We start from the raw sequence: 57,671 nt of genomic DNA, 5'->3' as shown, positions 1-57,671 counted from the left end.
ACGCTACTGCCTATCTGGAGGTAGAACCCATTAAGAATCTCAAGTGGCGTAGTTCGTTCAGCTACCGTATGACCAACAGTTCCAGTCGTTCACTTACCACTCCCTATCAGGCTTCTTCAAACGAGGGAAGTGCCTCATATATTGTGAGCCAGAGTTCAGCATTGGGGCATAGCATCTCGCAGGAGAATACAATATCTTACATTCTTCCCAAATGGAAGGGTCACCTCTTTGATGTACTGGTAGGCCAGTCGTTTGAGAAGACCATACCGGGCGAAAACCTTTCTATAATCAACAGCGTGGCGGAGGGGCAGCAACTGCCCACGATGAAACCCGATATGGATCATGCTTGGATATCCAATACCATCGGAAATGCCGCCACCGACATCGAGGGCTATCCGTTTGATGAATGGGCGCTGGCCTCCTTCTTTGGTCGTATCAACTACAACTACAAAGATAAATACATGGCTACGCTGATTATGCGTACCGATGGTTCGAGTAACTTTGCCCGTGGACATCGCTGGGGCATCTTCCCCTCTGCATCGGCCGGATGGCTTATCAGCGAGGAGAATTTTATGGAAAGCACCCGTGGCTGGCTCGACTTCCTTAAATTGCGTGCCAGTTGGGGACAGAATGGTAATCAGTCGATACCCAACTTTCAGTATGTGTCGCCTATAGCCTTCGACCTCTCGCATGGCTACCAGTTTGGTCAGACACACATTGGGGCGGGGAAGCTCCCTACTACCGGTGCCTATGCCACCACGCAGGCCAATGAAAATGTGACGTGGGAGAAGTCAGAACAAATCGACTTGGGTATTGATGCCGTATTCTTGGGCAACCGCTTGTGGGTAAGTGCCGACTGGTACAACAAGAAGACCAAGGACTGGCTCGTACAGGCTCCGGTACTCTCTACAGTAGGTACCCAGGCTCCCTACATCAATGGTGGCGATGTGAGCAACAAGGGCGTGGAACTCTCCCTCGCCTGGAACGACCGTGTGGGTAAGGACTTTACATACGGATTGAGCCTAAATGCCTCGTATAACGAGAATGAAGTCACCCGTATTGCCAACTCAGAGGGCGTCATCCACGGCAATAAAGGAGCTATTGCTTCCGTCAACGCCGCCGAGTTCTACCGGGCACAGGTTGGCTATCCCATCGGTTACTTCTGGGGCTACCAGACAGCCGGTGTTTTTCAAAACCAAAAGCAGATTGATGATTGGAAAGCAGCAGGCAATGGTGTGGCACAGGCCAACCCGCAACCCGGCGACCTGATTTATGTGGATCGCCACCGCGATGGAGTTATCGACGAAAAAGACAAAACCATGATTGGTAATCCGCACCCCGACTGGCACCTGGGTTTCTCAATCAATCTCGGGTGGAAGGACTTCGACTTCTCTGTCACCACTTCCGGTGCCTTTGGGCAACAGCTCTACTATGGCACGCGCGAGCACACCATCGAGGCATTTGGCCGCTGGCATGGCGAAGGTACATCCAACCGCTACCCGCGTCTGGGCAACAGTGCTATGATTGTAGACCATGTGACTGATATTGACATAGAGAACGGCGACTATCTCCGCATTCAGAACATGACTTTGGGATATGACTTCAAGCGCCTCTGGAAGAATTGCCCACTGTCGCAACTGCGCCTCTATGTAAGTGTACAGAATCTCTTCACTTTCACCAGCTATAAAGGAATGGATCCGGAGGTAGGTTTCGGTGGTACCGACCGTTATGGAGAAAACGCCACTTCGTGGGTGAGCGGCATAGATATGGGATCTTATCCGGCTGCACGCACCTGGCTGATTGGCGCCAATCTGAAGTTCTAAGACACTGTTAACTCTAAATTAAAGAAAACAATGAAAACAAAGAAAACAAAGAAAACAAAGAAAGTAACGAAATATATAGGGGTAGTCGCACTAGCCGCGATGACGCTTTGCTCGTGCGAGGATCTGCTTGACTCCAAGAACTATACACAGTCCAACACGCAGAATTTCCCCACATCGATGGATGATGTGGAAATGCTCGTGACTTCTATGTACGCCAACCTGAATCATCAGGCGGCAAAGCCCGAATCCTCCTATTTGCTCACCAACCTCTATGCCAGCGACGATATGTTTACCGGAAGTCAAGATGCGGAACTCGACCATCTGATGTATAGGAGTGATTCACAGTTTGACTTCTGCTGGGATATTCACTATAAGGGCATCTACGCCGCCAATACCTGTCTGGAGGGTCTTAACCTGATGGAAGCTGCCGACAACGTGCCCGATGCCGGACTCTTCAGCCAGCGCAAGGGCGAAGCCCATTTCATGCGTGCCTTCCAGTACTACGAACTGGCCGAACTGTTTGGCGGCGTACCCCTGATACTCAGTACAACGCAGGAGACCAACGCGCCCCGCGCTACCGCCGACATGGTGTGGGCGCAGATAGCTACCGATTTGCAGCAAGCTATCAGCCTTATGAGCGATAAGAAGTATCACGAAATAGAGTCCGGACACACCACTAAGTGGGCAGCCCAGGCGCTGATGGCTCGCTGCTTCCTCTTCTATACCGGCTACTACCAGAAAGAGGCTATGCCCACGGCTGATGGCGGCAGCATAACCAAGCAACAGGTGGTAACCTGGCTGGAAGACTGCATCGCTAATTCCGGACACCAGTTGGTGGGCGATTTCCGCAACCTATGGGCATACACCAACGAATATACGGTAGACGACTACGCATATACGGCCGGTATAACAGGGGTAGATGGCCAGCCCCTCCGGTGGGCAGGCAACGGTAATGCCGAGGCGGTATTTGCCGTGAAGTTTGGCAACTTTGCCGGTTATTCCTACGAGAATCAGGGCGGCTACTGCAATCTCTACCTGAGTTTCTTCGGCATCATGAGCAAGAGCGACAATGGGGCTGCTTTCCCCTTTGGCAACACAAACTCCCTTGGAACGGTTCCTATCAGTCTCTGGGACTCCTGGGAAGCAGCCGAGCCTAATGATATCCGTCGCAGGGCATCTGTGATCGTAGACAAAGATGAATTCGATATGGCCAATTATGAAAGTGGTGAGGTGCGCGGGCAGTGGGAAGAGACCGGTCTGTGGAACAAGAAGCTACAGCCCATTCTTTCCAAGAAAGCATACGACAAGGTGGGTTCTTGGGCTAACTCACTCTTTTGGGTAGCTTATCCAGAATATACAGGTATGACCGATGCTTACATTCAGCCCCGTTGGGGAGCCATGTTTGAAGACCTTTACATCATCCGCTTTGCTGACGTGCTGCTTATGCACAGTGAATTAACCGGCAATGCCGACAACATGAACCGGGTGCGCGCCCGTGCCGGCCTGCCGGCTATCGGCTATTCGCTGGAGGCATTGCAGCAGGAGCGTCGCCACGAGCTTGCCTTCGAGGGACAGCGCTTCCAAGACATTCGTCGCTGGCACATTGCCGAGACTGCACTCAGCGAACAGAACAACACCACGCTGAAGAATCTGGGCGTAAGTACCGTGATGCGCGATGGCAAGTATGCCGCACGTTATCAGGCTACCGGCGGATTCTGGCCCATTCCGTCCGCGCAAATTCAGTTGTCTGACGGTGTGCTCATGCAGAATCCCGGCTGGGACACTCCGGACGCACGTTACACCACTTGGAATTTTGACAAGTAACTTGTAGTTCAAAATTATTAAAAACATCATCATGAAAAACTTTTATAAATACATCAGTATAATCGCTGTGATGGGAGCATTCGTATCTTGCGACCCTATCACCGATACATATACCATAGACGATAGCACCATTTCCGCTGATGGGCTCCAGCTCAGTGTGGCTCCCAAGTTTGTAGATGGCAAAAATGGTAACATCATCGTTGTAGAAAACAATTCTCCGATACTCTCTGAGTGGAGTGTGGGCGAGTCTGTCGCACGCAAGGCGTATGCCGAGCTTTCGGTATCTTTCATTGGGCAGCATACCGTTAACTTCCGCGGACTGAATAGCAACGGACAGACATTTACTGAGACCTCGTTTACCGTAAAGGTAGATACCATCTCAACGATTCCGACCGATATAGCCAACCGACTGTGCATCGGTCAGGAGGGAGCTCCCACCTACTTTGGAACGACTATCGACATGGAAAAAATCGAGTTCTCCAACGAAGAGGATCTCGTTACCGTGAAGAACGGCAACCCCGTATTAACCGTGTGGAGCTGTGGCGGTGTCACTTCAGACAAGAATGTGGCTCAGATGCGACTGACGTGTGCTGGTGAGTTTCCCCTTTCAGCTACTTTTACCCTTGCCAACGGAGAGCAGGTAACAAAAGAACTGGGTACAGTCATTGTCAGGAATTTCAACCTCCCGCAGATAGTGCTCGACCTAGTGGGTGAGGATGGCGAGAAGACATGGACCTGGCAGGATAATAATTTCTATGGACTTGGCGGTTACAATACCAGCACTTATCCCGATTGGTTTGTCTTCGATACGCCCACGATGTCCATGATTGCCTCTTACATTGGTATGGCTGGTGAAGAGACGGGAAGCATGATACTCAATATCGACGGAAACTTCTCTGTAGCTCCTACAGGTCGCACCGGCACCTTCTCGTATGACTTCGATGACACAGTACCTAGCTGGTCTGTAGGCAAGCTCCATGTAAATGGCTCTATCCTCTTTGGATGGGCTTTCGATGGGAATACACAGGCGGTATCGTACCAACCTACGGATTTCTATATCGTAAAATGCGATGCCAATAATCTGGTACTAGCTGCATTATCCGAAGCCGGAGGATCCATTTATGACTATGCATCCTGTACCTTCTGGTGCTTCAAGCCAAAACCAACAGAGTGATGATAGTCCCAACTTGGTTTCATGCCTTGACACTCCTTGCCTCAGTATGAAACCAAGTCGGAAGTACCCGATAGTACATAATTTACAGTATATAAAATAAATAGGAGTTATCGCTCGCTCAAGCGGAAATGGATTCATTAAGCTGAAATAAAGGTATTTAGGTATTAGGCATAAACAGTAAGTGAGTCATTCTAAAGCCTGATGTGGGACGATAACCCCTCTAAAACATTTTTGACAATATAATGAAATACAATAAATTGATTGCTTTAACATGGGGAGCGTTGATTCTGGCTGGTTGTGCCTCTGATAATAAATTGGCATCCGTTTTCTTTCGACACAAGGCACTAAAAATTCCGTTATCAAATGAGTTTACCGAGAAGATAATTGATAACATATATCAACGCATGAGTATGGATGAACGTGCAGCCCAACTTCAGAGCATGTATCTGTCGGAACTTTTTGATGAAAACAATCAACTTGATACAGTCCGATGCTGTGAACTTATTCCTAACGGAATAGGACATTTTGCTCAGTATGCCAGCAATTCGTTAGATGGCCCCGAGGAGCTTCGCGATATGGTAAAACAAGCGCAGGAGTGGCTGGTAAAGAATACACCAACTGGAGTGCCAGCCTTATTTCATGAAGAAGTCATAACAGGTATTGCTGCAAAAGAAGCAACGGTTTACCCACAGCAAATTGGTTTGGCATGTTCGTTCAATACTGAACTGGCTGTAGAAAAAACTCGTCAAACTGCTACCAGCATGCGAAAAATTGGAGGTATGCTTTCGTTGTCACCTATGGTGGATGTGGTTCGGAATCCATATTTCAACCGTTTGGAGGAATCGTATGGCGAAGACGCTTATCTAAGTGCTGCTATGGGTTCTGCTTTTGTTGAAGGTTTGCAATACGGAGGGATGAAAAGTGGAGTGGCGGCATGTTCAAAACATTTTTTGGGCTATGGTGGCGGATGCAATACCGACAGAAAAAAAGAACTTTTTGAAGAAATACTCTTGCCTCACGAGACAATGATTCGAACTAAGGGTAGTAAAGTGATAATGACCGGTTATCACTACTTTCATGGTGTGAAAGCTGTTGCCAATAAATATCTTATGCAGGATATTTTGCGTAATTATCTCGGATTTGACGGCATAACAGTAAGTGACTATGGTTCGATTAACCAGATTGACACAGAAGAAGATGCGTTGCACCGCGGAGTGGCTGCCATAAATGCTGGGAACGATGTGGAATTTCAAAACCGTGACAATTATCAATACCTTCCCGAAGCAATAAAGCAAGGACTTGTTAGTGAGGCGACATTCGAAGACGCTGTCAAACGAGTTTTGAGGTTAAAAGCTGCTGTGGGCCTGTTTGATGAAAATCCGACATTCTGTGCAGAAGGCGATATCGAATTCGACACCGCCGAGGAGCGTCAAACAGCTTATGAACTTGCCACACAATCAGTAGTACTTCTTAAGAATGATAACGTCCTCCCTATCGAACATCCTAGGAAGATAGCTCTTGTGGGACCTAATGCCAACACAATGTGGGCTATGCTTGGTGATTACACATATCAAGGTTTGCACTATTTTTGGCGAGGCATTAATACTGGAAACACAAACAATCAGATTATAACTTTGAAAGAAGGTCTGGAAAAAAAACTACCAGATGGATGCACTGTGAACTATTCCTGTGGTGTGGATTGGGTTGAAAAAACTGAGACATCCATTTCAAAAGGCGGGGATGATCGTGCAATATGGCTCGATAAGAATCGTCATATAGCCCGTGATGAGAAAATAGATGCTAAAGAGGCGCTTTCGTTAGCTGCCAATAGCGACATAATCATTGCCGCAATGGGGGAGAACACTTTACTATGCGGAGAAAATCGAGACCGTGGAAGTTTACGGTTACCAGGAAAACAGGAGGAATTTGTCAGACAATTAATAGTTACAGGTAAGCCTGTTGTATTGGTTATGTTCGGTGGGCGTGCACAGGTTATTGGCGACCTTGCGGATAAATGTGCAGCCGTGATTCAGGCGTGGTACCCCGGTGAAGAAGGGGGTAATGCTTTAGCCGATATTATTTATGGTAATGTTGCGCCGTCAGGAAAGTTGAGTGTGAGTTATCCAAAAGTAGAACTTAACGAAAACATCTGCTATAATTATTCCAATACTCCTGATGAGCGTATTCAATATCACTTCGGGTACGGACTGAATTACACTACTTTTGATTATTCAGACTTAGTAGTTGACAAATCAGTTTTCACGACTGATGAATTATTCAATATTTCCTTCAATGTGACTAATACCGGGTCGCGCGAAGGTGATGAAATCGTACAGATATATATATCACCTACTTCAGCAAGTCAACCATTGAAACCCATTAAACTCGCCGGATTTGGTCGAGTATCACTTAAACCGGGCGAAACTAAAAAAATTGACTTCATCATGTCACCGCAACAATTGGGTTATTATAATGATGGAATATGGACTATAAAAAAGGGTGATTTCATTATAAAAGTTGGTGCAGCATCAAACGATATTCGCCTTACCGACAGTATCTGTCTCATCGGTGATGCTCACACTATGCCCTTGCGCACAGTTTACTTTTCGGAGATGAAAAAGATTAATAATTAATAATCTTACCGATCGTTGACAAAGCCTGATGTGGAGTGATGAATCCTCTACAATTTTGGAACTCTAAATATAAATTTAAGTAAATATGATGAAATATAACAAATTGATTGCTTTAGCATGTGGAGTATTGACTCTGACCAGTTATACTCCGCCCCCTTCCGCTGATGGAGAGATGGATGCGTTTATCGATGACCTGATGGCGAAGATGACGCTCACGGAAAAGGTAGGACAGTTGAATCTCCTAGCGGTGCCTTCGTTTGTATCGGGCAACGCATCTGACGATAACGACAGCCGCGAACAACTCATAATCGATGGTAAACTTGGCGCCATGTATGGCAGCTATGTGGCAGAAGACCTGTTGGCAGCACAGAAACTGGCAGTAGAGAAGAGTCGCCTGGGCATTCCGCTTATGTTCGGCTACGATGTTATTCATGGTTTGCAGACGGTGCAGCCTATACCGCTGGCTATGTCCACCTCGTGGAATCCGGAACTGATAGAGCGGGGAGCCCGCGCTGCTTCCCTTGAGGCTACGGCTTCCGGCATCAACTGGGTCTTTTCGCCGATGCTGGATATCTGCCGAGATGCCCGTTGGGGACGCATTGCTGAGACATTTGGAGAAGACCCTTTTCTGTGCGGTGAACTTGGTAAGGCAATGGTACGCGGTTATCAGGGTACCGACCTTGTCGACAACACCACGGTCATGGCCTGCGTGAAGCACTATGCGCTCTACGGAGCGGTGGAGAGTGGCCGCGACTACAACATTGTGAACATGGGACGCCAGGAGGCTCTTAACGGATTTCTTCCGCCTTATCGCGAATCTGCCTACGAGGGTGCAGGCAGCTTCCATGGCCTCGTTCAACGATTTTGAGGGCATCCCTGCACACGTCAACCGCTACCTGCTCAACGACCTGTTGCGCGAGGAATGGGGATTCAAGGGATTCATCACTTCCGACTATGAGGGCATTAACGAATGTGTGAACCACGGCATAGGCGATATTGAGGAAGTTACCGCACTGGCCATAGAGGCTTCGGTGGATATGGATCTCAACGGAAGTGCCTATATGGACAATCTGGAGAACTTGGTCAAGCAGGGACGTTTATCGGAAAAAGATATTGAGGTGGCCTGTCGCCGGGTGTTGGAAGCCAAATACAAGCTGGGACTCTTTGAAGACCCCTATCGCTATCTGGACCTACAGCGTTACCAATGCGAGATTCACACCGATGAGTCGCGTCAGCTCAGCCGTGAGATAGCCAGAGAATGTCAAGTGTTGCTCAAGAATAAGGGCAATGTGCTGCCCCTCTCCAAATCGGCCAGGATTGCCCTGGTGGGTCCGTTTGCGGTGGCAGCCAAAGAGATGCAGGGCAGTTGGTCCTTCTCCAGGTTTGCCGATGGCTGTGTAACTTTTTTGGAAGGTATGCAGGAAGCTGTGGCAGGCCATGGCGGTTCGGCTACATACGCCGAAGGCTGTTGGGTGCTTGAAGACAAGCAACTGGAGCAGGATATGGTCAACCAATATCTGGGCGCTTACAAGCCAGGACAGGTCATCAAACCTGTGCATACCCGTCCAAACGAGCAACTCGTGGCAGAGGCTGTGGCCCTGGCCCGCCGGAGCGATGTGGTGGTGGCTGCCTTGGGTGAGTTGAACAACATGAACGGCGAAGGCGTGTCGCGTTCCGACATTACCCTGGGGCTCCCGCAGGTAGAACTTCTCAAGGCACTGAAGGCTACCGGCAAGCCGGTAATTCTCATTCTGACCGCCGGCCGGCCGCTGGCGCTCACCGAAACCGAACCGCTGGCTGATGCTATACTTTATACATGGTCGTTGGGCGATCAGGCAGGTCGTGCCATGGCCGATGTGGTCTTTGGTGATGTCAATCCGAGTGCACGTCTGACCACCTCTTTCCCGCGCAACGTGGGTCAGTGTCCCATCTACTATAACCACAAGAACACGGGGCGTCCGCATCAAGATGGTGCAGCCTATTCTCGCTTCACCAGCAACTATCTCGACTGCATTCACGGGCCACTCTATGCTTTTGGACACGGATTGAGCTACACTACCTTCGAATACAGCGACATCACACTATCAACCAATGAGATGACTGTCGATGGTCAGGTGAAGGCTTCGGTGACAGTGACCAACACCGGCAAACGGGATGGTATGGAGGTGGTACAACTCTATGTAAAGGACATCTATGCCACCTGTTCGCGCCCGGTGAAGGAGCTGAAAGGTTTCGAGAAAATCAGCCTCAAAGCCGGCGAGAGCAAGACCGTATCGTTTGAGATTGGCCGCAAGCAACTGGAATACTACAATCATGCGTTGCAACTGACGGTAGAGCCGGGCGACTTCGAGATAATGATTGGGCATGACAGTCAACATGTAAACAAAGCAAAACTGACTGTAAATTGAAAATTAACACTAAAAAAATATAATCATGAAAAAAAGACTTTTCTTACTCCTCTCGGTAGCGTTGCTGGTTGGCTGCGCCACTGGCAAAACCCAAAAACCATCGTTTACCGGCACTTGGTATGCCACACAGTACGGTTGTCGCAGCGTAGTCCACTTCAACGAAGACAGCACCATCACCATTAGCAGCGAGGCCAACTCTGCTGCCAACATGACCGTGGGCTATGTAGTTTCCCCCCAGGCTGATGGCTGTCACTTCGACCTCCGGATGGGTATGGAGAATCGCGGTATTGCCCTCTTCGATGGCGCAGACCATCTGCAGATTGGTATCGTGTTTGGTCCGGAACAGTATGCTCCCCGTCCGCAGAAGTATGAAGATGCCAATTCGGCACATGGAAATCTGATGCTGGATCTTTATCGGGATCCCACCAAGGTAATCTCCGTACTCGACACCAAGGTAAAGGCTCCGGCCGAAGCGGCTATTCCCTTCGAACGAAATAAACGTCTGGGCAGAGGACTCAACATGAATGGATATGTGGATGCCAATCCCGTAGATGGCAACGATGCCCCCATGACGGAAGCTGATTTTCGGGGCATTGCCGAAGCCGGATTCCAAAGCGTGCGTATCCCTACGACTTGGGTGAAGCACTGCGCCAAGGAGGCTCCCTATACCATTGATGCAGACTTCTTCCAAAAGATGGATTGGACCATCGAGCAGTGCCTGAAGAACAACATCGCCGTCTCTATTGACCAACACTACTACCCGGCCATCAATATGGGCGAAGACGACCCCGAACTCACCTGGGAGCAGAATCTCGACCGAATTAAGTCGCTATGGACACAGATTGCCGAGCATTACAAGGATTATCCCAACGACATGCTCTTCTTTGACTTGTTAAACGAACCCAACATGCGCCTTGGAGCCGATGGTGTGAACAAACTGCATGCCGAGCTCATTGCCATCATCCGACGGACCAACCCGGGCCGTACACTGATTATAGGCACTCCCAATCTGGGACAGACTTGGACACTGGGCGAACTGAAATTCCCGGAAAACGAATGGAATATCATCGTTCAGGGTCACTACTACCTGCCTCATACCTTCACCCATCAGAATCTAGAGTATGTGGCGAGTGCTATGGTAGGACATCAGGTAGAGTGGCACGGAACCGAAAATGAGAAGGCGCCTATTATTCGCGACCTCGACTTCTGCCAACGCTGGAGCGAACAGAGCGGTCGTCCGCTCAACATCGGCGAATACGGTGTCTGCCTCAAGGCCGACCAGCAATCGATGAACCGCTACTTCTCCTTCATGCAAGAGCAGTTCCAGCTGCGCGGATTCAGCAGCCATATCTGGGCATACCGCGGGCTGTTCGGCCTCTATGATCTCCAGACAAAGACATGGAATCAGGAAAGTATCCAGGCACTGACCGGAAATGAGTGAAACTGTAGAGACGCAAGCCTTGCGTCTCTACAGCCTGAATTAAATCGAAACAATAAAAATATGAATTAATTATGAACATCTACTTAAAAATTATTCATCCCAATGAAATATTTATTTAGCCTCCTTTTCTTGCTGGCTTACGGGAGCACTGTGGCGCAACAGCCGCCCGTAATGCCACGTGATGCCGCCATAGAAGCCAAGATAGAGAAACAGTTGGAGCAGATGAGCCTCGATGAGAAAATCGGGCAGATGGTGGAACTGGAGATAGGCATGATTACCTATCGAGACCCGCGTTACGTCGTGGAGAAGCTTGCCCGGATGTCGGAGCAGGAACTTGCCGACACCTTACACCGCTTTGGGCTCGACAAGCAGCACAATGCCACCCAGTTGGCACTGAAAACTCCCGAAGATAAGCAAAACAGGGAAAAGCTGATGGGACTCTACTGGGTGTCCAACGACATCCAAGCGAAGCTCCCTTTCCGGTTAGACGAGGCAGCGCTCGACTCCGTAGTGGGCAAATATAAAGTTGGCTCCATTCTCAATGCGCCACAAACTACCGCCCAGACCCCTGCTGTGTGGAATCAGGTGGTAAAGACCATTCAGGATATGTCAATAAAACATCTCGGCATCCCCACCGTGTATGGTCTCGACCAGATGCATGGCACCACCTACTCCGCCGGTGGCACGCTTTTCCCGGGTGCCATCAACATGGCGGCCACTTTCAACCGCGACCTTGTATATAAGATGGGCGAAATAGTGGCCTACGAGACTCGTGCCTGTAATGTACCCTGGATTTACGGCCCGTGTATTGACCTCGGCAGAATGCAAGCCTGGAGCCGGCAGTATGAATCATTTGGCGAAGATGTATTCCTCTCCGGCGAGATAGGGGCAGCTGCTCTTCGCGGCATGCAAGGTGATAATCCTAACCATATCGATGCATACCACGTGGCAGGCTGCCTGAAGCATTACTTTGCCTACGGAGCACCATACAACGGACTGGATCGTTCACCGGCCAGATTGAGCTACGAGGAACTGCGCGAGAAGCAGTTTGCACCCTTTTTGCGGGGAATCCGGGAAGGAGCCTTAAGCATCATGACCAACAGTTCCAACGTGAATGGCGTGAAGGGCACGGTCAACCGGGAATTTATCACCGGCTGGCTCAAGGAGGGGCTTGGCTGGGACGGAATGGTGGTAACCGACTGGGGAGACATCGATGGAGCCGTTACCAGCGACCGCGTGGCCCCTACTGCCAAGGAGGCAATCCGGCTAGCTATCAATGCCGGTGTAGATATGATGATGGTTCCCTCGCAATTCACTTACAACGGCTTACTCAAAGAACTGGTAGAAGAGGGCAGCGTCAGCATGGAACGCATTGACGATGCCGTGCGACGCATCCTGCGCCTGAAACACCGGGTGGGACTTTTCGAACAGCCTAACACCTTTGTTGTAAATTATCCCAAATTCGGTAGTGAGGAGTTTGCGGCATACAGCCGGCAGGCCGCACTGGAATCCATCGTTTTGCTGAAGAACGACTCTGTAGATAGTCAAAGCCGCTTGTTGCCTGTAAAGCAAGGCACCCGGCTGCTGGTATGTGGACCTAATGCCAACAGCATGCGTACACTTAACGGCGGCTGGAGCTATACCTGGCAGGGCGACGGTGCCGACCGCGAGGAATTTACCGGGCACTTCAACACCATCTATGAAGCCCTGCGGAACAAGTTCGGAAGCGAGCAGGTGACGTTGGTAGAGGGCGTGAGTTACGACTCGAAACGCTGGGCAATGGATCATGCCGATAATATCGCCGATGCCGTGGCAGCTGCTGCCGACAACGACTATGTGATAGTGTGCATCGGAGAGAATACCTACGCTGAGACCCGGGGCAACATTGCCGATATCAATCTCAGTACCAATCAGAAAAACCTGGTGAAGGCACTGGCTGCTACGGGCAAGCCCATCCTCCTGGTGCTGAACGAGTCGCGCGGACGCGCCATCAGCGACATCGAACCTTTGGCAAAGGCCATAGTACACACCATGCTGCCTGGCAATTATGGAGGAGATGCGCTGGCCGAACTCCTGGCGGGCAACGAAAACTTCTCCGGCCGTCTGCCATATACCTACAGCGCTCAGCCGAATGCTATGGTCAACTACGATTATAAGGCGAGCGAAGTGCGCGAGACCATCAGCGGTGTATACGACTATAATGCCAAGACCTACGAACAGTGGTGGTTTGGAGCCGGTATGAGCTATACCACCTATACCTACAGCAATCTCCGTGCCGATAAGAATCGTTTCACGAAAGACGATGTGCTCACTTTAACAGTCGATGTAAAGAACACAGGCGCCATGGCGGGCAAGGAAACAGTGATGCTCTATACTTCCGATCTCTATGCTTCGCTCATGCCCGATAATCGCCGCCTGCGTGGGTTCGAGAAGATTGCACTCGCCCCGGGTGAAAGCAAAACGGTAACCTTCCGCATCAAGGCAAGTGACCTCGCCTTTGTGGGAACCGACAAGAAGTGGACACTCGAAGCCGGCGAATTCAATATCGCCTGCGGAGACCAGTCGGTGAACATCCATTGCACGGAAGACTATACCTGGGAAGAAGAAAATATACCTGATAACTGATGAATATGAAGAAGAGCCTTTTCGTTTTATTTTTTCTTTGCCTGGTACTATCCTGTGGTGCAGCTGTATGGCCGGCTATATGGATTGGTTGCCACGCAGAAAAATTGGGCGCAACCACCATGACCTTTACTTGGCAAGGGGGCATTTAGAAATATAGAGAAAAAGCACGATACAGACCGTGTAAGTTAATAAAACCGGCAGTCTGAAATTTCAGTTGGTTAATAGTGTTTTTTAATAAAAAGTAGGATATCATGCAAACTAAGATGTTGATAAAGATTATTCTTTTTTTGTTTTTGATATGTGGTGAATATTCGTTTCTATTCGGACAGGAAAAACCACGTGTCATTGTCCTGACCGATATTAACAATGAACCGGATGATGAAGAATCTCTGGTTAGATTTCTGGTTTATTCCAATGAATACAACGTAGAGGGACTAGTCGCTACCACCTCGTGTTGGTTGCGAAAAAATACCAGAGAAGATTTAATAAGGCGACAACTTGATGCTTATGAAAAAGTTCGTGAAAACCTTCTTAAGCATAGTATAGGTTTTCCAGAAGCAGACGATTTACGACGGAAAACATGTACAGGTCAGCAGCTTTTTGGTCTTAATGACACGGGTGCCGGAAAATCGACAGCAGGATCCAGTCTTATATTTAAGAATTTTATTCGTGAAGATACCCGCCCTTTGTGGATTCTATTATGGGGAGGAGCCAATACGCTTGCACAGGCCTTAATTGATTTGCGCAATCAATATCCCGACAGCCAAATTGAAAGCATACTCAGTAATGTTAGGATATACTCCATTTCCGATCAGGACGATGCAGGACCATGGATAAGGCATGAATTCCCTTCCTTATTTTATATTGTTGATCCCTCAAATCCTGATTCTCAAACTTATTACTCGGCCACCTGGAATGGCATCTCAGGTGATCGAAACGGTTTAAATGGGCCCATGTACAAATTTGAGTTGGTGGAACATCCGTGGTTGGAAACTCATATTATGAAAAATCACGGTTCGCTCGGTGCTTGCTATCGTAAGGTTGAGATTATTATGGAAGGCGATTCACCTTCATTTTTAGGATTAATCAATAATGGCCTTGGCTGGGAGCAAAGTCCAGACTTTGGAGGATGGGGAGGAAGATATAAACTGTATAGACCCTATGGAGAGAGCCGGCCAATTTGGACAAGTAATAGCCATAGTCGGGACAAGGTGGAATACGAACCTGGGAAAATCTACATGTCAAATGGTGCCACTATTTGGCGTTGGCGTGAACACTACCAACATGATTTTGCCGCCCGGATGGATTGGTGTATTGCCGATTCTTATCATAAAGCCAATCACAATCCCATAGCTATTCTCAATGGAGATTCCACAAAATCGGTGGTTCACATTTCAGTGGACAAGGAACCATCTATTGAATTATCGGCATGCGGAAGCTATGATCCAGATATAGACCAAATAGACACCCGGTGGTGGATATATCCGGAAGCGGGAACAATAAAAAACGCATCATTAACACAAATGGTGGGTGAAACGACGAAAGTAGTGTTACCGGAAAACATTAAGAGCGGAACCTTGCATGTTATTCTTGAAATAAAAGATTCTGGAGAACCAACTTTATGGAGTTATAGAAGAGCTATTATTTCAGTGGGTAACAATCAAAATAAATGAAATTATACCTGATAACTGATGAATATGAAGAAGAGCCTCTTTATTTTATTTTTTCTTTGCCTGACATTATCCTGTGGTGCGGCTGTATGGCCGGCTGTATGGATTGGTTGCCACACAGAAAAATCGAGCGCGGATCTGTGTGTCGCCTATTTTCGTAAAAGTGTGCGGTTGGACACGGTGCCTGAACAGCATCTGTTACGCGTATCGGCAGACAACAGATATAAACTTTTTGTCAATGGTGTATTTGTTTCTCTGGGACCGGCGCGCAGCGATCTCAGTAACTGGAATTACGAGACGGTGGATATCGCACCCTATCTTCGCCAAGGGAAAAACACCCTGGCAGCCTTGGTCTGGAACTATGGCGAGAAGCGTCCGATGGCACAAATGGGAACCAACGACATTGCTCTATTGGTATGTGCCGACGGAGCAGACCCGGTGTTCAACACCGATTGGAATTGGCAGGTGCTCACAGGCGAATCCTACTCATCGTTCGACGACTTTGTAGTCCCTGGCTACTATGCGGCCGACCGCGGTGAGCGGTTTGATGCTAACGACTACCCCTGGGGATGGCAGACAGAACAGGAAACCCCCGGATTCAAGTGGAAGCAGGCCCGATACCTGGATGCAGCAGTCGACAAGGGCACACGCGATCGTGGAGGTCGCCTCCTTGTGCCTCGCTCCATACCGCAGATGGAGATGCGTGAAGTGTCGGCAGGGGATATCAGTTTGCCACTGACCGTTGCTCCACATACACGAACGTCAGTATTGATAGATCGCGACTCGCTCACCACCGCATATTTCCACCTGACCACTTCAGGCGGTAAGGGAGCTAGTGTGGAAGTATGTTACGCTGAGGCACTGTTCAATCCCGATATGCCCGACATCTGGCATGCCACCAAACCACATCGTGATGAGACAACAGGCAAAGCTATGATGGGAGTGAAGGACCAATTCCTGATGGATGGCGGTATGCATCGACAAACGACTACACTTTGGTGGCGTACCTGGCGTTATCTGGAACTGACGGTGGAAACAGCCGACGAAGCACTAACTATCGAACGCCTGGGAGCCACCTTCACGGCCTATCCGCTAAAGAAGGAGAGCCACCTGCGCGCAAGTCAGGAACTAGAACAAATAGAGAAGATAGGCTGGCGCACCGCACGCCTCTGTGCCAACGAAACCTATATGGACTGCCCCTATTACGAACAACTTCAATATTTTGGCGACACCCGGATTCAGGCCATGCTCACCCTGTACAACACCCGCGACACGCTCCTGCCCCGGCACGCCATCGAGCAGGGACGCATGTCGATGACCGCCGACGGACTGACACAAAGCCGCTACCCTTCGGTCTCGCCACAAATGATATCCTCCTATTCGCTCAGTTGGATAGGTATGCTCTACGACTACTGGATGATGCGCGACGGGCATCAGTGGCTCCGTCAATACCTGCCCGCCTCCCGCCACATCATAGGTTGCTATGAGAGATACCTGCGAGCCGACAAGAGTCTGGCGCGTATGCCTCATTGGTTCTTCGCCGATTGGGCCACGGGTTTCGACTATGGAGAACCTAACTACAGTCAAGACGGCAGCTCTGCCTATCAGGATCTGGTATTTGTTATGGCACTACGCGAACAGGCCGCTATGGAAAAATCTTTCGGCTTAGAGGTATTGGGAGACTATTACCACGATTTGGCCCGGCAGATAACCGCTGCCGTCAGGACCAAATACTGGAACAGCGCGCGCGGATTGTTGGCCGATACTCCTGAACAAAACGTCTATTCGCAACATGTGAATGCTCTGGCCATACTGACTGAAGTGCTCGATGATCATGAAGCGCAGGAGGTGTGCCAAAAGATGCTCGACGACACGACACTCATCCAAGCCACTTTCTATTTCCGCTATTTCGTACAGCAAGCCATGGACAAGGCTGGCATGGCCAACCGCCTGCTCGATACCCTACAGCCATGGCGAGACCAGCTTGCCATCGGGCTCACCACTTGGGCAGAGACTCCCGAACCGTCGCGCTCTGACTGCCATGCCTGGAGCGCCCATCTCAATATCGAGTTCTATCGTATGTTGTTGGGCATTCACTCTGCCGCTCCGGGGTTTGCCAAAGTTCGTCTGACTCCTGCTCTTGGTCACCTGTCGGAGGCATCAGGCTCCATACCCCATCCGTTGGGTAGCATCTCTGTAGCGTACCGAAAGACGGGCCATGCCTTGCATGCCCGGATTGTGCTTCCAGAAGGAGTCCACGCTACCCTTGAGTGGAAAAATCAATGCATGGAAGTAGACCATTCGCAGGAGTTAGTTATTGCAGAATAAAAAACTTATTTATGTTTTATCAAAACCTCAATACGTTCGAATGAAAAAAATACCAAGATAACTTCTGAGCGGATGGCTATGGGCTATTCGCTCATTTTTTTTACCGGACAGTAATGGATGAATTGGACCGAAAAAATGTGCTGTCTTTCCCTTCAAATACAAAGAAAAAAATGTTGAGAAAAATATTCAATATTGACTAAACCAAAAAAATCAGTATATATTCTCCTGGCCGTCTTGTTTTTTTGCTCAAAAAATCATTTTCATGAGATTATTTGAAGAAATAGATAACGTTTTATTTCTCTCATTATTTTGATTGTTTTAGTTGTTTTCTTTTACGATAAAAACATGAATTTACGTACACACAAAACAGTATATGCTGTATAATTTCTGTTTTTGCATTGGATTAGTGTTGCGTATAACCTATTATACCTTAAGAAGCCAGTTTATAAAACACAATTGCTAATAAGTTTTTGTGGATAAACAAATACCATCACAATAATTATTAACGAATTAAATTAAAAACAATGAAACGAAAAAAAATGATTCTCAGCTTGAGGATAAATACCAACAAAATCTATTAAGGCAAAAAAATGCTGGATTAAATAAGTCTGATAAAGGGAGAGATGAATTGTGGATGTTTTACAAAACCGCTCATGAACTATACCAGTCCGAGGTAATTGGATACGGTAAGTTGTATAATCGTTATGTCAGTGATTTCCTAAATAGCCATATGTATACCGACCGTGTTGATGCAGCAGGGATGAATGAACATAGAAAAAACTTTCACATCATGGAAGAGCTTTTGATCATTCGTAAAGATTTAGTACAGAGATATTTTACAAAAGAAAAGCTATGTGATTTAGATTATTCAATTATGCACCATGAGTTTAATACAATTCCACCGTCTCCCGATTCTAAAGTATCTATTGTTTCAGATTTACTCCCAGTCGCGTTTACTTCCAAACCGGATTTTCAATGCTATTTTAATTCCGCAAAAATAAGTCTCATTACGCATATTGCGAATGAAGCTCATCTGTTTTTCCCCGATGTGTCAGAGGCAGAGGTGAAAGCTCTCTTTGCCTGTTGCTTGGAACATCCTTTGAAGTCAGCCTGTAATCGTAGAGTTGCTTTTTTCTTTGATGCCCTGTGTGAACACAAACTCATCACAACACGGTGGCAACATGTTATAGACAAGAACGGACTTATTCTATCATCAGCAAAGAATGTTCTTCTTAATAATAGTAAACTATCTACGGCATTAAATGAGGCTAAGCAACACGGTGGATGCGCGTACAGAACCATTGAATTACATGTGCAAGAAATAGCAGAATGATTTTTAAATGGACTTGTATATTTACAAAAAAACAGCTACCTTTACGTGATAAATCTTCAACCTATATGTCGTACATACTTCTTATTCTTGTTGCCTATTTCCTGTTGCGAATAGTCGGAAAGATGCTTCGACATTTCATGTCACCATCCAATGCCAGCTTTTGGCTATTGATATTGGGGTTGCTCTTTATCCCTAATTGTGCATGGCTTAGCGTGGCAATCATTGTCGGGCGTTATGTTGTTGCACCTATCATACGCCATCTGCCTAAAGAAAAGGACAATGATTATTACCGAAAGAAAGGGAGTGGAAGCGATGACGCCAACTGGAATACCCTTATAATGCTGGCTATTCCTATCTTTTGGCCGTTCCTGATCTTGAAGGTATTTGTTAAGGATAAGACTCTGCCGAATGACAATCGACCGTTTGATTATGAGCAGCATGAGAAGAGCAATCGGCGATAGCCTTATCTCTGGTTTCTTTAATAAAATCCAACAGAGTATTAGGATTGATGAATTCATCATTGTACTTGACCGACAAATGTAGATGCTCTCCTGTTGACTTGCCAGTATTACCTGTGATAGCAACTACTTCGCCTGGCTTCACTATTGTATTCTTTTTTACCAAAGCTTTAGAAAGGTGGCAGTAACTGACGGTATAGTTGCCATGGCGTATGGTAATATAATTGCCCGAACGACTATCATGCCCCACCTTTGTAACTTCCCCCTTCATCATCGCATAGACCTTGTTGCTCCTTGTGTGAAAATCCATGCCATTGTGAAACTTCTGCTTGCCGGTGAATGGGTCATGTCGCCAGCCATAAGGAGAATCGACAACCAATTTATCTAGCGGATAAGATACACTCAGATACCGCTGTATCCTTTCATCCAGACCTTCCGCTTTTGATTTCCCTACTTTAGTAGAGGAATCACTCTTACTGACCTCCTCAGTTTCGGGGAGGTTTTGCTGTATCTGTTGTACCTTCCACGAAGCCGGCTGTTTGCTTACCGTGTAGAATTGCGCCTGAAGGCAGAAGCAGTTCTGAAAGAGCATGAATATTGTTAGTAGTGATTTCATTTGGTAAAAGTATATCTCACCTCTGTGAACTATGACCTAATACTCATTTAAACAATCGTTCTTTAACATCCTGTAGGTAATCATACTGTGTTTTTATACTCAGGACAATTATTCTGTATCGTATGTTCATTTCTTCTTTTGAGTATGATTACAGGTCTGATTTTAATCCACAATACTAAATAAGTCGAAATTCAGAGAGATAAAAGAGAATGCACCATTTATCGCACCATCCACCATCTATTTTCGCCCAATAATTTATTTATTAAACACATAGGAACTATGAACAGACGCAGATTCTCGGACGCGGAGATACCTTACGCTATTCTTCGGAAATTCGGTCTTACTCAAGAAATGATTGGCGACCTGCCTACCCATACGCTGTCACAGATTGCGGAAGGCTACCGCTCTCCTGTATTGCCTATAGAGTATACAGATGAGCAAGGGAATACCTATAAAAGCCGAACCCGCTTTTCTCTGTATCGAACGGAAGATAACCGAGTGGATGTATTATTCTATCCACAACTGCAACAAGCCCAACTTGAGAAATTCAGTGTTGAGAACAGAAGCAAGTTGCAGTCTGACAAGGCAATTATTGATAGACTGTCCACCGCTGACGGCAAAGAGATGCAAGCCTTTCTACAGATTGACAAAGGCACGCAACAAATTCTCTATGTGCCCACTCCGGTAATCGGCAGAAATCTTCAGGTCATCGCCGATGAATTTCACCTGAGCAATGCTGAAATTATCTGCCTGCGCAATGGTGATCCGTTGACTATCCTGACTGGTGATGACACCATCACCGTGGGTGTTGACCTGAATGAGTCTACCGGCATCCGCATCTGTACAGGTGACCAACGCAAATGGAGTGCGGAGATGAAGAAGGATTGGGAGAAATACAACTACGGATGCTTCGGGTGCTGGACAATGGACGAAGAGGGTAACCTGGACTACACTCCGGAAGAAGTGTACACCGATGAGATGTGGGAAGAGATGAAACGAAAAGGCGAAAGCCGCAAATCACAAGTTGCTACTCCTAAACTATAAGAACGATGGCAAAAGAGAAATACTATACAGAAGAAGAGCTGGTGGAGAAAGTTCAAAAAGGAGAATTTGGCTGGCTTGATTACGTCAATCACCACTCACGTGAGTGGAAACAGGAATATACGGTGTATTGCAAATCCAGAGGACTATCCATCAATGAAAATACGGCACAGGCCTATATCGAGCTGAAACAACAGCAATTGGAGGAAGCCTTGGAAAACGGAGATGCTTAAACAAACGATCAGCAGATGACAATCAGAAAGAATACCAACTCTATTCCACTGGATTTGCCAGTGGAACTGCAAGACATTCTTATCCGGAATGGAATGCGTGCGCATATCACGGGAAGCAGCAACGGATTCAGCCTGACCGTGCAAGGTCATGATTCACCCGTACTGACTTATCCGATCAGCGAGAAGCAACTTATGGCACTGACCGATGGGGGGACCAACTTCACCAACAAACGGAGTTACAACACCTTTGCCAGTATTGTGGCAGCGGACTTCGATATACCCAAAGATTTCGTTCACGCACGAAATGCCAACGGTCGTGTAGCGATGGGGGTGCATGGTTACCGTATCGGTGCGGGAGAATACGGACGGGCGGGCATCCCCCGGCATTTCCTTGCTTGGGGAGAGCGATTTCTTGGCTGGACTCCCCGACAACAGGAAGGATTCCACTTACGGCGTATCGGAGGGAACTTGTACTATCCCGGTGCTCCTATGGTACCGGAACGTCCCGATGGACGCATGAAACCCGGAGAACTACAGAGTGGCGGTTACGGATTCTACTATAAAGGTCAGCAGACGGCTCCGGTGGCCGGGCAGGATGTGCTGAAAGACTTGCAGAGTGTGATTACTCCCATACAGGCAAGCAACCGAAGTGCGGAAGCAGCGAAACCTTATAAGGAGCTTATCGCTTCACCCGTGTACTTCACGAATGAGAAGTGGCAGGAATGCTTGGGCAGCCACGGCATTATTGTCGATGCACAGGCTAAGAAACTGACTATACAGTCTACGGCCACACAAGCCGACTTTCAATATGACTTGACCGATGAGGAAGTGAAGACACTCACCCATAATTCCATTAAAGAAGCACCTGTAGAAAAACGAATGGGTATGCTCAATGAGATTATCAAGGAGGACTTCAACGGAGCTATTACATTGGAGTTGCTCAGCAGCAACAAATCCATTGATATACCCTTGCAATCGGCTGTTCAGAGAGGCTTGAACTATCAGCTACAGATGATGGAAGGGAAAGAGAGACGGCCGGGGGCAAGTGTGGAAGACGGTATGAAAATGGGGGTTGGCTGGTTCAGGGAAGGTCAGCATGGTAGGGAGGTAACTGTGGATGCAATACGGGTGGAGCCGATAACAGAAGGCAAATACAAGATGACCGCTGTCATTGACGGGGAAACCGTCAGCCATGAGATCAGCCAAAAACAGTATGATAAGTTTATGGCCATAGACGACTTTCACCGTATGAAACTCTTTTCGAAAATCTTCGGGGAGGTGGAACTAAAAAGCCGAGGTGACGGCGTAGCACTGGGAACCAAGATAGGAGCCGCATTTCTGGCAGGCGCAACGTTACTGGGAGAACTCGGAAGAGGATTTCATGACCGAGCTTGTCCGGATGTGTTTATGGAGCATCACGGACACAGGCCGGAAGCGAGAACCTATTTCAAGCCCGGAGTAGATACACCGATGGATGTGGCCGCACGGAACTATGAGGCGGCGGTCAATACGGAGATGATGCAGCGGTCAATACGGAGATGAATGTAAACAAATAAAAACATCCTTATGGCAGAACTGAATTACGAAGATTTTAAGAGGCGCATCAACATACAGGATTTGTTGATAGATGCCGGTTACAGTCTTAACAGGCGCGATGGATTACGCTATCCATCCTACGTAAGGATGGGAAGTGACGGAAAACGTGTACGTGGCGACAAGTTCATAGTCACAGGCAACGGACTATGCTGTTTCCAGCCACCGGAACAGAAGAACTACAATGTCATCTCGTTTATCAAAGAACATCCGCATTTCTTTTCGGAATATACTTCGGGTATGAACACGGACCGATTGGTCAATCTCGTATGTAACCGATTGCTTAATCATCCGGTTGACAGGCGATCTTCAATCGTGACAGATAGAGAACGCTCGAAAAAGACTTTTGACCTGAAGGAATATGAACGGTTGGAGTTCCGTGGAGATGATTGGAATAGTCAAAAAGCTTTTTATCCCTATTTCAAGTCAAGAGGAATTACTCTTGATACCCAGCGTGCGTTTAGCAATCATTTCTTTATTACTATGAGAGAAACTTCTAATGGTAAGACTTATGCCAATCTGTCCTTCCCTTTGCGAAAGCCCAATGATTTGGAAACCATTGTGGGGCTGGAAGAACGGGGCCGTGCCAAGGCTGAAGGTAAGACTATCTATAAAGGAATGGCCGCCGGAAGTAATGCTACGGAAGGTTTGTGGATCGCTTGTCCGTCAGGAGAAGTATTGGATAAAGCGAAAGATGTGTATTGGTTTGAGAGCGCATACGATGCGATGGCTTTTTATCAGATTACTAAGAATGAACTGAATAATGATAAAAACCGGGATTCGGAAAAAGAACTGTCACTGCTTGACAAGTCTGTGTTTGCAAGTACCGGAGGCAATCCGAGCATTCACCAATTCAAAGGAATGATAGCAGAAACACCTGAAGCAAATCACCACTTGTGTTTTGACAGAGACCGTGCCGGGCAGATGTTCGCCATCAATTTTGCATTGACCAAAGCAGGAAAGACATTCAACACACATGTTACGCCGAAAGGTAAGCTGATAGTGGTAGAAACCACTGATAAATATCAGCAGCATGAACTAAATCCGGAACTGTTTGAGTTTGACCGATTATTGAAAATACTGGGTGCAGATGCTCAAACACAGCGGAGTGAAATGACGGAATACATGGAGAGCTTACGGAATAAAGAGGATATTTTTTCCGGAGAAGAATATCTGTTGCCACCTGATTTATTGAAAGCATACGAGAGATACGAGAGTGCCTGTGAAGAATATCATTCTGCAAAGTATAGTGGATTGGTCTGTCAAGAGGATTTAGAAGATATCGGTGATGAGCTAAGGACTTCGTATCAAGCGTACAAAGCATCTATGAAAGATGCTGTATCTCAATATGAATCAGTCAGAGGAACCATCTATCAGCCGTGTGAAAAAGAATATAAGGACTGGAACGACCAATTGCTGGGCAAAAGGATAGCAGCAGAGGAAGACAATGCTATTGACAAGGCTTCGGAAAACAATGTCGCAGCCGGAAATAGGTCGAAAGAAAGAGATGAAGAAAATAACAAGGAAGAAGAAAGAACCTACCATTTCCATAGATAACCATGAGAGAAGGAACCGTAATAAGATTCAGAACGCTATTTCTGCAACCTCACTGGTTGCAATTCATTATCAATGAGTTGCCAAAAATACTGCTTACCGGCAGTTGCCTGATTGTAGCTGGTGTGGATGCCATGCCGTTTGCCAACCTGATTTTAGTTGCGGCGGTACTTCTTGCTCTGCGTCTGCTATATGCTTTTGTCTATCTGCGACGGATGGAATACCGTATCAATGGAGAGCAACTTATTATTGAATATGGGGTATTCACGAGAAAGAGTGACTATCTGGAACTCTACCGCATCGTGGACTTCAATGAACACCGTACCCTTCCGCAACAAATATGCGGATTGAAATCCGTCACTATCTATTCGGGTGACAGAAGCAGTCCCAAACTGGTCATTACCGGATTGAAAAATGATCTTGATTTAGTATCGCTCATCCGTGAACGAGTGGAATTTAACAAACAAAGAAAGGGCATCTATGAAATTACAAATCGCTAGTCTGATGGTGTGTCTCCTGTTTGGCGTTCAGGAAATCAAGGCGCAATATGTGCAAACCAATCCCTTGGAATGGGTCGCTCTTGCCGAAGGGAACGAAGCGATCAACAGCCAGGTGCAGTCACAGACGGAAGGTCAGATGAAAACTGCCATACTACAGAATACCATTGCCGCTGAATTTAACAAGATACACGAATGGGAGCGCAAATACAGTAGCTATTTGCAAACGGCCAGTGGCTATGCTTCTTCGCTGAAAGCGGCTTCTACGCTGTATGAAGATGGCGTGAGAATCTTTATTACGCTTGGTAAACTACACAATGCCATCAATAACAATGCACAAGGGTTAGTGGCTACTATTCCTATGAACAGCCTGTATATCGAAACCGCTACGGAACTGGTGACGGTCTATACGTTGCTGAGAAATGCAGTGGCGACAGGTGGTAAACAGAATATGCTGACAGGAGCGGAACGTAGTGAGACGATGTGGGCATTGTCAGATAAATTGGGAACATTCCATAAGAAACTGAACCGGCTGTATCTGAGCATCCGCTATTACACGATGACGGATGTGTGGAACAATGCGACAGCCGGAATGCTGGATCGCACACCCGGAGAAGTGGCGGTCATGGCATTGAGGCGATGGAAACGGGCGGCGAAAGCCATCCATGATTAACAGGTACAGATATGAGAACAAGAATTGTATTCGGATGCTTATTCGTTTTGCTGGCTGTGGTTGTGGTACAGGCGCAAGCACAGACAGATCCTACATTGGCGGGAATGATTGTCGCCTATACCGACAAGGCGAAAGACCAGCTCAAGGCACAGGAGAAAACCATGATGATGCAGACTACCGGTCATTTGTGGATTCGGGAGGAAGTGGAAGCGACCACCGACCTGCAACGGCAATACAATGAGTACCTCGATTCATTTAGGGACATCATCTGTTATGCAGCGCAGATATACGGCTTTTATCATGAAATCGGCAAACTGTCCGATACTATGGGGGAACTGAACAAACAACTTCGGAAAAATGGACAAGGAGCCTTTGCTGTGGCCCTTACACCCCGACGTAACCAGATTTATCGGAATTTGATTCTGGGAAGCGTGGAGATTGTTAACGACATCCGACAGGTATGCCTTAGCAATACCAAGATGACGGAGAAGCAACGGATTGAAATCGTACTGGCTATCCGTCCCAAATTGCAAATGATGAACAAGAAACTACAGAGACTGGGCAGGGCTGTGAAATACACCTCCTTCGGGGATGTATGGGCGGAAATAGACGGAGGGGCACGACCGAAAGTGGACAAATCGGACATAGCAAAGGCCTGTATGCAGAGGTGGAAATCCAACGGGAAAAGATAACAACCAATATAATAATCAAACGATATGAGTAAATGGGCAACTTTACTAAAATATGGCAAAAAGGCTGCAAACTCGTCTGCTGCAACGACGATAGGCGATGCGATGATTCATCCGCAACGGACATTGGCCGGACTGGGAAAAGCTACGAAGACTGCGGTCGTAGGCGGCGGAATGGGCTATCTGGCTTGGGAAAACATCGTAAACGACAAATCGATTGTCAGAACTGCCGCCGATGTTCTCGTCGGAGAAGAAACTGTTGACAAAGGTTTGGAAGTAGCCGGCAAGGCTTCCGACAAGGTGGACAGCATGGTGGAGAAGGTCGGTGAAAACATGGAGAGCATTTCTTCATCCGTGTCGGGCGCATCGGGTGCATGGAGCGGAATCGGCAGTTTTCTTAAAAATATGCTCGGCGGTAACGGACTGGATATGCTTGGGAACTTTTTTGGCAATATCGGCAAAGGCAATGTGTCCGGGTTGGGTATGCTCGGACTGGTAGCGTCCTCACTGCTCATCTTTGGACGGTTCGGCTGGTTGGGAAAGATTGCCGGGGCTTTGATGGGTATGATGCTCATCGGCAGTAACAGCCGGGGTGTGCAAACGGAACAACCCTCACAGAGTGAATCACAGGATGTGCAACGAAATGGAGGGATGAGACGGTAACTATTGTACTACTGACGGGATAATAGTAAAACAAGAATGTAGTGGATTAGTAAAGTAGTAATAATTGAATACCAGTAAGAAATGAACAAGTTTGATAAGTATAAAAAAAGGAAACCGCCCCAGTCATCTTTTCAGAGGTCGTCATCCCGAAGGAGCAGTTTATATGTTTCTAAGTTCATTATCCCTTATACTTTTTCATCCAGTCATAAATCATACATGAGATAAGATTCAGAAGGATAGTCAACAATATGTTTTCCATTTCTTAATTTATTTAAAAATAAATATTATGGAAAAGTCAAAAGTGACGCCTAAAATGAAATTAAATGATAAAAATATGAACTATACCCAAGAAATGAATCTGCAATCTAAAAGCGGTTATTGTATGCCCTTTGAAGAGCGTAAGGGTGAAGTCCGTATGTCATTGGACTACGGGACACAGGTTCACCCCAAGAGTGGAGAAGAGTTTTTCCATCATGGAATAGATTTTATCACCAAGCACTATCTGCTGTCAGCCTGTGCGGATGGAATCGTCAGCGGTATCGGTAGTGATGCACGGCATGGACTCTTTCAGGTAATCCGATATGGCAAGTATGAAGTTACCTACGCTCATCTGACCAATGTGCTGGCAACCTTTGGAACGAAAGTAAAGGCAGGAAGTGTGGCGAGTGTCAGTGGAGATCTTCTTCATATAGAAGTAAAATACAACGGTGAGGAAATCAATCCCCTTGAATTTCTAACCATGATTTACGGCAATCTCAAAATGATGCAACAGCAAGGAGAAGTGGGTATGCCGGATTTTGATACCATCGACATGGATATTCCGACAGACTTTGAAGACAATCAGGAAGAAGTAGAACAGTTGATGCTACGTTTCTATCCTGACTATTTAGCAGAGTTGAACGATGGAAAATACTTACTGCCACAACATACGGAGCAGTCGCTTCGCAATATCTTCTCCTTGTCAGCCATCAAGAATTATTTCTATGAGGTGATACCGTCATTGAGTAATCCATTGGGTATAGGACAAAGAGCGGTGCCGGTGGCGGCAAAAGTGCAAAACCTGCTGATTGGCGACTTTTTGAACTATATGGTGTTGCGCCATCAGATATTCCTATCCACTCTAAGCGAAAGCGATAAAAAAAACTTCTGACGAAGCTCTGAGAAGTGGAGGAATCATTGACCCTTTGGCTGAACTGGAGATAGACGTACAGAGTTTTGACATACCAAGGCTTATTACAGTCTATCCGGATCAGGCAGGAATCCGATGGTGGACGAAGGCATGGTTCAACAACCAGGAAGAAGGGGAAGATTCTATCGAAATCACCCGGCTGACGGCTGTCCGCTTTCTACAAAGTCAGATAGATAAGGACACCATGCTTGAAGAGTATTTCCCTAAACAGATGGAAGTCTATCGTAATGCCATAGAGCAAACAAGAGTACAATTACTGAAACAAATCAATATCTCATGAATAGTCCTAAACAATCACAACGGTTCGCAGAGATTGAGTATTGTCTGCAACGCTATTTTGATGGTCAGTTGGCTCCAGTTATGTATAATGTCCAACAGGAATTGTCTAAGAAGCAGATAAAGGAATACAGCGACTATACTACCAGTCTCAGCGGAATTTTACGTTCGGCAGCCAGCGGCATGAATGGTATGCCGGATGATTCTATGCAGTATGTCAAGCTAACCGGTGAATGGAACAGTAAAACCGCAGAGGATTATGTGGAGATGTGTCGTGAGCGGATAAGCACTTCTAAGGATTTTCAAACAGATTTGGGGTGTATGGCCGAAGAGTGGCGAAATACTGTGGTAGCTGAAATCGGACGAGAGAGGTATGATACGCTATCAAAGGAATTGGGAGGTGATCTTGCTTTTGTTTATGTGGATTACCGTATGGAACAGATCATGATCAACAAAATGGTAGCGGACGAGATGCCGAAATCATCTGTGGAGTATATACTTCGCAAAGGAGCTTCAGAGAGCCTATTGGGGCTTTCGCAATCGCTGACTAAATCACCTTTGAAGCAAGAAATCGAAAGGAAAGGCGAAGCTGCTTATCATCCGACCCCCGCAGAGAAAGGTGCAGGAAAGGCTGTATCGTTTGGGGCTGATGTGGCTACGACAGGCGGTTTTTCTTCCTGGGCTTCCATTGGTAAACTGTTTGGAACCGAAGTGTTTTTTAGCGGAGTGGAATTTTGTCTTGACAAGAGACAAAAAGAGAAGGCCGTCACTATTGAAGATTGCATCAGTAAAGGGGTCTTTGGTTCGAAGCAGAATGTTTTTGAGGATTTCAGGAAACGAGGCAAAGCGATCAACGCTTGGGAAAACGACTATGTGCAATCATTCAATAACCAACTGACAAATAAAATGGCTATTCCAACTGAGAAACCTTTCTGGGTGGAAGAATCTGGAATCCCCCTTTGGCAATCTGCTTCATCCGTTGCGCCGGAGAATAAACAGAAAGTGGAATATACTCAAGTACCGATGGTGGTTGCACCCGGACATGAGCAGGAATATCTTGACAATTTGAAAAGAACGCAGGAGATTTCCAAGAAAGAAACACAGGAACCGACAGTGGAAACTTCGAAGTCACATTCAGAAAAAGAAACTTCGGAGAATCTCGCAAAATCGGATATGGGGCAAACACCCACTAATGAAAACGGATGGGGTACTCTCTTCGGTTCGGTCGGACTAAATGGACTGGGTGATGTCGGCAAGAATCTCGGCTATGTAGTTTCCATGCTTCCTGATATGCTCATAGGACTTTTTACAGGGAAAACTAAATCCCTAAATATGAAGAACATGTTTATGCCTGTTGCTTCGATCTTAGTGGGGCTATTTGTGAAAAATCCACTACTAAAGATGGTCTTGATTGGCATGGGAGGATTAAATCTGCTTAATAAGGCCGGTCATGAGGCGATGGAAAAGCAGGAAGGACAAACGCTGCAAAGTGCAGGAGTGAAACCGCATTTCAAGGCTTATCCTGATGAACCGCTGAATCCACGTATTGGGAATCCGACACTACAAGGGAGCTGTCTTATCGCTAGCATAGACAAAGTGCCGTGCAGTATTCAATTGCCAAACTCTGTGGTAGCCGCTTATGAAGCCGGAGCATTACCGCTGAATACGCTATCTAATGCAGTACTGGCTAAAAATGACCAGATGCGCCAGGTGGCACAGGAGAATTACCGGACTGCGGAGAATAATCAATCGGAAGATAGGGAACGAACTGTCGTAATTAAATAATAATACTTGAGTATGAAACAGAAAAACAGACAGGAACAACACGCTGCCAATCGGCAAGTGGAGTTGCTAACAAACGCATTGAATGGAGCTGCCGTTAGCGGTGGGTATTGGTTGAACGCTGCATCGAGAAGTCTGCCAAGAATCTATCCCAAAGGGCCGGCTGTCAGTCCATTCAACTCCCTTGTGCTGGGTATGCACGCTGACCAAAATGGTTATAAAACCAACTTGTACACTTTGTTTGCGGATGCCAAGCAACGGGGTGAAGCTATCCGTGAGCATGAAACAGGTGCGCCGTTTTTTTGGTATCGCTGGAAAGAGTATGTGAATCGGCATAACCCCAAAGACACTATCAGCAGAGAAGATTATCTGAAACTTCCGAACGAAGAGAAAGCTCTCTATAAAGGAATCCGTAACCGGGAAGTACAGATCATGTTCAATATTGACCAGACGACTTTACCATTGATTGACAAAGACAGGTATGAACAATCAGTGGAACGCTATGGCAGGTATGAAGACCGCAAGCATACTAAAAACGAAGAGGGCAAACTGCGTATCGAGGTGAACGACTTCGCATTGCGGATGCGTGATAATTTAGTTCCTATCCGGAAAAGTGCTACGGGGATCGTACATTATGATTCGGAAAAAAATGCGGTGTATATACCTGAAAAGAAACACTTCGGACAGTACAATGACTATATACAGGAATTGATGCGGCAGGTGGTTACAGCAACGGGGCATCAGCAACGGATGGCACGTCAGGGAATGGTGATGAAAGGTGGTATGGCCCCATCGGAAGATGCCTTAAAGTATGAACAATTGGTGACGGAACTTGCTTCCTGTGTAAAAATGATGGAACTGGGATTACCATCGAAACTCTCGAATGACAGTCTGTCTATGGTAGAATACTGGACAAGGGAGCTGAAAGAGAACCCTTGCCTGATAGACGCCATCGAAGCTGACGTGAACAACGTTGTGGATATTATCCGCAGAGCGGAAGAAGGAGAAAAGATAGAGTTTGCCACTTCCCGCAACAAACAGCAAACTACAGAGATGAAAGAGAAGCAAAAGCCGCAGATTGACAGTCGGGAAAGTGCTATCCTGCTGGATGTGATCCGTCATGGAGGCATGAAGATAGACGAACGTAACTTCCCTACGCCGGAAGTTAAAACTGCGTTTTTAGAGAAATTCAGTCTGGCACATTACGAAAAGGAGAAGAACTATGCTTTGGAACAAACCAAGAATGAAGATCCGGAAGTTGTGGAAACTGCTTTTACCGAAGCGGTGGATAATGGAGCAAAAATTGCCGAAATATGCACTGAGATTATGCCGGAAGAATGGAATAGGGAAAGGTTACTACTCGATTGCCGACGAATTGAAAAAACTGCCTGACAGAAGTAAGAAAGAAATGGTTGTCGTAAAGGACAATCTTTCAGGCATCGTCGATGTGGTGATACCGGCAGGTGCTATGGGGGGTGGTGTGGTGGCTATGCCCAATGGGGAAAAACGCCCTTACCGTCTAACTCCGGATGAGGTGATGACAACCGGTGAACGCGTTGCTGCACATGCCGAGGTACGAAATTACAATATTCCCGGATTTTCCAAACAGCGCATTCAGGATGCACTGCTGCAGGAAGGTTACCGGTATGTCCGCTTTTACAATAATGACGGAATATTGGGTTATCGCCCGGATGACAGCTATTTTGAAGGAAAGGATGTTTCGCTTAACAAACTGGATGGAAAGTCATTGGATACATTATGCGATCTTGATGTGAGCGAACATGTACGAAAAGCCATTAGCGTGCTGTTTGACCGCATACAGATGCTACGGGATGACAACAACCGATGGATTCTGTATCTGAAACCACAGAATGAACCTTCGTTCAGTGTCTACCCCGATAAAGCGGACATCAATCAATTCTTCTCAACTATCAAGCAAGGACAGAATGAAGAGGGTGAGCGACTGCGCATGGAACTGGCACAGAAGTATCATGCCTTGGCGACCAATCGTCCGGAATTGAAGATTGACCTATTCAGTGGCGGTAAAAATAATGATGCGGATTTGTCAAAGATACAGCGTGTAGTGATCTATAAGACCAAAGATGAACGTATCCTCTGTGCCCCGGTCATCGACGGCATACCCAAAGTGGAACCACGGGAGATTACCCCCAACAATGGCAACGGATGTGGGTGGCGGAGGATATGGCGGAATACAAAACCAATCTTGCTGCCAAAGTATTCAATGATTTGCTGAAGCCGATTCAAGTAGTGGAAACGGAAGAGAAAAGCGCGCTCCCACAGATCAATCTGAAGCAATATGAAATGCTGAAGGGTAAACATCCGGATGCACTTCTGTTATTCCGCAATGGAGACAACTATGAATCGTATGCGGAAGATGCCGACAAGGTTTCCAAGTTGCTGAAGTTCGATAAGGCTATTGGTATGGAAAGCGGTTCAAAGAATCAGGTGGATATTGTCTCTTTCTCAGGTTATGACCTTGATACTGTCTTACCGAATTTGATTCGGGCGGGAAACCGGGTGGCGATATGTGACAAGGTGGAGCATAAAGAAACTATCGACAATGAGCAGCAGGAAGAGGTACGAGCGGGCAGACATTTATAAAATTTGAATTATGAGTAAGAATAAAGATTATGCGGAGAAATACGCTGAATACGCTATGGCACAGATGCGGAGATACGGCATTCCTGCCTCTGTCACACTGGCACAGGGTATCATAGAGAGCAGTAACGGGCAAAGCCAACTGGCACGCAATGAAAACAACCATTTTGGTATCAAGGCTACACAATCATGGATAGCCGGTGGTGGCAAATACGGTCTTTATACGGATGACAAACCGAATGAGAAATTTTGCAGTTATGGCAGTGTGGGTAACTCGTATGAACACCATAGTCAGTTTCTTAAAGCTAATCAGCGATATGCAGGTTGCTTCAAACTGTCACCTGACGATTACCGTGGTTGGGCTAAAGGGCTGGAGAAAGCAGGTTATGCTACGGCAGGGAAATATGCTTCCAGCCTTGTTGGGATTATTGAAAAGAATGACCTCCACAAGTATGACGAGCAGGTGATGGCAGAGATGAAAGCGAAAGGACAAACGTTCGGAACGGAACAAAATTTTCGTACTATAAATAGTAATATAGTAGATACTATTGGTAGTAACAGCAGAAAATCAGATAGTTCTGTAGCAGTTGACGGTAACTATTCGTTTCCCTTGAAGCGAGAAGAGTTCCTACTTGTGACTTCACCGTTCGGTATGCGCGCAGATCCGATGGATTCGTCCAAACAACAAATGCACAAGGGCATTGACATACAGACTAAACTGGATGATGTACTGGCAACGGAAAATCATGGAAAGGTCATTGCAGTCAATCAGAATACTCACACCGCCGGCGGTAAATCGGTCACGCTGGAGTATCAACGAGAAAATGGGGATAAATGCCAAATCAATTATCTACATCTTTCTTCCATTGACGTGAAGGTTGGAGATGAAGTGGAGTCCGGTCAGAAAATAGGCATATCGGGCAATACGGGTACACGGACAACGGGCGAGCATCTACATCTCGGAGTGAAACAGATAACTGCGAACGGAACATCGAGAGATATTGATCCTGCCGCTTACCTGGCGGAAATCGGGCAAAAAGGGAATATTCAATTGCAAGCCTTATCGAATGGAACAGATCTGTTGGCCAAATACAAGGAGGCGACACCTAGTAAAAATCCACAAATTGACACGACACTATCACCGGAAGACTGGATGAAGAAGTTACTTTCTTCGGAAGACAGCGGAGTGGGTATGTCATCAGGTGATCCGATTATGGAACTGGTAACAACCTTATTTACCTCGCTGATGGCATTGGCAGTGCAAATTGATGGTAAATCGGAAGAAGAGAAAATGCAAGCAGCCACGGACTCAGCCATAAAAAAGCAAGTGGATTTATCCACCTTGATGCCGTTGTTAAAAAAATGTAGTTTGAACATTCAGGAGAATGGGAAAGCACTTCTGCAAATGAATGACGGAAAGAATAGTTATAACCATGAACTAAGTACCGTCGAGATGAACCGACTGCAAAGTACTCTCGGCGACTCAAGTCTGTCAGATGTCGAAAAACAGCAACGCATTGCAGCTATGGTGAATAATGCCTTGTTGACACAGCAGACTTCACGCAACTACGAGCAAAATGCCAATCAACAAGAGAATCAAAATCTACAGATACGATGAGGGCAATAGGACTAATCTTGGCTATCGCTTTGGTCATTGCCTGTGCGTGGGCTATTCGCTATGCCATATATAGCTGTTTTGGATTAATAGCTTCAGTGGCATACATGACAGTAGTTATCATCGGGTTGGTATGGACTATCTATGAGATGAAACATGCCTCGATGTCAGACGAATAATTAATTTCAAAATACAGAATTTATGATTAAGTGTAATGTAACAGTCAATGGTGTCATCAGTCGTGCTGCGTCGATGCGCACTGGTAAAGAGGGTAAGGCATATATAAGCTTTGCCGTAAAAGTGAACGTGTCTTCAAAGAATGGGGATTCCAGCAAAGCAGTGGAGGTGAGTGTGCTTCAGGAAGGTAGTAGCAATGAACTTGCGCAGTATTCCTCCGGTTCACGGGTAGAGTTGAGAGGTAATCTGACTTTCAGAAAACGTGAAAGTAATTTCTACTTCAATTTCCATGCGGATTCGGTGGATTTCAGCCCGGTAAACAATCCCGATGGCATTGCCGGAAGCATGGAGTTTAAAGGAACAATTGGCAAAAAGATGGATGAAAAGACGGACAAGAAAGGCAGGCAGTATCTGATATTCTCGGCTTTCAGTACTGAAAAGGATGGAGATACTTTTGAATATACTTGGGTTCGTTTTATCCGGTTCGCTCCGGAACGTGAGGCTTTTCTGATTCCTAAAGGGAAGATTCATATCAATGGGACTTTGGAAATTTCCATTTACCAGGATAAAATCAATTTGGGATGCAGAGTGGAAGAGATCAGTGAATGGGTCAAACAGGAGGCCTAAAAGTCAAATAAAGAAATACCTTTTTAGTTATGGCATATAAGAAGAAATTTAATGCGGATGGCCCCAGTGCAGAAGACAGGGCACTCGACCGTTTTGCAGAACTGATGATAGAGAAAATCAACAATCTGCAAAGTGACTGGAAGAAACCGTGGTTTACGGAAGGAACTATGCAATGGCCCAAGAACCTGTCGGGGCGTGATTACAATGGAATGAATGCTTTGATGCTGATGCTCTATGCTGAAAAGCAGGGGTATAAGCTACCTGTTTATTGTACTTTTGATAGGGTAATTGGTCTGAACTATCAGAAAGATAAGCAGGGAAATCGGACAGCACTAAAAGATGAAAATGGAGAACTGCTGCCACAAGTCAGTGTGCAGAAAGGAGAAAAATCATTCCCTGTTTTCATTACTACATTTACCGTGGTGGATAAAGATACCAAGGCTAAAATAAAGTATGATGACTATAAGAAGCTTTCAGATGCAGAGAAACAGCACTATACGGTGTACCCGAAAATGCAGGTCTATTCCGTGTTTAATGTGGATCAGACTAATATGAAAGAGGCACGTCCTGAACTCTATGAGAAGATTGAGAAAGAGAATCAGCTTGTTAAGCCAGAGCTGAATGGTGAAGGTTTTTCGTTTTCTGCCGTTGACAAGATGATTGAAGACAATGGTTGGGTTTGTCCCATCGAGATGCAACACCAGGATAGGGCTTACTACAGCATCCGAAATGATATGATCGTGATGCCGGAAAAGGCCCAGTTTGTGGATGGGGAATCATTTTACGGGACACTTTTTCATGAAATGACGCATAGCACGGGTTCAGAGAATCGGTTGAACCGGATAAAGCCAAGTTTTTTTGGGTCGGAAGAATATGCTCGTGAAGAATTGGTGGCCGAGCTGGGCAGTGCTTTGGTGTCGCAGCGGTATGGTATATCCAAGAATGTGAAAGATGAATCGGCTGCATACCTGAAGTCCTGGCTCAAAAGTTTGAAGGAATCACCGGATTTCATTAAGACTACTCTGTTTGATGTGAAAAGGGCATCAGCTATGATAGTGGAGCAAATTGATAAGATTACCCAACAGATAGACCACGAGAATACTGCACAGCAGAATGTTACAGAAAGGAGCGGAGAAAATAAGGATAGCCGTAACTTCTATGCAACAGTGGCTTACCTTCAAAACGCTGATGACACACAGCTTTTAGACCAGCTACATGAGGATGGTGACTATGATCGGTTGTTACAAGAGGCAAAGGAATATGACCAAGGTGATGCCATCGACTTGGAACATACCTTCAAATCACCAATCCAGAACCACGGTGATATTTTGTTGGACGAGGATGACTGCTATGCTGTGGCCTACAACAACAGTGTTGGCGGCACATACGAAATCATGCGCAAAGTATCGGAACAGGAAGTACGCAGCATGATTGAACGCTATGGGCTACCCGATAATGTTTCAAAGGATGTGAAGGCAGTAGTCAAGGATATGGTAGCCGAGCAGTTCGTCGAGATGACAGCCAAACGTATGCCCATATTTGAAATGGACAATGAAGCAGCGTTGCAGGTACAGTATAGCAAAGAGACTGACCACCTCGATGTCGGAACAGTGACTAATGCCGGCCTCGCCGTAAAGCATTCCTTTGCATATGACCATAGCTTTACTCTTGATGCCAACCTGCAAGGTATCCATGAGCAACTGTCTGAGATGCCGGAATACCAACATGAGAAAGCGGATATTGGTGATGTGGATAATGATGGTATCTTGGATGAAGTGGCACGGGAAGAAAAGCAACTGGTGGAAGAGGCTGAGGAAGAGGTGTATTGCAGGAGGGGGAGATAAATATTAATAATGTTAAACTACAAAAGATTCTCGACTTCTTATGGTTACACTCTAAAAAAACAATCGTATATTTGCACTCAATATGACCTCCCACGCTTCCCGTAAGAACAGCGCACCCGGGGAGGTCTTCGATTTTTTATACATATGGAATACAGGAAAAATCCCTTGTCCTTATCGGATCAGATTAATAAGTTAACTACACGTGGTCTCATTATTGATGACAGAGAATTAACAAAGCGTTATCTATCCAATATCAGCTATTATCGTTTACGTGCTTACACATACCCTTTTCAGAACAATGAAGAAGGAGCCGATCATGAATTTATTCGGAAAGACATTCATTTTTCTGACATCATTGATTTATATTGCTTTGACAGACGGTTGCGGACATTGATCTTCAATGCTATTGAAAAGATTGAAGTAGCTGTACGTACCAAGATTGTGCAAATATACAGTGAGGCTACTGGAGACAGTAATTGGTATGAGGATGAATCCCTATTCAAAGATGATTCTTTCTGGGTTAATGAAAAAAATGAAGCAACCGGCAGGATTGAGAAAAAAGAGGTTTTCCAGTATGATGCATTGATGGATGATATTGCTCCTGAAGTAAAAAGAAGTAATGAGGATTTTATCAAGCACTTTTATAGAAAGTATTCAGAGCCTAAAAATCCGCCCGCCTGGATGACTTTGGAAGTTATATCTTTCGGCACGTTAAGCCGATTATTTGAACTTCTGAAAAAATCATCTATGAAAGATCAGGTAGCAAAAGAATTTGGGTTGCCTGATGACCGCATTTTGGCGAATTGGTTACATGCCATTGCGGTTCTTCGGAACTGTTGTGCTCATCATAGCCGTATCTGGAATAGACGCTATATCGTAAGCGTTAAATTATCCTATAACACAACTTATCCATTTATTGACAGAGATACAATAAAACTTATTCGTCCAAACAAACTGTTTGCAGTATTAAGTTGTATCAAATACTTTTCAGATATAATCAGTCCGGGTAGTGATTTAAAACGAAATTTTCTATCTTTGTTAGGCGATGGTGGGCAGTTGTTATCTATGAAAGAGATGGGATTTCCCGCAAATTGGAAATATCTGGACGTTTGGAAAGATAAATAAGGGCGGTAATTTGAGATAATGGACAAAGCCTTACTCGTATATTTCATTCTACTTGTGGTTACTGTTGCCGCCATAAGATTCGCATTCTACTGCTTGAAAAAGGCTGGAGAGGCATATTTTTATGCAGCTCAATTGACCTCTGACCAGTCGTTGAGAAGAAAGCTGAGCAGAAAAGCCGTATTAGCCGGAAACAAAGAAGCCTACCCAATTTATGCGCTATCCAATCCTACTGAATTTGACGGTCATAAACCGATGGAACCATTCAAATTTAAAGGAATGAAGTGTATCTTCACTGATTTTTATTTCCCCAATCGCTATCGTGACTACATCAATTATGAGCAACGGTTCTTCTGTGATGAGTTGTTGGAATTTAAGGATGGCAAACGAAATGGTCATGAATTCTTTATGAACTGCATGGAAGCGTTAAATCTGGAAGATGATTATGTCATCATGTTTATGCCTTGTAGTAGGAACTGGCATTATAAGAGACGGTTTAGTGCATTGAACGATTTTCTTGAAGATTACTATCCTGAATCCTCCAATGGTTATAAATTCATCACTTATACAGGGGAACGGGAAAGTCTTCATCTGACCAAAGATAGGACAAAAAAGAGTCTGGAACAGAATTTTTACATTAACTGTGATTTGACTGGAAAAAAGGTTGTAGTGGTCGATGATCTGTTTACTACTGGGTGCAGCCTTCTCAATTTCAAAAAGCAAATTGAAAAGAAAGGCGGAAAAGTATCTTATGCTCTGTTTTTGGGTAAGACATTCCAAATGCCTGATAAATTTGATATTTGGTTCACTGCATGGTGCAATAGATGAGACAATGAATACAAGCAAAAAAGCCTACTCTCACGAGCAAGCTTTCTTCTATAGAATCTCTATTATTACGAAAAAGTTATTATTTGGATGTCGTTTGTTATTTAAAGAACAGCATCACTGAAGTGTGTCGGTTAGCTTCCTTCGGTGTATGGGTATCAATCCCTCCTTTATTCACCTCTGAAATTCGATTTTTGTCAATACCCCGATGTAATAACTGCGAGCAGATGTATTCGGAACGATTGGCTCCTAAACTACGATTAATATCATCTGTTCCGGTGATACTGTCAGCAGCTCCACAAACCCTGATATTCAAATTGTATTGTTTTGCAATCCTGGCAATCTCATCCAGGTTGACCAATTGAGAAACATCCGTAAGGTGATTTGTGCCTAACTCAAAGAAAAAGAAGATGGGTGCGCCTATGCAACTTTTTCCTTTTGACAACTCGGTAAGATAACCTTGTAATGATGACCGGTATTCGGAAGAATTTCCTAATACATAATTTCCTGTTGGACTCTTGCCTTGAATAGAATCACCGTTGAGTGAATTATCCGGCCATTGAAGACCCTGCAATCTTGAGCGGAGAGAATTAAGCCCGCTGTAATCGTTCTTTGGATAAAGTCTCTTTGAAAAGTTGTTCTTTTCCTCATTTTTTGAGAAATCCTTATATGAATCAAGTAATCCTTCAATTTCCAGAATCTTTTTCAATTCAGCTATTGATTCCGCATCCTCATTATGTTGCTTGGCCAACAGTGAGTTGCAATCACTTAACGAGGAAGCATACTCAATCAACCATTCATTCTGCTTTATATAAGGACTGGCATCCACCACTCTTTTCCAGCCTACCTTTCCAATAGAGAAAGATAGGCCGGCTGTGAGGCTCATCAGATTATCACCGAATCTATTGGAAGCGCCGCGACCGTCAAATTCCTTAAATGTAGTAGTGCCGCCAAGTTCCATGATTAGGTGAATCCTTTGAGAAAGACGATATTGCCCTGTCACGCCATAAGAGAATGCAAAAGGACTGTTCCCATTATCTTCGTTATGTATGATGCCAAGTCCTGCATAGGGAACAACCTTCCATTTGGGTTGGTTACCGGTATTGTAATGGTGAGACAATACATTCCATAAGAAATCAGCATGAATACTCTTGTATGATTGCTTATCTAGTAGGCTGTTTTTAAGTTTGAATCCCTGAAAGGAGATTCGACCGCCAATGGCCGGTGTGAACCATTTTCCACCCGAAACAGATAAAGTCGGTTCCATCCGATTGAACAAGTCGGCACAGCCTAACGGGGAACCGACAAATGCTGAAGCTCCACCGGAAATGCTCAGGAACCAATTGCCATTCCATATCCTTGCAGAAGTAATATTTTCAAGGTAGGACGGTTCAATTGGTTCGAGCATCTCCAATGAAGCATTATGAACAACAAGACTATCTAAAAGACGGACATTACCAGCTTGTGCATTCAGCGACAAAGCGAGCGGTAAGATCAAGACTATTTTCTTTATCATTGTAATCTAAATTTTAAATATGAAGCAAAGAAACCGTATCTAAATGAGGTGACGAAATGTTCGACTTCGAATCAATCTGTATTTAACCTGCGTTCTGTTTTTGGAGAAAAATCATACCTGTTATCATACTCAGAAATTATCTTCGGATATTTTTGCCACTTGGCTTCATCATCCGATGAGCCATCATCAGACAGCGGCGTGCCCAAGCCCGGTCATCTTCATCATCCTTACGTCCCCAAGGAAGATCGCTTCCTCCTCCACCGCCTCCGTGTCCTTTTGCAAAGTTGGTCGCTTGATCCACCAAATTGGCATACAGGAATACGGCACATTTGATAATATCTTCACCTTGTTCCGCCATATCCTGTAACAGTGCATCGTCCAAGGATTCTTTGGTTTCAAGGCTGAGAGTCGGCAAAATCATTTTGAAATCCTTGATAAGATCATCCAAGAGTACATCTGCCAATCTGAAACGTACCTGTTGAGTCAGATTGGATGTCGAAACTTTCAGTTGCTGCTGGTATTGTCCTGTCAGTTCCTTCGCCTTATCTTTAAGATCTTTCAACTCATCCAACTGTTCATTGGCATGTTCCAGTTTTGCCTGTTTGTCCGCCAAATTATCCAATACTTTCTGAAGGTCATTATCCAGCTTCTTGATTCGCTCGTGTAGCTCTTCAGAATTACCCTTGCCGTTTTTCAATTCTTCATTGATGGTGGCAATCTCTTTCTTCAATACCTCTTTCCGTTGTTCCAAATTCAAGGTCATCGTGGTAAGTCCCTTGACTCTCTTTTCTGCAAACCGGATATCGTCATGGAGCTGTTTGAGTATTTTTTTGTTCTCTTCAATCTGTCCTTCGAGAGTGGTACACTGACCGGAAAGTTCGCGCTTGTACTCTTCCGTTGTGCGATGTTTGGCACCTGTTACGGCAATACTGTCTCCACGCATCAGCCCCCACTTCTCATTTACCTTGGCCAGTTCATCGTGAAGAGCCAACATGATTTCCTTATATTCATATTTATCCTTACCGGCAAACATTTTCTTGAAGGCAAACTTCTTGTCCTTGTCTATTGGCAAAAGAGTCATGTGAATATGCGGATTTGTTTCATCGAGATGTACAATGAAGGCGACAATGTTTTCCTCGCCCCATCTGTCACTTGCGAATCTGTACATATCCTGTGCCCACCGTTCAATATCCGGACGTCGTTTTATATGGGAATTGTCTGCCCCCTGTGTAAGATCCACCTTCTGATTTCCGAAAGCTATTTCAAGCATACGCTCACGAGTACCTCCAAAAATGAAGTTGACCACCGTTCGATACTTGGGTATCTCCCGACCTTCATTCGGATCTTTGATGCCACGTTCAGCCAAATTCTCTACCATCAACTGTGGGATGCTTTTCCGCTTATCGACGGAAGAAATAATTCCTCCCTTCTTAATTTCAAAATTAAGAGGTTCACGGCTACGGTCATAGTTTCCGGTGCTGACAGCATTGCTCCAGCCCTTCTCCGACCATTTACGCTGATGCTCGTTACTTTGGCCAACCGTTATCCCTTTTGAGGCACGGATATCCATTACCTGTTTCATTTGTTTCGCCATATTTTTCAGTTTTTTCCCACAGCTTGCTGCCTCGTTAGAGCCTATTTTCCCATTGCAATTTTGCAAATGGGGTATTAGGCTACCCACAGAATAAATTCTGTGCCTGAAAAGGCAAGCCTTGTGCCTTACAAGAGGTCAAGACCTCCGAAGCGAACATCCTGCCGGGACGGTAGGGATAATGGCTTCATGGGGCTGTATTCTGTAAAAGCGGGGCTTTTTGTTTTCAGTTGAAACGGCAAGCTTGCGGTGGTTTTTATTTTTCATTCCCAATGGGTGAAGAACGGAGTATCGTCCCGTAGTGTGCAAAGATTACGTCCGATAACTTTTTGACCTCTGCCGGAAGTTCGGACAAACACGGTTTGAGTATCGGGCTTTGACCACTTGAAAAGAGAAGGCCGCCCAAAGAAAGCAGATGCCAAAACTCAGTGAAGTCATGGTGGCAATACTCGGTAAAGAGTATGGCGAGTGCCGCATTCACATCGGGCTGTTCCGGGATCAGATTGGAGTGGCTCAAGATAAGATGTGAGATGAATTGGTGGAGCCGTTTCCCTGTGTCCGCTTTACCTTCTGACATTTGTGGCTTGAATAGCTTGTCGGTATCCTTGAAGAAATCGACACCGGAAGAGAGTATCTCTTCTACACTGATATAGCCACTCAGCCATCTGACAAGCCGTTGCTCGTCTTTGGTGAAGAGAGCCTCGTTCTTATCGTGTTCTGAGGGTTGGGCATAGTGCATGGTTATTACAAAGAATTTGCCTTCTGAATACATATCAGCATAATTCATGGTAACCAATTTGTCGAGAAAGGACTTGACCGTAACCCTATGCCAATTCCATTTTTTTGCAAGGTCGGTGACAGTCACTGTAAACTGTCCTTGATGCAAATGAACGGTGGTGCCGAACCGGGTTTCCTCCGATTGGGTATCTTTGCTCATTGCCATGTTCATCAGGTCACAGAAGGCATCCAATTTTGATGTCCGGTCTGTAGTCCTGGGACGAAGATACTCAAGCAGGAACTTGTCTGCCTTTATCTGGTAATCTGCAATAATTTCACTCATGGGATTATATGTTTTAATGATAATGTTATGATTCTAATCGTGAGATTGGAAGGAATGGTGACTGACAATAAACTAGTGTGACTGTCTTGTTGGGACTTGTATATCATGAGAAGACGTTTTCCTGACAATCCTTTTCATTGATAAAGTTTGATTCTTTCATGTGACAGTCAATTGCCATCGAAAAAAGAAACCTGATTGTCAGTCATTCCAACTATAATAGAAATATCGTATTTCTCTGGGCTGCTCCATTATTTCCTTGTGATAATCAGGGAATGAGATTCTCTCACGCACTTTTCGAGAGGGGTAAAACATCGCTCCGAATAAGAGAACCTCTATAGTGATGGCTGTCGAAAAGAGGAACGGAATAAACAGGCAGACCATAGCAATGATGGCACTGACGAAAAGCGTTCTTCTGTTCTGTAGATGATAGATAATGCGTTCTGTGAAACGATGTGAGAACAGAAAGATAAATGCGACTGATGAGGGAGCCAGGGCATACACGCTTGGAGCCATATTGACATAGTTGAAATGGAATAGCAACAATATCAGTAGCAGTATCAGCGTATAAAACTTGCGAAAACAATGGCGACAAGCCATGCGTACATAGAATTTAGTCATTCTATTGCCATCTGCTTTATAGCAAAACAGAGAAAGCAGGAGTAATAATACGGGCAATAGGATATGTATGCTGTATGTAATCATTTTTGCTATTTTTCTAGTTCTAAAATAATATGTCCGAAAGAGGCTTTTTTAATGATTGCTTCCGCATCCGTATAGAGAAGCTTCCCGTTCAGGTAACGTTTATTGAAGGATGGATTTTGCCTTAACTCACGTATGGCATTGTCCAGTTCAAACTCAGGAATACGCCAGCAGTGGCCTTTCGGATAATTGTAGTTAGACCATTTGGCGACCAGGCACAAAACCCGGCAATGGACAGGATAAAAGTTTCCTCCGGTATGGAAACTGAATATTTCTTCCGTGTTAGTATCCATGACATCTACCCATGTATAAGTGGCATGGATAAGAGTGATCAATTGATGATATAACTCCGTTTTCATATCAGATAAAATCCCGTAGCAATTCATCAATTTTGCGGTTATAAATAAACCGTCCATGTTTGCCGGTCTCTACCAACTCATTACGCAATTCAACACCCATGACCTCCAATGACGAATACAAGGTAACATAGATGGTATCGCATTGGCAACGCTCATCTGCGATGGCATTCATTTTGTACATGTGCCCAAAATGCGGGTTGGAGTATGCGCAGCAACGATGTCCGAAGATGGTATCTACCGAGGGGATGTGATGGTATAAAAGGATTAATTCCATCTGATCCTCCAACTCGTCAATCAATTCCTCCAATGAATACTTTTTGGGTAAAAAGAATGTCAGTAATGTACTTTCATCGGATAGTTCCGCTCCTTGGAACAGAGTTGAAACTATAAGGTTGGGCATTTCCAAAGAAGCCAACATGATGAAACGTTCTATATGTTCTTGTTGCATATGGATGTGATTTATAAATTATCAATATAGGCTTTCATTAAGAGTGACGGAAGCTCGTTTAAGTCAATGGGAAAACGTCCCGATTCCAACTGCCTGAAAGCTTGCGGCATTTCAGCAGCCAATTTTTCAAGTGATTCTTTTTCCTCCTGGGACAATAGTGTATAGGAGAATCCGTCGATTGACAGCCAGGGTTGGAGAAGCATCCACAGGTATGCCGTCGCCTGATTGCTGTCTTTAAAGCTCAATTTATGCACATCGGTCACACAGGTGTTGGCATTCTGGAGCAATCGGCGGTTATTGCGCATGGTCATCAGTATCACGATTTCCGATTTGCTCATTATCGCCTGATTCCGGGCCGTTGCCTCAAAAATATTCTTTGTCTGCGCCTCTGTCTTCACTTTGATATGATTGAGGGACATATCTCCCCAAGATGACAAGTGACCAAGGAAGAGTCTGAAAGCAATGTCTTCGGCCTTCAGGAAATGCAGGATGTCCTGTTTAGAGCGAATGTTGTGAGACAATGCTGAATCCAGGGTGTTTTCGTAAAACAGTATGGTATGCCGCTTGTCAACCTGACGGATCGTAATGGAGTCCATTGAATGAAAAAACAGATGGGCCGATGCGACCAAGCCTCTCACTTCTTCAGGAAGTTCAGGGCCGGACAATTTATTCAGTACGTGATAATAATCCTTGAAAATTCGGGGATTGCTGTCAATCAGGCGTTCGAGTTCAAGAATAATCGAGTCGTTGATGATGCGATAAGCAGACTTGGTGTGATAATTCTTATTATTGATACTGTCCCGGTTGATGCAAGCAAATACAGAGTCACTCAACGTTTGCCATTCATTGACTAAATCGATAATAAGGTCTGTTGAAGCCTTATCATGTAGTCTTATTTGGTGTAGCAGGTTACTGTAAGCATGAACGGCTTCATTGGAATCTTGAAAATGGTGATTTCCTTTTGAGGAACACCCCGACAGGTATAACAGGGAAATAAGTATCAGTAAAAAATGGGTATGATTATTTTCCCATCTGATAAGATGTGACACAGTACACTTTGGATGTTGTGCATATTTCACCTGCCATTTATGCAGTTTCCTTTTCAATGAGAATCGCTCCATATTGTCTTTGATTAAAAATTTCAAACGCAAATGTATAGTATAAAATTCCAGTGGAATATCATCTACCAATTGATTTAATTATTCTTGTACAATCATACTACAAGTATGATTTATGTAATTGGTTATAAATTAATTAGTAGATAACAAATAGCGGTAAAAACAAAATATAGAAAACATACTTTTATTGAGAAATAAGATATCGAATGAACGATTTGAACCATTTGAGATTTTTCATATCGGGATATGTCGGACTGTTCAGACAAGAGCACAGTATCTCTATTTGTCGAACAATTGTGTAAAGGCAAAAAAACATAAAGCATACCTGTTTTTGGTTTGAGTATGATTTGTTTTGTTATAAACATTATATCTTTACTCGCAAATTTCATATCAAAAGAATAAGTTATGGCAAAAGTTGGCTATTTGATGCGTTCTGCCCATTATGATGGTGTTGAAGCCGATGTTGAATGGATGAAGAACTACGGTTGTTGTGAGATTGTCGAAGAACAGCCGGAACAGGAGAAGCTGCGTCCGCTATGGAATAAAGTGCTTGGAAACTTGCATAAGGGCGATGAATTGGTCGTGCCTAAATTTAGTAATGTACTACAGGGTACTCGGCAGTTGGCCTTCTTTCTGGAGTTTTGCCGGGTGAAAGTCATCCGGATTATTTCCATTCATGACAAGATTGATTCCGGCAATGAATTGTTTCCTGAAACCAAAACGTCAGATGTACTGCTTATCATTGCTTTATTGCCCGGAGAGGTGAATGCTAATCGGAAAGCTACTAATCATATACACAAGTTGAAGAGCAAAATTAAGGTTCTTACTTCTGCTGCACACAATAAAGCAGAGAGAGCCAAGCTTGTAGTGAATATGTATAGAAGTGGGCATACGATTGATGACATCTGGAAAACGAGTGGATTCAAAAGCCGCAGTTCTGTATTTAGGGTATTGAATGAGGCAGGTGTGGATCTGAACAGAGGGCATACAAAGGGGCCGCTTGGCTCAAGAAAGAATAGTGAAAAATCAAAAGGAGAATAGATATGATAAAGAAAGTCAAGATAACTGTCATTCGGAAAGTGAGTCATGCTGATTTATCAGCCCTGTATGAGAATCCGATGGAACACGCCTGCGATATGCAAGAAGGTCAAACCTTTATTTCAGCGGATAATCAAAAGCCGGAAGAGATGTGTGAAAGCGCATGGCAAAGCATGATGCCGTTTGTGATGACACTGGCACATGGAGGAGGAAATTTCTATAACGGTTGGATGAAGAATCCACACTCGGCCATGATTTCGTGCAATGACGGATTCCGTCCGGTCAGTTTTTTAATTGAAGCAATTGAATGAGATGATGAATACAAACTTCCTATTGCTATGCTATTTGCTTGGTATAAATGTCGTTACATTTGTCTTGTATGGTGTAGATAAGGTCAAGTCAAAAAAAGGATGGTGGCGCATACCGGAAAAAACATTGCTCATGCTTGCGGTTATAGGCGGAAGCATGGGAGCTTTGTGTGGAATACGATTGTTCCACCACAAGACAAAGCATAAAAAAGTTTTATTTAGGTGTGCCAATCTTCTTGGCTATACAGATTGCTTTGATTTGCTATTTCCGATTCATATAGAATTGCATTGTATGTTCACAGTACTACTATATATTTTGCTGCCATTGGTATTCCTGATTCATGATTTGGAAGAAATTGTGATGAGGAAACACTCTATGCCACATATTGTGCGATTGGTCTCCAGTAAATTTCCACGGATAACACCAATCATTAGGCATTTGCAAAATATCAGCACAAGGAATTTTATCATCATTGTTATCGAAGAGTTTCTCGTGATTATCGTGGCTTTAGTGGCATTTCTTTATGATATACCTTATCCGCTATTAGCCCTGTTTTGGGGATTTAGCATTCATTTGCTCATGCATATCGCACAGGCTATAGTTATAAGGAGATATGTACCGGGGTTAATTACATCGTTGCTCTTTCTGCCTTATTGTGCTTTGGGGATCGTACATCTGATTCAACGATATAGTTTCGAGCTGAATATGTTATTAGCGGTGGTTGGATTTGCTATCGTTGTGGCCAATTTATTAATCATGCACAGAATTATGAGAAAGTAAAAAAGGATGTCCTCACATTCACTTTCCTCTATTTCCGTATGGAGCGGTATCTTCCGCCGCTATTGAACAAGGTGCTTCCGGGGATTCTGGGTATGGAATAGCTTTCGGGGTTATAACTGGCTTGTCTGGCTTTGCTGTCAATGCCGGGTTTAATCTTTCTTTGAGTTTGGTGTTGCGTTTCAATACAGACATATTGTGGATGGCATAAGCCAACGCTTTGGTAGTGCCGATGAGTACGCAAATTTTCTTGGCGCGGGTAATACCTGTGTATATAAGGTTCCGCTGAAGCATCACATAATGATTCATCAATACGGGCATGACTACTATCGGATATTCCGAACCTTGCGATTTATGAATGGTGGTGGCGTATGCCAAAGAGAGTTCATCGAGTTCGGAAACTTCATACTCCACCGAAATGCCGTCAAAACTAGCAATGAGAGTACGTTCTTCCATATCCACTTCTTCGATGTAGCCCAAGTCGCCATTGAACACGCCCTTGTCGTAGTTGTTCCGTATCTGCATCACACGGTCGCCTTTCCGATAAGAATAACCGCCCCGGTTCAGACAGACAGATGTGGGATTCAAAGCATCTTGAAGTACTAAGTTCAAGTTGGATGCGCCCACAACTCCCCGTTGCATGGGTGTAAGAACTTGTATTTTGCTCGATGACAGACTATATGCTTTCGGAAGCCGTTCTTTCACCAGGTGGACAATACTTTCAGCAACCTGATTCGGATCTTCTGTCTTTATAAAAAAGAAGTCGGTGTCTTTGCCGTTGCTTGTATCGGGGAACTGACCGTTGTTGATAGCATGGGCACTCATCACGATACGGCTGGACTGGGCCTGGCGGAAAATTCGGGTCAGACGTACAACAGGAATTTTCTTTGAATCAATGATGTCGCGCAATACATTGCCTGCTCCGACGCTGGGCAACTGGTCGATGTCGCCCACTATCACCAATCTCATTCTTGAAGAAATAGCTTTCATTAAATGATTCATCAGGAGGATGTCTATCATGGAACATTCATCTACAATCAAAGCGTCGGCTTCCAACGGGTTTTCCTCATTACGCTTATATCCGTCTTTGGGATTGTATTCCAACAGCCGATGAATGGTTTTGGCTTCCATGCCGGTAGCTTCACTCATTCGTTTGGCAGCTCTGCCGGTGGGTGCAGCAAGCAAGATTCTCATGCCTGCTGTCTTCAAAGCGGCAATGATGCCTTGTGTGGTAGTGGTCTTTCCTGTTCCGGGGCCGCCTGTAAGAATCATTACTTTGGATTCTACGGCTTGACGGATAGCGTCTATCTGAACATCGTCGTATTCAATACCGGTTTCTTGCGAAATGGCGGCAAGATTGAATGTAGGCTTCTTCTTGTCTGTTTCAGCAGCTTCCACCAGTGCCAAAAGACGGTTGGATGTACCACATTCGGCATAATAAAAAGGGGGAAGGTAAATGGCTTCATGATCCAGCTCCAAATCTTTGCTCTCAATCATTTGTGCCATTGCTTGCTTTACGGGTTCTTCCTCGACTTCAAGCAATTGCATGGCGGATTTTATCAGTTGTTCTTCTTCCGCATATACATGGCCGTCATTGGACAATTGGCTCAATGTGTAGAGGATTCCGCTCCGACAACGGCGCAAGTCACTCTTTTCATAACCCATCTTGGCAGCGATACCATCAGCGGTCTTGAATCCGATTCCCCAAATATCATCCGCCAAACGATACGGATTGTCTTTCACTTTATCCATACTTTCTTTACCGTACTGACGATAGATTTTAGCGGCGTATGCGGTACTTACCCCATAGCCTTGCAGGAAAAGCATCACATTCTTGATGTCTTTCTGCTTTTCCCAGCTTTCACCGATCTTCTCCACACGCTTCTTGCCGATGCCCGGTACTTCATGTAACCGTTCAAGCTCGTTCTCTATCACGTCAATGGTTTCCAGCCCGAACTTAGCCACAATCAGCTTTGCAAACTTTGGGCCGATGCCTTTTACCAGTCCGCTACCTAAATATTTCTCGATGCCATAAATGGTGGCAGGCATGACTTCCTCCCATGATTCTGCGACAAACTGGCTCCCGTATTTCTTATCGACTTTCCAGTTTCCATCGCATAACAGGACACTACCTACCGGAACTTCCAGCAAGTTGCCCACCAAAGTAACAGGATCATTATAGCCTTTTACATTGACTTTCATCACCGAATACCCATTATCAGGATTCTGATAGGTAATGCGTTCTACTACGCAACGGAGCTTTATCATTTTCAACTATCTATTTAGGTTTGTCGGTAATTATCGGGCCTTAAATTCCCATCCGTAAGCATTGTGGTAAATCATCAGCTTGCTCATATCCCCATCGATGGTAATATTCTCCCAATAGGTTACTTCTTTTCGTATTTGTCTAAATACTCCTTCATGGCCTCGTTTACAATGTCTCTCAGGGACATGTTTTTATCTATTGCCAGGTATTTCATTCTGGTATGAACACTCTTGTTGATAAGGAAGTTACAGTGTACTGCTGTCTCTTTCTCCCCCGCAACTTTTGTGAGTTTATCCTCTGTATAAGAGGGAGTGGTGGATGAAAGGAGGCTATTCAAACCACCTTTCATGCTGTCTTTTAATAGGTCACGTTTGCCCATATCGGTTTTTTTAATTTGATGACTTCTCCGACTAAAGCCATGTAATCTTTAGCTCCGTTACTATTCTTATTATACTCGTAGATGTTTTTCCCATTAATCGGTGCTTCTGCCAACGCCACATTGTCACGGATAATTGTCTTGAAAACTTTGTCGCAGAAAGAATCATGAATGATTTCCGCAACACTCTTGTTCAAAGTCTTGCGCTTGTCATATTGGGTAATGACAATACCGCCAATCTTCAAATTGGAGTTGAGACGCTCTTGCACAATGTTGATCACGTTCATTATCTTAGCCATACCTCGCATCGCCAAGAATTGAGCCTGTACCGGTATAATCAAGAAGTCGGCTGCTGTCAATGCGTTTAAGGTAAGCAATCCCAATGAAGGAGGGCAGTCAATAAGAATGTAATCAAACTTATTCTCTTTAGGCAGTTTGCTAATCAGTTGTCTCAAAATCATTTCCCGTCCCGGTTCGTTGATCAGTTCTGATTCTGCTGCCGACAGATCAAGACAGGATAGAACTAAGGTAATGCCGCTCTCTGTCTTTATAAGAGGAAGAGGATATTCACCTTTCATAGCTCCGTATATCGTATTCTGCTCCTCAATAGAGCAGCCGAAGGATTCGGTAAGGTTCGCTTGTCCGTCAAGGTCTATAACAAGGATTTTCTTACCTTTTTGTTGCAGGGCTGCAGCAAGATTGATAGTTGTGGTCGTTTTGCCTACGCCACCTTTGTGATTTAATATTGCTATAATACTAGGCATATTTCATTCTGTTTTTACATTAGAATACAAAGGTAATCATTATAGTTAGTATATACTATTATTAGTATTTAATACTATTCCTATTTTACTTTATTTAGTAATTACTATAAGTAGTATTTATTAATATACAGCATATTATATGTAATGAGCTAACTCATATTAGAATATATTTCTTTTAATCCATACCAGAATACAATAGCTTCTGGCATGGACTAAAAGATGACTAATGGAGCTTATTTCATAAATAGCTCATTCAATTGTTGGCGACAGAACTGATCGTATTCAGCCTTATTAGTGCCACTTTCGATGGCTCTATCAATAATTTCACCCACCTCGTCAAAAAAAGCTCTATCAGTGATACATTTGGTTTCTTGATAATCCATCAGGTAGATCTCGTAATAGTCACTGCCATTAAGAGCTACTACCACGAATCCTTTGAACAAGCGTCCGTTTACTCTGAATTTGAGAGCCGGCATTTCATTGAAAATTGTGGCGATAAATTTCTCTACTCCCCAGGAAAGAACAACATTCATCGGGGTTGTTGCCAATAACTGATTTTTGGCGGTCTCTGCCACCTGCAAAACATATTCTTTGTCCATAACTGTAAGTATTTAGAATTAAATAAATGGTATTGATTGTCCTTTTTCCCGGAGGTATTCCAGCATTGCTTTTGCATCTTCGTGGGAAGCACGGTTGCGGTCATCATAGCGGCGATTGTCATCCGCCATGACTTTTAGGCATTCACGGATTAGTCGATAAAGTGACTGTTGCAGCGTTGGGTGCATCATTGGAATTGCTGCTGCAAAGTTTTGGGCGTTGAAACAATAATCGTTCAATGCGCTTTCAACAGTCTTAGCCAGTTGGAACTCTTTCGTCTGCTCGATGTTCTGATAATTTTCCATATTCAAATCGTGTTAAATGAAATATTTATTTTTCCCTAACCTCAGGCTTTTCTTGTCGAAGCCGATTGGGAATTTAACAATGCGATTCACCTGTCACCAACCGGACTTTTGAAGCTGGCTTTTCTTGACGATTACTCTCCGCAGGAGGAAGAATCTGAAAGAAATACATTTTAAACTGAGCTTTAAAGTCGGGTGGCAGACCTTTGCATCTGGTAAAGTCCATCGGGTAGATAGAATATTCTGATATGACTGAAATGGTATAAAAGGAAGAATCACCTATAAAAGAACTGGCTACAACAGGATGAAAAGGCTTGGGCGGGTAAACAATGAAGTCTGCCGGGGCAAACAAGAAAAGCGGCTTGTTCCTGCATTGACGGGCTGGGTTGTTTCGATTCATCGAAACTCCTGCGCTATGATGCAAGGAATGTGCCGCTGTTTGTCCTTTTCTGAATATGACTGACCAAATATTACTATGTTCAACGTACATCTTACGAGTAGCAATAGCAAGTCCAAAGTATATTGAAAAGATAGGGAAAACAGGTACTCTCAATAAAAAATAGCTCGTGAAAGAGCTGTTGAAGATACTAAAAACGTGTTTGTGAAGTCGACATAACTAAATATTAATTCACTAGTAAAAGAAAAACTTTAACGCCTTAAATGTGAACACTTGAGTATAGCAGGAACTTCGGATAGTATTTTTTTATAATCTCTTTCTATCTATTGAATGTTTTTTGCCAGACTTCTTTCTTTCGTGGATAGTAGTAAAAAGACAAGAGACAAAACCTTATATACAACGATTTTTTTCTACTATTTTCTTTCAATTGACTGTGGCAGAAAAATAATAATTCTGTTTTAAGCCCAAATAATTCATCATGAAAAATGTTTTTTTAACTTTGTCTTTAAATCTATTGATCATGAACAATACAGATGGTAAAATTGGTGGTGTAACCATTGCGAACATGAGAGAGGTTGAGCGAGCATTAGTCCAAAAAGGGATATGCAGTCAGCTTTACCTTAGGCAATGTATAGCAAAAATGATAGGTAACAAATCGGAGGTAAGTGAGAGAACGGTGCAAATTGCTATTAAAAATCTTAAGGAAAGATATGGTGATAAAAATAAGATAATAAAGAGTCAAGGCTTTGGCCAATCAGGTCCCAATTACCAACTTGATAATCTTTCGTATTTATGTTATCCTGAAGTCGTTTATAGTGATAGAGATAGGGGAACGATGAGAATGTTGCTTCAAATAGCTTCTCTTTATAACATGCCAATCCGAGAGTTTGTAGATAAAATAAAGAATAGCTTTGACGATGATGCTGATATTGTGAACGCTGTCTCTATTGGAAAAGAACCTTTTTTGGGGTTTAAATACATGTTTAGCTATATATTTAGTGCGATATTCGAAAAGAAGATTCTAAAGATTGAATATAAATCAGCAAATAGACCTAAGAAAGAGCAAATTGTGAGTCCTTTGATGCTCAAGACTTTCAACGAGCGTTGGTATCTTATTGGTCATGTTCATGAATTGAATCCATTTGATTGGACTATATTTCCACTTGACCGTATTCATGCAATCAGTCAATATTGCGGTGATAAAAGTTTTTGGTCGATCCCCCTTTCGCAAATAAATGAATATTATGATAAGGTCATTGGTTATCAAGTCCCTATCGAATGTGTCAAAGGTAGTAGTAAAGATAATCCCAAACGATCTTTGAGAGCAAATGATCTTATTACAACTCAAATAGTATTTCGAGTAAATGACCCAAATACTTATAGGTTCATCAAACATAAACCATTGCACCTTTCACAAACATTCGATGATTGTACTCAGGTGATTCGATTGAATGTGGTAGAGAATGATACATTATATAAGCGTCTCATTGAAATTGGAGCCGAAATAACTATACTTTCCCCAGAAACTGTTCGAGAGACTCTCAGCATAAAAGCTAAAACCATTTATGACAATCTTGTAAATCCGCAGTTAGATTGCGTTTCAATTCTATAATTTTGCAGCAATAAAAAGAATATAAAAATGACTCTACTCGAATTAGCAAAACATAAGAGTGTTACAATTCAAACATTGTGTTCTTTCGCTGAGAAAACACTTGGGGTTAAGATACCCGCACAACATGGATTTCAAGTTCCTGATTCCATTGTTCAAGTTCTTGCACCTGAGGCATTAGCACCTAAAATTAAGTCCAAAGAAAATGAAATCTTCTCATCTTTTAAAAGACCGAGTCCTAAGAGAACAATAAGACCATTACAGAATACAAAAATGCGCGTAACTAAAAATAAAACAGAGGCTTATGTCAATCAAGAAATAGACGTATTTAATTCCGATGAGAAGGATATTACAGCGATTGTTCGTAAAATTCATGATGATAGTGTAGAACTTGAATTTTTGAGAGGTGGACGAATAAACCTAAATCTATCTCGGTTTAATCATTTAAATGAGTTAAAAGAGGGATATATTGTTGGGCTTGATTATGGAGGCAATGAAGAGTATAGCGAGCAATTGGGGATTAACTATGCTTTTCCAAAAGCTAATTGGCAACTTTTTAAGCTGCAGGTAGCTAAGGATGTTAATAAAATTATTACGGCTAAAGTCTTATATAAGCGTGAAGATAAAGGATATTACGTAGTTAATGTTTTCGGTACAAGAGCGTTGTTATATGAAAATCAGGTTGCAAACGACAGGAAGTTAAAAGAAGATGAAGAAATTATAGTGCTTGTGAATCATATAGAAGGTAAAGGTAAGCCGGAATTTGTTCTTGTCTCCAATAGTCGAGCAATCCAGCAAGTGAATTGGACCAAACAAAAAGAAGAGAGCGCAAAGAGCAGAAAAGATGAATTTGACAATCTCAAAATCGATAAGATTGTCATAGCAATCATTGAAAAAGTAGAACCGACTTACATGATTGTAAGCTTTGGTTCTTTGCATGGCATTATTCACAAAAGCAATATTTTTTGGGGTAATGTGAGAAAAATAGATCCCTATTTCAGTGCTGGTGCTGCCATTCAAGCAAAAGTATTATCAAAGGAAATAGAAAACGGTAAGCACCTAATTCGATTAAGCCATAAAGTTTGCATTCCAGATATATGGGACATGGTTGAATTTGATGAAGATGACGAATGTGATGGAAGCCGTTTTGGCAGAAGTAGTCGATGATGGCGTTTATATAAGCATTGGTAATGGCCTTGAAGGATTCTTACCTATTACTGAGATGTCACGCATGGAATATAAAGCTTTTCAACAATGGACTCCGGAAGATGGAAAAATAGTAGTTTCTATAAAAATATTTGATAAAAAGAAACGGCAGCTGATATTCACACGCAAACCTTATTATGATGAAGCATGGGATGAAATTGACTCACATTATCAAACCAATCAAGTTTATCAAGGAACAGTTATAGATATTGAAGACGAATGTATCTGGGTTCAACTTCAAGAGGATATAGAAGCACGAATCCCACAAAGTGAATTACAATGGGATAGAGTTGGTAGTGATACCTCCCAATATCAAGTTGGGCAAACTGTAAACATCTTGTTAACAAAGATTGATATTGACAATAGACGTCTATATGCCTCTATCAGATTGCTTACACCTGACCCATGGGATGTCGCACAGTCTTTAGTTGAGAGCGGCGCAATCATAAAGGTCAGAATCATGGAGTATAAAGGTAAATTTATTTTTGTTGAAACATTAGACAACTTAAAACTTCAAGGAAGAATCAGACTATCAGAAGTCTCATGGTTGCACAAACCAAACGATTTACCAAAGAGTCTAAAACCTGAAGAGAATTCAGAAGTTGATGCTAAAATAATGATATGGCAACCGGAAAAACGTGATCTGGAATTAAGCATTAGACAGATTAAAGAAGACCCATGGTCAAATATCTGTATTGGTGCTGAAGTAGTAGGCCATGTAGGTAAGGTCAATGAAAACGGTGTTATTGAAGTTCATTTTGACAATGGACTTAATGCCATCTCACAGGATGTTGTTTCAACTAATCAAGAAGGCAATATTCTACCTTTCAAGGTAATAGAATGCAATCGCACTGATAAAAGAATTATTGTCAGCCATCAGAGACTCATGCGTGACAAGAAAACAGATCACATTGTTAGACATTTTTTCAACCCTCAATATATATCTGAAGAGTAATGAAGTATAGAATAACAGACATATTGCCCAACTACCTTATTGTGAACGGCGAGCCTGAATTTTGTCACGGATTACTATTCCCTCACAACATAGTTTTTCAAGGAGAAGAAATCAGCTTACCATTTGCTACTTCAATAATGGAAAGAATTAGAGCCAATGAATCTTTATTGGATAATATTCAGGTTTTGTCGCGATTTGGCAATGATGAAAGAGATGCTATCCTTACCTTTGACTGTAAGAATGTTTTTGCGGAATTGTATTTGGATGAAAAGTTAAAAAAAGGAACTATCTACAATGGGATTGTCTTGACGAAATCCTTTAACAATACAGTTGTTGGGGTCAATGGTCACTATGGATTTATTCCTGGAATCATTGCTGCTCAAGTTGATGAACAAATTGCAGTTTCAGTAGTGGTGAATTCCAGTAATAACTTGGGGTTTTGTCAATTTGCAGAAGCTTTTTCAATAAATCCTCTTTCCTCTGAACGAGAACTTGACTCTCAAAGTATTGAGGAATTTCTTAATAAAGAAGAACTAAGTGCGATAGACGAGAAAAATAGGACTCTTATCGAATGGCTTTTGGAGAATGTTGATGGGCTAACACGAAGAAGCATTAATGTTTTAAGAGAGGAGTTGCACATTTCTTATAGCCCTACTGTTCAATCTGACTTACATCGATTCTTGAGCAGAAATTCCAACTATTTTGCAGACAACAATTTCTGGGTTGGGTGTTATAGAGATTTTGATACTAATAATATAAAAGTTATAATATATGACAATAATAATATTGTTATAGAAGTTTGTATCAATGCTTCAGGCATGTGGGTTACTGAATTCTCTCATGATAAGAATAAATCTAATGCACAGTATCTTCTTGACATGAACCAAAAGGCTCTTGTTCTTTCAGGTGCCAAAATTCATCTTCACGAGAAT

Annotated in this window: 53 protein-coding genes (2 of these 53 running past the window's edge); 39 read left to right on the top strand and 14 right to left on the bottom strand. The window is 44.2% G+C overall.

Annotated features, from left to right (window positions below):
• The 12 genes from NXX38_RS00990 to NXX38_RS00935 all read left to right on the top strand — a co-directional run.
• Positions 1 to 1,823 carry the 3' portion of a TonB-dependent receptor gene (locus tag NXX38_RS00990; protein WP_258978364.1) on the top strand. It extends 1,327 nt beyond the left edge of the window, so only the last 1,823 of its 3,150 coding nucleotides appear in the window; the start codon falls outside the window, past its left edge; it ends in the stop codon at positions 1,821 to 1,823.
• 30 nt (positions 1,824 to 1,853) lie between these two features.
• Positions 1,854 to 3,647: a RagB/SusD family nutrient uptake outer membrane protein gene (locus NXX38_RS00985; protein ID WP_258978363.1), complete on the top strand. Its 1,794-nt coding sequence runs from the start codon at positions 1,854 to 1,856 to the stop codon at positions 3,645 to 3,647.
• Between the two features lie 31 nt (positions 3,648 to 3,678).
• Positions 3,679 to 4,821: a hypothetical protein gene (locus NXX38_RS00980; protein ID WP_258978362.1), complete on the top strand. Its 1,143-nt coding sequence runs from the start codon at positions 3,679 to 3,681 to the stop codon at positions 4,819 to 4,821.
• Between the two features lie 242 nt (positions 4,822 to 5,063).
• Positions 5,064 to 7,454 carry a glycoside hydrolase family 3 N-terminal domain-containing protein gene (locus tag NXX38_RS00975; RefSeq protein WP_258978361.1) on the top strand — a complete coding sequence of 797 codons (2,391 nt, stop codon included), beginning with the start codon at positions 5,064 to 5,066 and terminating at the stop codon, positions 7,452 to 7,454.
• An 85-nt stretch (positions 7,455 to 7,539) separates the two neighbouring features.
• Positions 7,540 to 8,322, top strand: coding sequence for a glycoside hydrolase family 3 N-terminal domain-containing protein (locus tag NXX38_RS00970; protein WP_258978360.1), 783 nt, complete (start codon positions 7,540 to 7,542; stop codon positions 8,320 to 8,322).
• Positions 8,300 to 9,862: a glycoside hydrolase family 3 C-terminal domain-containing protein gene (locus NXX38_RS00965; RefSeq protein ID WP_258978358.1), complete on the top strand. Its 1,563-nt coding sequence runs from the start codon at positions 8,300 to 8,302 to the stop codon at positions 9,860 to 9,862. Before NXX38_RS00970 ends, NXX38_RS00965 begins: the two co-directional genes overlap by 23 nt.
• 25 nt (positions 9,863 to 9,887) lie before the next feature.
• Positions 9,888 to 11,303, top strand: coding sequence for a glycoside hydrolase family 5 protein (locus NXX38_RS00960; RefSeq protein ID WP_258978356.1), 1,416 nt, complete (start codon positions 9,888 to 9,890; stop codon positions 11,301 to 11,303).
• A 102-nt stretch (positions 11,304 to 11,405) separates the two neighbouring features.
• Positions 11,406 to 13,928, top strand: coding sequence for a glycoside hydrolase family 3 protein (locus NXX38_RS00955; protein WP_258978355.1), 2,523 nt, complete (start codon positions 11,406 to 11,408; stop codon positions 13,926 to 13,928).
• A 251-nt stretch (positions 13,929 to 14,179) separates the two neighbouring features.
• Positions 14,180 to 15,601 carry a DUF1593 domain-containing protein gene (locus NXX38_RS00950; protein WP_258978354.1) on the top strand — a complete coding sequence of 474 codons (1,422 nt, stop codon included), beginning with the start codon at positions 14,180 to 14,182 and terminating at the stop codon, positions 15,599 to 15,601.
• A gap of 18 nt (positions 15,602 to 15,619) precedes the next feature.
• A complete protein-coding gene (locus NXX38_RS00945) occupies positions 15,620 to 17,926 on the top strand; it encodes an alpha-L-rhamnosidase C-terminal domain-containing protein (protein ID WP_258978353.1) in 2,307 nt (768 codons plus the stop codon).
• 790 nt (positions 17,927 to 18,716) lie between these two features.
• On the top strand, positions 18,717 to 19,259 hold the full coding sequence (locus NXX38_RS00940; protein WP_258978352.1) for a hypothetical protein: 543 nt from the start codon (positions 18,717 to 18,719) through the stop codon (positions 19,257 to 19,259).
• A 65-nt stretch (positions 19,260 to 19,324) separates the two neighbouring features.
• Positions 19,325 to 19,720: a hypothetical protein gene (locus NXX38_RS00935; RefSeq protein WP_258978351.1), complete on the top strand. Its 396-nt coding sequence runs from the start codon at positions 19,325 to 19,327 to the stop codon at positions 19,718 to 19,720.
• Here the strand turns inward: NXX38_RS00935 and NXX38_RS00930 are convergent.
• Entirely contained in the window at positions 19,647 to 20,333 is a 687-nt protein-coding gene (locus NXX38_RS00930) for a M23 family metallopeptidase (RefSeq protein ID WP_258978349.1), read from the bottom strand. The two genes, NXX38_RS00935 and NXX38_RS00930, sit on opposite strands and share 74 nt — an antisense overlap.
• A 279-nt stretch (positions 20,334 to 20,612) precedes the next feature.
• Between NXX38_RS00930 and NXX38_RS00925 the strand changes: the two genes are divergently transcribed.
• The 20 genes from NXX38_RS00925 (at position 20,613) to NXX38_RS00825 (ending at position 39,355) form a co-directional block, all read left to right on the top strand.
• Entirely contained in the window at positions 20,613 to 21,377 is a 765-nt protein-coding gene (locus tag NXX38_RS00925) for a DUF4099 domain-containing protein (protein ID WP_258978348.1), read from the top strand.
• A gap of 5 nt (positions 21,378 to 21,382) precedes the next feature.
• Positions 21,383 to 21,607 carry a hypothetical protein gene (locus tag NXX38_RS00920; RefSeq protein ID WP_258978347.1) on the top strand — a complete coding sequence of 75 codons (225 nt, stop codon included), beginning with the start codon at positions 21,383 to 21,385 and terminating at the stop codon, positions 21,605 to 21,607.
• Between the two features lie 15 nt (positions 21,608 to 21,622).
• Complete coding sequence (locus NXX38_RS00915; RefSeq protein ID WP_258978346.1) at positions 21,623 to 23,149, top strand: hypothetical protein; 1,527 nt, start codon at positions 21,623 to 21,625, stop codon at positions 23,147 to 23,149.
• Between the two features lie 24 nt (positions 23,150 to 23,173).
• Positions 23,174 to 24,757, top strand: a complete 1,584-nt coding sequence (locus NXX38_RS00910; protein WP_258978345.1) for a toprim domain-containing protein — start codon at positions 23,174 to 23,176, stop codon at positions 24,755 to 24,757.
• A 2-nt stretch (positions 24,758 to 24,759) separates the two neighbouring features.
• Positions 24,760 to 25,254: a PH domain-containing protein gene (locus tag NXX38_RS00905; RefSeq protein ID WP_258978344.1), complete on the top strand. Its 495-nt coding sequence runs from the start codon at positions 24,760 to 24,762 to the stop codon at positions 25,252 to 25,254.
• Positions 25,235 to 25,924, top strand: coding sequence for a hypothetical protein (locus NXX38_RS00900; protein ID WP_258978343.1), 690 nt, complete (start codon positions 25,235 to 25,237; stop codon positions 25,922 to 25,924). The genes NXX38_RS00905 and NXX38_RS00900 overlap by 20 nt, the downstream gene beginning before the upstream one ends.
• A gap of 11 nt (positions 25,925 to 25,935) precedes the next feature.
• Positions 25,936 to 26,616, top strand: coding sequence for a hypothetical protein (locus NXX38_RS00895; RefSeq protein ID WP_258978342.1), 681 nt, complete (start codon positions 25,936 to 25,938; stop codon positions 26,614 to 26,616).
• Between the two features lie 24 nt (positions 26,617 to 26,640).
• Complete coding sequence (locus NXX38_RS00890; RefSeq protein WP_258978341.1) at positions 26,641 to 27,276, top strand: antitoxin; 636 nt, start codon at positions 26,641 to 26,643, stop codon at positions 27,274 to 27,276.
• A 334-nt stretch (positions 27,277 to 27,610) separates the two neighbouring features.
• Positions 27,611 to 28,426, top strand: coding sequence for a M23 family metallopeptidase (locus tag NXX38_RS00885; protein ID WP_258981822.1), 816 nt, complete (start codon positions 27,611 to 27,613; stop codon positions 28,424 to 28,426).
• Between the two features lie 34 nt (positions 28,427 to 28,460).
• Positions 28,461 to 28,745 carry a hypothetical protein gene (locus NXX38_RS00880; protein ID WP_258978340.1) on the top strand — a complete coding sequence of 95 codons (285 nt, stop codon included), beginning with the start codon at positions 28,461 to 28,463 and terminating at the stop codon, positions 28,743 to 28,745.
• Entirely contained in the window at positions 28,742 to 30,526 is a 1,785-nt protein-coding gene (locus NXX38_RS00875; protein WP_258978339.1) for a hypothetical protein, read from the top strand. Before NXX38_RS00880 ends, NXX38_RS00875 begins: the two co-directional genes overlap by 4 nt.
• Positions 30,527 to 30,538: 12 nt before the next feature.
• On the top strand, positions 30,539 to 31,915 hold the full coding sequence (locus NXX38_RS00870) for an ArdC family protein (RefSeq protein ID WP_258978338.1): 1,377 nt from the start codon (positions 30,539 to 30,541) through the stop codon (positions 31,913 to 31,915).
• On the top strand, positions 31,815 to 32,777 hold the full coding sequence (locus NXX38_RS00865; RefSeq protein WP_258982037.1) for a hypothetical protein: 963 nt from the start codon (positions 31,815 to 31,817) through the stop codon (positions 32,775 to 32,777). Before NXX38_RS00870 ends, NXX38_RS00865 begins: the two co-directional genes overlap by 101 nt.
• Positions 32,726 to 33,145 carry a hypothetical protein gene (locus NXX38_RS00860; RefSeq protein ID WP_258978337.1) on the top strand — a complete coding sequence of 140 codons (420 nt, stop codon included), beginning with the start codon at positions 32,726 to 32,728 and terminating at the stop codon, positions 33,143 to 33,145. The genes NXX38_RS00865 and NXX38_RS00860 overlap by 52 nt, the downstream gene beginning before the upstream one ends.
• 10 nt (positions 33,146 to 33,155) lie before the next feature.
• On the top strand, positions 33,156 to 34,760 hold the full coding sequence (locus NXX38_RS26670; RefSeq protein WP_309569407.1) for a glucosaminidase domain-containing protein: 1,605 nt from the start codon (positions 33,156 to 33,158) through the stop codon (positions 34,758 to 34,760).
• Entirely contained in the window at positions 34,757 to 34,936 is a 180-nt protein-coding gene (locus NXX38_RS00845; RefSeq protein WP_258978336.1) for a hypothetical protein, read from the top strand. The genes NXX38_RS26670 and NXX38_RS00845 overlap by 4 nt, the downstream gene beginning before the upstream one ends.
• A gap of 22 nt (positions 34,937 to 34,958) precedes the next feature.
• Entirely contained in the window at positions 34,959 to 35,561 is a 603-nt protein-coding gene (locus NXX38_RS00840) for a single-stranded DNA-binding protein (RefSeq protein ID WP_258978335.1), read from the top strand.
• Between the two features lie 29 nt (positions 35,562 to 35,590).
• The gene (locus NXX38_RS00835; protein WP_258978334.1) at positions 35,591 to 37,405 is read left to right on the top strand and encodes an ArdC family protein; all 1,815 of its coding nucleotides are present in this window, start codon (positions 35,591 to 35,593) and stop codon (positions 37,403 to 37,405) included.
• 144 nt (positions 37,406 to 37,549) lie between these two features.
• Positions 37,550 to 38,530 carry an Abi family protein gene (locus NXX38_RS00830; RefSeq protein WP_258978333.1) on the top strand — a complete coding sequence of 327 codons (981 nt, stop codon included), beginning with the start codon at positions 37,550 to 37,552 and terminating at the stop codon, positions 38,528 to 38,530.
• 18 nt (positions 38,531 to 38,548) lie between these two features.
• Positions 38,549 to 39,355 carry a phosphoribosyltransferase gene (locus NXX38_RS00825; protein WP_258978332.1) on the top strand — a complete coding sequence of 269 codons (807 nt, stop codon included), beginning with the start codon at positions 38,549 to 38,551 and terminating at the stop codon, positions 39,353 to 39,355.
• A 97-nt stretch (positions 39,356 to 39,452) separates the two neighbouring features.
• Here the strand turns inward: NXX38_RS00825 and NXX38_RS00820 are convergent, their stop codons facing one another.
• The 7 genes from NXX38_RS00820 to NXX38_RS00790 form a co-directional block, all read right to left on the bottom strand.
• A complete protein-coding gene (locus NXX38_RS00820; RefSeq protein WP_258978331.1) occupies positions 39,453 to 40,868 on the bottom strand; it encodes an OmpA family protein in 1,416 nt (471 codons plus the stop codon).
• A gap of 136 nt (positions 40,869 to 41,004) precedes the next feature.
• A complete protein-coding gene (gene mobV / locus NXX38_RS00815) occupies positions 41,005 to 42,462 on the bottom strand; it encodes a MobV family relaxase (protein ID WP_258978330.1) in 1,458 nt (485 codons plus the stop codon).
• Between the two features lie 253 nt (positions 42,463 to 42,715).
• On the bottom strand, positions 42,716 to 43,519 hold the full coding sequence (locus NXX38_RS00810) for a hypothetical protein (protein ID WP_258978329.1): 804 nt from the start codon (positions 43,517 to 43,519) through the stop codon (positions 42,716 to 42,718).
• 198 nt (positions 43,520 to 43,717) lie between these two features.
• Entirely contained in the window at positions 43,718 to 44,221 is a 504-nt protein-coding gene (locus NXX38_RS00805) for a hypothetical protein (protein WP_258978328.1), read from the bottom strand.
• A gap of 5 nt (positions 44,222 to 44,226) precedes the next feature.
• Positions 44,227 to 44,577 carry a hypothetical protein gene (locus NXX38_RS00800; RefSeq protein ID WP_258978327.1) on the bottom strand — a complete coding sequence of 117 codons (351 nt, stop codon included), beginning with the start codon at positions 44,575 to 44,577 and terminating at the stop codon, positions 44,227 to 44,229.
• 1 nt (position 44,578) lies between these two features.
• On the bottom strand, positions 44,579 to 45,025 hold the full coding sequence (locus tag NXX38_RS00795; protein ID WP_258978326.1) for a hypothetical protein: 447 nt from the start codon (positions 45,023 to 45,025) through the stop codon (positions 44,579 to 44,581).
• An 11-nt stretch (positions 45,026 to 45,036) separates the two neighbouring features.
• On the bottom strand, positions 45,037 to 46,170 hold the full coding sequence (locus NXX38_RS00790) for a hypothetical protein (RefSeq protein ID WP_258978325.1): 1,134 nt from the start codon (positions 46,168 to 46,170) through the stop codon (positions 45,037 to 45,039).
• 378 nt (positions 46,171 to 46,548) lie between these two features.
• Here NXX38_RS00790 and NXX38_RS00785 point away from each other — a divergent pair, with 378 nt between their 5' ends.
• The 3 genes from NXX38_RS00785 to NXX38_RS00775 are packed head-to-tail and all read left to right on the top strand — an operon-like array spanning position 46,549 to position 48,270.
• The gene (locus NXX38_RS00785; RefSeq protein WP_258978324.1) at positions 46,549 to 47,184 is read left to right on the top strand and encodes a recombinase family protein; all 636 of its coding nucleotides are present in this window, start codon (positions 46,549 to 46,551) and stop codon (positions 47,182 to 47,184) included.
• A 5-nt stretch (positions 47,185 to 47,189) separates the two neighbouring features.
• Entirely contained in the window at positions 47,190 to 47,492 is a 303-nt protein-coding gene (locus NXX38_RS00780; protein WP_258981818.1) for a TIGR04076 family protein, read from the top strand.
• Between the two features lies 1 nt (position 47,493).
• Positions 47,494 to 48,270, top strand: a complete 777-nt coding sequence (locus NXX38_RS00775) for a DUF1294 domain-containing protein (RefSeq protein ID WP_258978323.1) — start codon at positions 47,494 to 47,496, stop codon at positions 48,268 to 48,270.
• Between the two features lie 18 nt (positions 48,271 to 48,288).
• Here NXX38_RS00775 and NXX38_RS00770 read toward each other — a convergent pair whose 3' ends face one another.
• The 6 genes from NXX38_RS00770 to NXX38_RS00745 all read right to left on the bottom strand — a co-directional run bounded on the left by NXX38_RS00770 (position 48,289) and on the right by NXX38_RS00745 (position 52,972).
• The gene (locus NXX38_RS00770) at positions 48,289 to 50,535 is read right to left on the bottom strand and encodes an ATP-dependent RecD-like DNA helicase (protein ID WP_258978322.1); all 2,247 of its coding nucleotides are present in this window, start codon (positions 50,533 to 50,535) and stop codon (positions 48,289 to 48,291) included.
• Between the two features lie 119 nt (positions 50,536 to 50,654).
• Complete coding sequence (locus tag NXX38_RS00765; protein ID WP_258978321.1) at positions 50,655 to 50,912, bottom strand: hypothetical protein; 258 nt, start codon at positions 50,910 to 50,912, stop codon at positions 50,655 to 50,657.
• Entirely contained in the window at positions 50,891 to 51,673 is a 783-nt protein-coding gene (locus tag NXX38_RS00760) for a ParA family protein (RefSeq protein WP_258978320.1), read from the bottom strand. The genes NXX38_RS00765 and NXX38_RS00760 overlap by 22 nt, the downstream gene beginning before the upstream one ends.
• Positions 51,674 to 51,906: 233 nt before the next feature.
• Entirely contained in the window at positions 51,907 to 52,272 is a 366-nt protein-coding gene (locus NXX38_RS00755) for a hypothetical protein (protein ID WP_258978319.1), read from the bottom strand.
• Between the two features lie 18 nt (positions 52,273 to 52,290).
• Complete coding sequence (locus NXX38_RS00750) at positions 52,291 to 52,575, bottom strand: hypothetical protein (protein ID WP_258981816.1); 285 nt, start codon at positions 52,573 to 52,575, stop codon at positions 52,291 to 52,293.
• A 73-nt stretch (positions 52,576 to 52,648) separates the two neighbouring features.
• Positions 52,649 to 52,972 carry a hypothetical protein gene (locus NXX38_RS00745; RefSeq protein ID WP_258978318.1) on the bottom strand — a complete coding sequence of 108 codons (324 nt, stop codon included), beginning with the start codon at positions 52,970 to 52,972 and terminating at the stop codon, positions 52,649 to 52,651.
• A gap of 517 nt (positions 52,973 to 53,489) precedes the next feature.
• Between NXX38_RS00745 and NXX38_RS00740 the strand changes: the two genes are divergently transcribed.
• The 4 genes in view from NXX38_RS00740 to NXX38_RS00725 are tightly spaced (at most 27 nt apart) and all read left to right on the top strand, a layout consistent with a single transcriptional unit that may run on beyond the window.
• Entirely contained in the window at positions 53,490 to 54,581 is a 1,092-nt protein-coding gene (locus NXX38_RS00740; RefSeq protein WP_258978317.1) for a YafY family protein, read from the top strand.
• Between the two features lie 27 nt (positions 54,582 to 54,608).
• Complete coding sequence (locus NXX38_RS00735; RefSeq protein WP_258978316.1) at positions 54,609 to 55,745, top strand: hypothetical protein; 1,137 nt, start codon at positions 54,609 to 54,611, stop codon at positions 55,743 to 55,745.
• Positions 55,714 to 56,739, top strand: a complete 1,026-nt coding sequence (locus tag NXX38_RS00730) for a S1 RNA-binding domain-containing protein (RefSeq protein ID WP_258978315.1) — start codon at positions 55,714 to 55,716, stop codon at positions 56,737 to 56,739. The genes NXX38_RS00735 and NXX38_RS00730 overlap by 32 nt, the downstream gene beginning before the upstream one ends.
• Positions 56,739 to 57,671, top strand: partial view of an AAA domain-containing protein gene (locus NXX38_RS00725; protein ID WP_258978314.1) — the 5' end (the start) only. Its footprint extends 2,889 nt past the window's final position; only the first 933 of its 3,822 coding nucleotides appear in the window; the start codon lies at positions 56,739 to 56,741; the stop codon falls past the right edge of the window. The genes NXX38_RS00730 and NXX38_RS00725 overlap by 1 nt, the downstream gene beginning before the upstream one ends.

Source organism: Bacteroides sp. BFG-637 (assembly GCF_024793605.1).
In the GTDB taxonomy this organism is placed as follows: domain Bacteria; phylum Bacteroidota; class Bacteroidia; order Bacteroidales; family Bacteroidaceae; genus Bacteroides; species Bacteroides vicugnae.
This window is presented reverse-complemented; position numbering and strand designations above follow the sequence as displayed.

Excerpts from the sequence above, each read along its gene's own strand:
- NXX38_RS00985 (WP_258978363.1), top strand. The coding sequence starts at position 1,854 with ATGAAAACAAAGAAAACAAAGAAAACAAAGAAAGTAACGAAATATATA.
- NXX38_RS00980 (WP_258978362.1), top strand. The coding sequence starts at position 3,679 with ATGAAAAACTTTTATAAATACATCAGTATAATCGCTGTGATGGGAGCA.
- NXX38_RS00975 (WP_258978361.1), top strand. The coding sequence starts at position 5,064 with ATGAAATACAATAAATTGATTGCTTTAACATGGGGAGCGTTGATTCTG.
- NXX38_RS00970 (WP_258978360.1), top strand. The coding sequence starts at position 7,540 with ATGATGAAATATAACAAATTGATTGCTTTAGCATGTGGAGTATTGACT.
- NXX38_RS00965 (WP_258978358.1), top strand. The coding sequence starts at position 8,300 with ATGGCCTCGTTCAACGATTTTGAGGGCATCCCTGCACACGTCAACCGC.
- NXX38_RS00960 (WP_258978356.1), top strand. The coding sequence starts at position 9,888 with ATGAAAAAAAGACTTTTCTTACTCCTCTCGGTAGCGTTGCTGGTTGGC.
- NXX38_RS00955 (WP_258978355.1), top strand. The coding sequence starts at position 11,406 with ATGAAATATTTATTTAGCCTCCTTTTCTTGCTGGCTTACGGGAGCACT.
- NXX38_RS00950 (WP_258978354.1), top strand. The coding sequence starts at position 14,180 with ATGCAAACTAAGATGTTGATAAAGATTATTCTTTTTTTGTTTTTGATA.
- NXX38_RS00945 (WP_258978353.1), top strand. The coding sequence starts at position 15,620 with ATGAATATGAAGAAGAGCCTCTTTATTTTATTTTTTCTTTGCCTGACA.
- NXX38_RS00940 (WP_258978352.1), top strand. The coding sequence starts at position 18,717 with ATGGAAGAGCTTTTGATCATTCGTAAAGATTTAGTACAGAGATATTTT.
- NXX38_RS00935 (WP_258978351.1), top strand. The coding sequence starts at position 19,325 with ATGTCGTACATACTTCTTATTCTTGTTGCCTATTTCCTGTTGCGAATA.
- NXX38_RS00930 (WP_258978349.1), bottom strand. The coding sequence starts at position 20,333 with ATGAAATCACTACTAACAATATTCATGCTCTTTCAGAACTGCTTCTGC.
- NXX38_RS00925 (WP_258978348.1), top strand. The coding sequence starts at position 20,613 with ATGAACAGACGCAGATTCTCGGACGCGGAGATACCTTACGCTATTCTT.
- NXX38_RS00920 (WP_258978347.1), top strand. The coding sequence starts at position 21,383 with ATGGCAAAAGAGAAATACTATACAGAAGAAGAGCTGGTGGAGAAAGTT.
- NXX38_RS00915 (WP_258978346.1), top strand. The coding sequence starts at position 21,623 with ATGACAATCAGAAAGAATACCAACTCTATTCCACTGGATTTGCCAGTG.
- NXX38_RS00910 (WP_258978345.1), top strand. The coding sequence starts at position 23,174 with ATGGCAGAACTGAATTACGAAGATTTTAAGAGGCGCATCAACATACAG.
- NXX38_RS00905 (WP_258978344.1), top strand. The coding sequence starts at position 24,760 with ATGAGAGAAGGAACCGTAATAAGATTCAGAACGCTATTTCTGCAACCT.
- NXX38_RS00900 (WP_258978343.1), top strand. The coding sequence starts at position 25,235 with ATGAAATTACAAATCGCTAGTCTGATGGTGTGTCTCCTGTTTGGCGTT.
- NXX38_RS00895 (WP_258978342.1), top strand. The coding sequence starts at position 25,936 with ATGAGAACAAGAATTGTATTCGGATGCTTATTCGTTTTGCTGGCTGTG.
- NXX38_RS00890 (WP_258978341.1), top strand. The coding sequence starts at position 26,641 with ATGAGTAAATGGGCAACTTTACTAAAATATGGCAAAAAGGCTGCAAAC.
- NXX38_RS00885 (WP_258981822.1), top strand. The coding sequence starts at position 27,611 with ATGAACTATACCCAAGAAATGAATCTGCAATCTAAAAGCGGTTATTGT.
- NXX38_RS00875 (WP_258978339.1), top strand. The coding sequence starts at position 28,742 with ATGAATAGTCCTAAACAATCACAACGGTTCGCAGAGATTGAGTATTGT.
- NXX38_RS00870 (WP_258978338.1), top strand. The coding sequence starts at position 30,539 with ATGAAACAGAAAAACAGACAGGAACAACACGCTGCCAATCGGCAAGTG.
- NXX38_RS00865 (WP_258982037.1), top strand. The coding sequence starts at position 31,815 with ATGGAGCAAAAATTGCCGAAATATGCACTGAGATTATGCCGGAAGAAT.
- NXX38_RS00860 (WP_258978337.1), top strand. The coding sequence starts at position 32,726 with ATGGCGGAATACAAAACCAATCTTGCTGCCAAAGTATTCAATGATTTG.
- NXX38_RS26670 (WP_309569407.1), top strand. The coding sequence starts at position 33,156 with ATGAGTAAGAATAAAGATTATGCGGAGAAATACGCTGAATACGCTATG.
- NXX38_RS00845 (WP_258978336.1), top strand. The coding sequence starts at position 34,757 with ATGAGGGCAATAGGACTAATCTTGGCTATCGCTTTGGTCATTGCCTGT.
- NXX38_RS00840 (WP_258978335.1), top strand. The coding sequence starts at position 34,959 with ATGATTAAGTGTAATGTAACAGTCAATGGTGTCATCAGTCGTGCTGCG.
- NXX38_RS00835 (WP_258978334.1), top strand. The coding sequence starts at position 35,591 with ATGGCATATAAGAAGAAATTTAATGCGGATGGCCCCAGTGCAGAAGAC.
- NXX38_RS00830 (WP_258978333.1), top strand. The coding sequence starts at position 37,550 with ATGGAATACAGGAAAAATCCCTTGTCCTTATCGGATCAGATTAATAAG.
- NXX38_RS00825 (WP_258978332.1), top strand. The coding sequence starts at position 38,549 with ATGGACAAAGCCTTACTCGTATATTTCATTCTACTTGTGGTTACTGTT.
- NXX38_RS00820 (WP_258978331.1), bottom strand. The coding sequence starts at position 40,868 with ATGATAAAGAAAATAGTCTTGATCTTACCGCTCGCTTTGTCGCTGAAT.
- mobV (WP_258978330.1), bottom strand. The coding sequence starts at position 42,462 with ATGGCGAAACAAATGAAACAGGTAATGGATATCCGTGCCTCAAAAGGG.
- NXX38_RS00810 (WP_258978329.1), bottom strand. The coding sequence starts at position 43,519 with ATGAGTGAAATTATTGCAGATTACCAGATAAAGGCAGACAAGTTCCTG.
- NXX38_RS00805 (WP_258978328.1), bottom strand. The coding sequence starts at position 44,221 with ATGATTACATACAGCATACATATCCTATTGCCCGTATTATTACTCCTG.
- NXX38_RS00800 (WP_258978327.1), bottom strand. The coding sequence starts at position 44,577 with ATGAAAACGGAGTTATATCATCAATTGATCACTCTTATCCATGCCACT.
- NXX38_RS00795 (WP_258978326.1), bottom strand. The coding sequence starts at position 45,025 with ATGCAACAAGAACATATAGAACGTTTCATCATGTTGGCTTCTTTGGAA.
- NXX38_RS00785 (WP_258978324.1), top strand. The coding sequence starts at position 46,549 with ATGGCAAAAGTTGGCTATTTGATGCGTTCTGCCCATTATGATGGTGTT.
- NXX38_RS00775 (WP_258978323.1), top strand. The coding sequence starts at position 47,494 with ATGATGAATACAAACTTCCTATTGCTATGCTATTTGCTTGGTATAAAT.
- NXX38_RS00770 (WP_258978322.1), bottom strand. The coding sequence starts at position 50,535 with ATGATAAAGCTCCGTTGCGTAGTAGAACGCATTACCTATCAGAATCCT.
- NXX38_RS00765 (WP_258978321.1), bottom strand. The coding sequence starts at position 50,912 with ATGGGCAAACGTGACCTATTAAAAGACAGCATGAAAGGTGGTTTGAAT.
- NXX38_RS00760 (WP_258978320.1), bottom strand. The coding sequence starts at position 51,673 with ATGCCTAGTATTATAGCAATATTAAATCACAAAGGTGGCGTAGGCAAA.
- NXX38_RS00755 (WP_258978319.1), bottom strand. The coding sequence starts at position 52,272 with ATGGACAAAGAATATGTTTTGCAGGTGGCAGAGACCGCCAAAAATCAG.
- NXX38_RS00750 (WP_258981816.1), bottom strand. The coding sequence starts at position 52,575 with ATGGAAAATTATCAGAACATCGAGCAGACGAAAGAGTTCCAACTGGCT.
- NXX38_RS00745 (WP_258978318.1), bottom strand. The coding sequence starts at position 52,972 with ATGAATCGAAACAACCCAGCCCGTCAATGCAGGAACAAGCCGCTTTTC.
- NXX38_RS00740 (WP_258978317.1), top strand. The coding sequence starts at position 53,490 with ATGAACAATACAGATGGTAAAATTGGTGGTGTAACCATTGCGAACATG.
- NXX38_RS00735 (WP_258978316.1), top strand. The coding sequence starts at position 54,609 with ATGACTCTACTCGAATTAGCAAAACATAAGAGTGTTACAATTCAAACA.
- NXX38_RS00730 (WP_258978315.1), top strand. The coding sequence starts at position 55,714 with ATGGAAGCCGTTTTGGCAGAAGTAGTCGATGATGGCGTTTATATAAGC.